At 64.8% G+C, this 54,389-nt stretch carries 54 protein-coding genes and 2 pseudogenes; 21 read left to right on the top strand and 35 right to left on the bottom strand.

Translation table 11 applies throughout. The annotated features are described in order from the left end of the window. Nucleotides 1–149 precede the first annotated feature (149 nt). The 3 genes from IVA91_RS36195 (at nt 150) to IVA91_RS36205 (ending at nt 4,223) form a co-directional block, all read left to right on the top strand. Complete coding sequence (locus IVA91_RS36195) at nt 150–926, top strand: phosphatase PAP2 family protein (protein WP_247276129.1); 777 nt, start codon at nt 150–152, stop codon at nt 924–926. A gap of 98 nt (nt 927–1,024) precedes the next feature. Further along, nucleotides 1,025–2,362: an argininosuccinate synthase gene (gene argG / locus IVA91_RS36200; RefSeq protein WP_247276130.1), complete on the top strand. Its 1,338-nt coding sequence runs from the start codon at nt 1,025–1,027 to the stop codon at nt 2,360–2,362. Between the two features lie 103 nt (nt 2,363–2,465). Beyond that, on the top strand, nt 2,466–4,223 hold the full coding sequence (locus IVA91_RS36205) for an alkaline phosphatase (RefSeq protein ID WP_247276131.1): 1,758 nt from the start codon (nt 2,466–2,468) through the stop codon (nt 4,221–4,223). Nucleotides 4,224–4,289: 66 nt separating this feature from the next. Here the strand turns inward: IVA91_RS36205 and IVA91_RS36210 are convergent, their stop codons facing one another. The 10 genes from IVA91_RS36210 to sdhC form a co-directional block, all read right to left on the bottom strand. Continuing rightward, complete coding sequence (locus tag IVA91_RS36210; protein ID WP_247460786.1) at nt 4,290–6,494, bottom strand: OmpA family protein; 2,205 nt, start codon at nt 6,492–6,494, stop codon at nt 4,290–4,292. Nucleotides 6,495–6,680: 186 nt separating this feature from the next. Then, on the bottom strand, nt 6,681–6,923 hold the full coding sequence (locus tag IVA91_RS36215; protein WP_247276133.1) for a hypothetical protein: 243 nt from the start codon (nt 6,921–6,923) through the stop codon (nt 6,681–6,683). 84 nt (nt 6,924–7,007) lie between these two features. After that, complete coding sequence (locus IVA91_RS36220) at nt 7,008–7,394, bottom strand: VOC family protein (RefSeq protein WP_247276134.1); 387 nt, start codon at nt 7,392–7,394, stop codon at nt 7,008–7,010. A gap of 24 nt (nt 7,395–7,418) precedes the next feature. Beyond that, nucleotides 7,419–8,243, bottom strand: a complete 825-nt coding sequence (locus tag IVA91_RS36225) for an FkbM family methyltransferase (protein WP_247276135.1) — start codon at nt 8,241–8,243, stop codon at nt 7,419–7,421. A 99-nt stretch (nt 8,244–8,342) separates the two neighbouring features. Continuing rightward, the gene (locus IVA91_RS36230) at nt 8,343–10,301 is read right to left on the bottom strand and encodes an ABC transporter ATP-binding protein/permease (protein WP_247276136.1); all 1,959 of its coding nucleotides are present in this window, start codon (nt 10,299–10,301) and stop codon (nt 8,343–8,345) included. Between the two features lie 53 nt (nt 10,302–10,354). After that, nucleotides 10,355–12,487, bottom strand: a complete 2,133-nt coding sequence (locus IVA91_RS36235; RefSeq protein WP_247276137.1) for a hybrid sensor histidine kinase/response regulator — start codon at nt 12,485–12,487, stop codon at nt 10,355–10,357. 186 nt (nt 12,488–12,673) lie between these two features. After that, complete coding sequence (locus IVA91_RS36240) at nt 12,674–13,456, bottom strand: succinate dehydrogenase iron-sulfur subunit (RefSeq protein ID WP_247276138.1); 783 nt, start codon at nt 13,454–13,456, stop codon at nt 12,674–12,676. Between the two features lie 131 nt (nt 13,457–13,587). After that, complete coding sequence (sdhA, locus tag IVA91_RS36245; RefSeq protein ID WP_247449009.1) at nt 13,588–15,423, bottom strand: succinate dehydrogenase flavoprotein subunit; 1,836 nt, start codon at nt 15,421–15,423, stop codon at nt 13,588–13,590. A 3-nt stretch (nt 15,424–15,426) separates the two neighbouring features. After that, nucleotides 15,427–15,843: a succinate dehydrogenase, hydrophobic membrane anchor protein gene (gene sdhD, locus IVA91_RS36250; RefSeq protein WP_247276140.1), complete on the bottom strand. Its 417-nt coding sequence runs from the start codon at nt 15,841–15,843 to the stop codon at nt 15,427–15,429. Then, nucleotides 15,840–16,238, bottom strand: coding sequence for a succinate dehydrogenase, cytochrome b556 subunit (gene sdhC, locus IVA91_RS36255; RefSeq protein WP_247421270.1), 399 nt, complete (start codon nt 16,236–16,238; stop codon nt 15,840–15,842). The genes sdhD and sdhC overlap by 4 nt, the downstream gene beginning before the upstream one ends. A gap of 509 nt (nt 16,239–16,747) precedes the next feature. On the opposite strand from sdhC, the gene IVA91_RS36260 reads away from it, so the two are divergent. After that, nucleotides 16,748–17,608, top strand: coding sequence for a sulfite exporter TauE/SafE family protein (locus tag IVA91_RS36260; RefSeq protein WP_247276142.1), 861 nt, complete (start codon nt 16,748–16,750; stop codon nt 17,606–17,608). A 143-nt stretch (nt 17,609–17,751) separates the two neighbouring features. On the opposite strand, the gene IVA91_RS36265 is transcribed toward IVA91_RS36260, so the two are convergent. Together IVA91_RS36265 and IVA91_RS36270 are read right to left on the bottom strand one after the other, a co-directional pair. Then, nucleotides 17,752–18,261, bottom strand: a complete 510-nt coding sequence (locus IVA91_RS36265) for a DUF3658 domain-containing protein (protein WP_247280360.1) — start codon at nt 18,259–18,261, stop codon at nt 17,752–17,754. A gap of 29 nt (nt 18,262–18,290) precedes the next feature. Continuing rightward, nucleotides 18,291–19,820, bottom strand: a complete 1,530-nt coding sequence (locus IVA91_RS36270; RefSeq protein WP_247280359.1) for a malonyl-CoA synthase — start codon at nt 19,818–19,820, stop codon at nt 18,291–18,293. Between the two features lie 86 nt (nt 19,821–19,906). Between IVA91_RS36270 and IVA91_RS36275 the strand changes: the two genes are divergently transcribed. From IVA91_RS36275 to IVA91_RS36290, 4 genes are all read left to right on the top strand, one after another. Beyond that, nucleotides 19,907–20,668, top strand: a complete 762-nt coding sequence (locus tag IVA91_RS36275; protein WP_247280358.1) for an SDR family NAD(P)-dependent oxidoreductase — start codon at nt 19,907–19,909, stop codon at nt 20,666–20,668. Nucleotides 20,669–21,013: 345 nt separating this feature from the next. Next, the gene (locus IVA91_RS36280) at nt 21,014–21,568 is read left to right on the top strand and encodes a fasciclin domain-containing protein (protein WP_247280357.1); all 555 of its coding nucleotides are present in this window, start codon (nt 21,014–21,016) and stop codon (nt 21,566–21,568) included. A 180-nt stretch (nt 21,569–21,748) separates the two neighbouring features. Then, entirely contained in the window at nt 21,749–22,378 is a 630-nt protein-coding gene (locus IVA91_RS36285) for a cytochrome b/b6 domain-containing protein (protein WP_247280356.1), read from the top strand. 13 nt (nt 22,379–22,391) lie between these two features. After that, the gene (locus tag IVA91_RS36290) at nt 22,392–23,174 is read left to right on the top strand and encodes a molybdopterin-binding protein (protein ID WP_247280355.1); all 783 of its coding nucleotides are present in this window, start codon (nt 22,392–22,394) and stop codon (nt 23,172–23,174) included. Between the two features lie 101 nt (nt 23,175–23,275). Here the strand turns inward: IVA91_RS36290 and IVA91_RS36295 are convergent, their stop codons facing one another. After that, the gene (locus tag IVA91_RS36295) at nt 23,276–24,463 is read right to left on the bottom strand and encodes a YbfB/YjiJ family MFS transporter (protein WP_247280354.1); all 1,188 of its coding nucleotides are present in this window, start codon (nt 24,461–24,463) and stop codon (nt 23,276–23,278) included. A gap of 219 nt (nt 24,464–24,682) precedes the next feature. Here IVA91_RS36295 and leuB point away from each other — a divergent pair, with 219 nt between their 5' ends. Further along, complete coding sequence (gene leuB / locus IVA91_RS36300) at nt 24,683–25,795, top strand: 3-isopropylmalate dehydrogenase (protein WP_247280353.1); 1,113 nt, start codon at nt 24,683–24,685, stop codon at nt 25,793–25,795. A 144-nt stretch (nt 25,796–25,939) separates the two neighbouring features. Here leuB and IVA91_RS36305 read toward each other — a convergent pair whose 3' ends face one another. Both IVA91_RS36305 and IVA91_RS36310 read right to left on the bottom strand, forming a co-directional pair. Continuing rightward, a complete protein-coding gene (locus IVA91_RS36305) occupies nt 25,940–26,335 on the bottom strand; it encodes a hypothetical protein (protein WP_247280352.1) in 396 nt (131 codons plus the stop codon). 210 nt (nt 26,336–26,545) lie between these two features. After that, nucleotides 26,546–27,335 (bottom strand): annotated as a pseudogene (locus IVA91_RS36310) (hypothetical protein). 116 nt (nt 27,336–27,451) lie between these two features. On the opposite strand from IVA91_RS36310, the gene IVA91_RS36315 reads away from it, so the two are divergent. Further along, nucleotides 27,452–28,486: an aspartate-semialdehyde dehydrogenase gene (locus IVA91_RS36315; protein WP_247280351.1), complete on the top strand. Its 1,035-nt coding sequence runs from the start codon at nt 27,452–27,454 to the stop codon at nt 28,484–28,486. Between the two features lie 115 nt (nt 28,487–28,601). On the opposite strand, the gene IVA91_RS36320 is transcribed toward IVA91_RS36315, so the two are convergent. Next, entirely contained in the window at nt 28,602–29,246 is a 645-nt protein-coding gene (locus IVA91_RS36320; RefSeq protein WP_247280350.1) for a carbonic anhydrase, read from the bottom strand. A gap of 103 nt (nt 29,247–29,349) precedes the next feature. Between IVA91_RS36320 and IVA91_RS36325 the strand changes: the two genes are divergently transcribed. From IVA91_RS36325 to IVA91_RS36335, 3 genes are all read left to right on the top strand, one after another. Further along, nucleotides 29,350–30,231, top strand: a complete 882-nt coding sequence (locus IVA91_RS36325; RefSeq protein WP_247280349.1) for a CoA ester lyase — start codon at nt 29,350–29,352, stop codon at nt 30,229–30,231. A 3-nt stretch (nt 30,232–30,234) separates the two neighbouring features. After that, the gene (locus tag IVA91_RS36330; protein ID WP_247280348.1) at nt 30,235–30,900 is read left to right on the top strand and encodes an HAD hydrolase-like protein; all 666 of its coding nucleotides are present in this window, start codon (nt 30,235–30,237) and stop codon (nt 30,898–30,900) included. Between the two features lie 302 nt (nt 30,901–31,202). After that, nucleotides 31,203–32,684, top strand: coding sequence for a tetratricopeptide repeat protein (locus IVA91_RS36335; protein ID WP_247460788.1), 1,482 nt, complete (start codon nt 31,203–31,205; stop codon nt 32,682–32,684). 84 nt (nt 32,685–32,768) lie between these two features. On the opposite strand, the gene IVA91_RS36340 is transcribed toward IVA91_RS36335, so the two are convergent. The 3 genes from IVA91_RS36340 to IVA91_RS36350 all read right to left on the bottom strand — a co-directional run bounded on the left by IVA91_RS36340 (nt 32,769) and on the right by IVA91_RS36350 (nt 34,914). Continuing rightward, the gene (locus IVA91_RS36340; RefSeq protein ID WP_247280346.1) at nt 32,769–33,554 is read right to left on the bottom strand and encodes a capsular polysaccharide synthesis protein; all 786 of its coding nucleotides are present in this window, start codon (nt 33,552–33,554) and stop codon (nt 32,769–32,771) included. 79 nt (nt 33,555–33,633) lie between these two features. Continuing rightward, nucleotides 33,634–34,239, bottom strand: coding sequence for a 3-isopropylmalate dehydratase small subunit (gene leuD / locus IVA91_RS36345; protein WP_061880161.1), 606 nt, complete (start codon nt 34,237–34,239; stop codon nt 33,634–33,636). Nucleotides 34,240–34,515: 276 nt separating this feature from the next. After that, entirely contained in the window at nt 34,516–34,914 is a 399-nt protein-coding gene (locus IVA91_RS36350) for a metallopeptidase family protein (protein ID WP_247280345.1), read from the bottom strand. 156 nt (nt 34,915–35,070) lie between these two features. On the opposite strand from IVA91_RS36350, the gene IVA91_RS36355 reads away from it, so the two are divergent. Both IVA91_RS36355 and IVA91_RS36360 read left to right on the top strand, forming a co-directional pair. Beyond that, entirely contained in the window at nt 35,071–35,349 is a 279-nt protein-coding gene (locus IVA91_RS36355; protein ID WP_247280362.1) for a hypothetical protein, read from the top strand. A 50-nt stretch (nt 35,350–35,399) separates the two neighbouring features. Next, nucleotides 35,400–35,654: a hypothetical protein gene (locus IVA91_RS36360; protein WP_247421246.1), complete on the top strand. Its 255-nt coding sequence runs from the start codon at nt 35,400–35,402 to the stop codon at nt 35,652–35,654. 4 nt (nt 35,655–35,658) lie between these two features. Here IVA91_RS36360 and IVA91_RS36365 read toward each other — a convergent pair whose 3' ends face one another. Then, nucleotides 35,659–35,958 carry a DUF1330 domain-containing protein gene (locus tag IVA91_RS36365; RefSeq protein WP_247460799.1) on the bottom strand — a complete coding sequence of 100 codons (300 nt, stop codon included), beginning with the start codon at nt 35,956–35,958 and terminating at the stop codon, nt 35,659–35,661. A gap of 180 nt (nt 35,959–36,138) precedes the next feature. On the opposite strand from IVA91_RS36365, the gene IVA91_RS36370 reads away from it, so the two are divergent. Then, complete coding sequence (locus tag IVA91_RS36370) at nt 36,139–36,711, top strand: hypothetical protein (protein WP_247280342.1); 573 nt, start codon at nt 36,139–36,141, stop codon at nt 36,709–36,711. A gap of 103 nt (nt 36,712–36,814) precedes the next feature. Here IVA91_RS36370 and IVA91_RS36375 read toward each other — a convergent pair whose 3' ends face one another. The 7 genes from IVA91_RS36375 to ffh all read right to left on the bottom strand — a co-directional run bounded on the left by IVA91_RS36375 (nt 36,815) and on the right by ffh (nt 42,703). Further along, complete coding sequence (locus IVA91_RS36375) at nt 36,815–37,024, bottom strand: hypothetical protein (protein WP_247280341.1); 210 nt, start codon at nt 37,022–37,024, stop codon at nt 36,815–36,817. Nucleotides 37,025–37,116: 92 nt separating this feature from the next. Beyond that, nucleotides 37,117–38,523, bottom strand: coding sequence for a 3-isopropylmalate dehydratase large subunit (gene leuC / locus IVA91_RS36380; protein WP_247280340.1), 1,407 nt, complete (start codon nt 38,521–38,523; stop codon nt 37,117–37,119). A 413-nt stretch (nt 38,524–38,936) separates the two neighbouring features. Then, the gene (rplS, locus tag IVA91_RS36385) at nt 38,937–39,317 is read right to left on the bottom strand and encodes a 50S ribosomal protein L19 (RefSeq protein WP_027573014.1); all 381 of its coding nucleotides are present in this window, start codon (nt 39,315–39,317) and stop codon (nt 38,937–38,939) included. A 109-nt stretch (nt 39,318–39,426) separates the two neighbouring features. After that, complete coding sequence (trmD, locus tag IVA91_RS36390) at nt 39,427–40,182, bottom strand: tRNA (guanosine(37)-N1)-methyltransferase TrmD (protein ID WP_247280339.1); 756 nt, start codon at nt 40,180–40,182, stop codon at nt 39,427–39,429. A 6-nt stretch (nt 40,183–40,188) separates the two neighbouring features. Then, nucleotides 40,189–40,728, bottom strand: coding sequence for a ribosome maturation factor RimM (gene rimM, locus IVA91_RS36395; protein ID WP_247280338.1), 540 nt, complete (start codon nt 40,726–40,728; stop codon nt 40,189–40,191). Between the two features lie 9 nt (nt 40,729–40,737). Beyond that, on the bottom strand, nt 40,738–41,070 hold the full coding sequence (rpsP, locus tag IVA91_RS36400) for a 30S ribosomal protein S16 (protein ID WP_011083313.1): 333 nt from the start codon (nt 41,068–41,070) through the stop codon (nt 40,738–40,740). A gap of 85 nt (nt 41,071–41,155) precedes the next feature. Continuing rightward, nucleotides 41,156–42,703, bottom strand: coding sequence for a signal recognition particle protein (gene ffh, locus IVA91_RS36405; protein WP_247280337.1), 1,548 nt, complete (start codon nt 42,701–42,703; stop codon nt 41,156–41,158). Between the two features lie 371 nt (nt 42,704–43,074). On the opposite strand from ffh, the gene IVA91_RS36410 reads away from it, so the two are divergent. Beyond that, nucleotides 43,075–44,139 (top strand): MBL fold metallo-hydrolase, encoded by a 1,065-nt coding sequence (locus IVA91_RS36410; RefSeq protein ID WP_247460801.1) that lies wholly within the window; start codon nt 43,075–43,077, stop codon nt 44,137–44,139. 47 nt (nt 44,140–44,186) lie between these two features. On the opposite strand, the gene IVA91_RS36415 is transcribed toward IVA91_RS36410, so the two are convergent. Continuing rightward, nucleotides 44,187–44,903, bottom strand: a complete 717-nt coding sequence (locus IVA91_RS36415) for an SIMPL domain-containing protein (RefSeq protein ID WP_247280361.1) — start codon at nt 44,901–44,903, stop codon at nt 44,187–44,189. 5 nt (nt 44,904–44,908) lie between these two features. Beyond that, nucleotides 44,909–45,659 (bottom strand): annotated as a pseudogene (locus IVA91_RS37260) (GyrI-like domain-containing protein). 258 nt (nt 45,660–45,917) lie between these two features. On the opposite strand from IVA91_RS37260, the gene dapF reads away from it, so the two are divergent. Continuing rightward, nucleotides 45,918–46,793 carry a diaminopimelate epimerase gene (gene dapF, locus IVA91_RS36425; RefSeq protein ID WP_247281264.1) on the top strand — a complete coding sequence of 292 codons (876 nt, stop codon included), beginning with the start codon at nt 45,918–45,920 and terminating at the stop codon, nt 46,791–46,793. Further along, a complete protein-coding gene (mtaB, locus tag IVA91_RS36430; protein WP_247281263.1) occupies nt 46,793–48,046 on the top strand; it encodes a tRNA (N(6)-L-threonylcarbamoyladenosine(37)-C(2))-methylthiotransferase MtaB in 1,254 nt (417 codons plus the stop codon). The genes dapF and mtaB overlap by 1 nt, the downstream gene beginning before the upstream one ends. A gap of 132 nt (nt 48,047–48,178) precedes the next feature. On the opposite strand, the gene IVA91_RS36435 is transcribed toward mtaB, so the two are convergent. Further along, nucleotides 48,179–49,288 carry a DUF2336 domain-containing protein gene (locus tag IVA91_RS36435; protein ID WP_247281262.1) on the bottom strand — a complete coding sequence of 370 codons (1,110 nt, stop codon included), beginning with the start codon at nt 49,286–49,288 and terminating at the stop codon, nt 48,179–48,181. 225 nt (nt 49,289–49,513) lie between these two features. Continuing rightward, nucleotides 49,514–50,215: an RNA pseudouridine synthase gene (locus IVA91_RS36440; RefSeq protein ID WP_247281266.1), complete on the bottom strand. Its 702-nt coding sequence runs from the start codon at nt 50,213–50,215 to the stop codon at nt 49,514–49,516. Nucleotides 50,216–50,262: 47 nt separating this feature from the next. Between IVA91_RS36440 and ftsY the strand changes: the two genes are divergently transcribed. Both ftsY and IVA91_RS36450 read left to right on the top strand, forming a co-directional pair. Continuing rightward, a complete protein-coding gene (ftsY, locus tag IVA91_RS36445; protein ID WP_247281261.1) occupies nt 50,263–51,207 on the top strand; it encodes a signal recognition particle-docking protein FtsY in 945 nt (314 codons plus the stop codon). 2 nt (nt 51,208–51,209) lie between these two features. Then, a complete protein-coding gene (locus IVA91_RS36450) occupies nt 51,210–51,812 on the top strand; it encodes a septation protein A (RefSeq protein WP_247281260.1) in 603 nt (200 codons plus the stop codon). A gap of 156 nt (nt 51,813–51,968) precedes the next feature. Here the strand turns inward: IVA91_RS36450 and IVA91_RS36455 are convergent, their stop codons facing one another. The 4 genes from IVA91_RS36455 to ccmB all read right to left on the bottom strand — a co-directional run bounded on the left by IVA91_RS36455 (nt 51,969) and on the right by ccmB (nt 54,293). Then, nucleotides 51,969–52,562: a DsbE family thiol:disulfide interchange protein gene (locus IVA91_RS36455; RefSeq protein WP_247281259.1), complete on the bottom strand. Its 594-nt coding sequence runs from the start codon at nt 52,560–52,562 to the stop codon at nt 51,969–51,971. Beyond that, nucleotides 52,559–52,744: a heme exporter protein CcmD gene (gene ccmD / locus IVA91_RS36460; RefSeq protein ID WP_247281258.1), complete on the bottom strand. Its 186-nt coding sequence runs from the start codon at nt 52,742–52,744 to the stop codon at nt 52,559–52,561. Before ccmD ends, IVA91_RS36455 begins: the two co-directional genes overlap by 4 nt. Beyond that, a complete protein-coding gene (locus IVA91_RS36465; RefSeq protein WP_247281257.1) occupies nt 52,741–53,532 on the bottom strand; it encodes a heme ABC transporter permease in 792 nt (263 codons plus the stop codon). Before IVA91_RS36465 ends, ccmD begins: the two co-directional genes overlap by 4 nt. A 92-nt stretch (nt 53,533–53,624) precedes the next feature. Further along, nucleotides 53,625–54,293, bottom strand: a complete 669-nt coding sequence (ccmB, locus tag IVA91_RS36470) for a heme exporter protein CcmB (RefSeq protein ID WP_247281256.1) — start codon at nt 54,291–54,293, stop codon at nt 53,625–53,627. Between the last annotated feature and the right edge of the window lie 96 nt (nt 54,294–54,389).

The following is a 54,389-nucleotide window of genomic DNA, read 5'->3' on the forward strand; positions in this document are numbered from 1 at the left end:
CAGGGTCCACAGCCCCAACAACAGCAGGCCTGAACGAAACGAGAATTGTGTTACCCATGTCGTCGGTTTGAACTGTTACCCATGTCGCCGGTTGCTCAGGACCGCCGTTGGGGTTTTCATCTCCGCCCTGCTCCGCTAAACCGCGCGCCATGAACCGGACCGGACTCTTCATCGCCCTTTCGCTGTGGCTCGTGATCGGCCTTGTCTTCGGCCTCTATCCCGAGCTCGACCTCAAGCTCGCGTCGCTCTTCTTCGACGGCGAAACGAAAACCTTTCCGCTCAAGCTGAATGGCTGGGCCGGCGTCGCGCGTGATGCTGCGATGTGGGTCGCCTGGGCCTTCGTGCTGCCGTCGCTCGTGGCGCTCGTGGTCAAGATGATCAGGCCCGATCGTCCCTTGATGGTATCTGGGCGCGCGATCGTGTTCCTGCTGGTCACGATCATCCTGTCGGCCGGCATTCTGACCAACCTCACCTTCAAGACCTATTGGGGCCGCCCGCGTCCGGTGGTGGTGACCGAGTTCGCCGGCGATCAGCAATTCGTACCGTGGTGGGATCCGCGCGGCGGTTGCGCGCGCAACTGCTCGTTCTTCTCCGGCGAAGGCGCGACGGCATTCTGGACGCTGGCGCCGGCCGCGCTGGCGCCGCCGGCGTGGCGTCCGCTGGCCTATGCTGGAGCCGTGATCTTTGGCGCTGTCACGAGCGGGCTGCGCATGGCCTTCGGCGGGCACTTCTTCACCGATGTCTCGATTGCGGGCCTCGTGACCTTTGTGGTGATCTGGTTCGCCTACGCGCTGATCTACCGCTGGCCGCGGACACGGTTTTCAGATGAGGCGGTCGACGCCGCCCTGACGCGGCTGAACATGCCCGCCTACCGGATCCGCCAGCGCCTGTTCGGGCGCAAGACCGGTCCCGAGCCCTCGGTTTGAGCTATTATATTAAATGCGTGCCCACCCCTGCGAAATTTGATATTCGCGCGGGTCAAACCCGCCCCGACATCAGCCCTTGAGACCCGATTGGAAGCACCATGACCACGATCCTGAAAAGCCTGCCCAAGGGTGAGAAAGTCGGCATTGCTTTTTCGGGCGGCCTCGACACCTCTGCGGCGCTGCTCTGGATGAAGCAGAAGGGCGCACGCTGCTACGCCTACACCGCCAATCTCGGCCAGCCTGATGAAGCCGACTACAACGAGATTCCGCGCAAGGCGATGGAGTTCGGCGCCGAGAAGGCCCGGCTGGTCGATTGCCGCACGCAACTCGTCCACGAAGGCATCGCCGCGATCCAGTCGGGCGCCTTCCATATCTCAACCGGCGGCATCACCTATTTCAACACCACGCCTCTGGGGCGCGCCGTCACCGGCACGATGCTGGTCGCGGCGATGAAGGAGGACGGCGTCAACATCTGGGGCGACGGCTCGACCTTCAAGGGCAACGACATCGAGCGCTTCTACCGCTACGGCCTGCTGACCAATCCGAGCCTGAAGATCTACAAGCCCTGGCTCGACCAGCAGTTCATCGACGAGCTCGGCGGCCGCGCCGAAATGTCGGCGTTCATGACGGCCCAGGGCTTCGCCTACAAGATGAGCGCCGAGAAGGCGTATTCGACCGACAGCAATCTGCTCGGCGCCACGCACGAGGCCAAGGATCTCGAGAGCCTCGACAGCGGCATCAAGATCGTCAACCCGATCATGGGCGTGCCGTTCTGGCGCGACGACTGCGCCGTCAAGGCCGAGAAGGTCGTGGTGCGTTTCGAGGAAGGCCAGCCGGTTGCGCTCAACGGCCAGACCTTCTCTGATGCCGTCGCGCTGTTCCTCGAGGCCAACGCCATCGGCGGCCGCCACGGCCTCGGCATGAGCGACCAGATCGAGAACCGCATCATCGAAGCCAAGAGCCGCGGCATCTATGAGGCGCCCGGCATGGCGCTCTTGCACATCGCCTATGAGCGCCTCGTCACCGGCATCCACAACGAGGACACCATCGAGCAGTACCGCATCAGCGGCATGCGCCTCGGCCGGCTGCTCTATCAGGGCCGCTGGTTCGACTCGCAGGCCCTGATGCTGCGCGAGACCGCGCAGCGCTGGGTCGCGCGCGCCGTCAGCGGCGAAGTCGCGCTGGAGCTGCGCCGCGGCAACGACTACTCGATCCTCAACACCGAGAGCCCCAATCTCACCTACGCGCCCGAGCGGCTCAGCATGGAGAAAGTCGAGGACGCAGCCTTCACGCCGGCCGACCGAATCGGCCAGCTCACCATGCGCAACCTCGACATCGCCGACACGCGCACCAAGCTAAAACTCTACAGCGACACCGGGCTGCTGTCGGGTAGCGAAGGCTCGCAGATCTTCCGGCTGGAGAGCGACAAGGATTGAGCCCTTTGTCGCCCCAATCGGGCGATGCACGACATAATGACGGTGTCATTGACGGCCGCTAGGCTCCTTGCTTCCCCGGAATGGGCAGCGCGGAACATCGAACATGGTCAAGCAGTCGGCCGTCGCCTCTCTCATCGTCCTTCTTTGGACAACGCCAGTGTCGGCGCAGACGATCTATCCGATTGATCGTGCCGAGATCCTGGCCGGAGCTCAATTCGATTTTAAGGTCGAACTCCCCGGGCCGGTTGACCCGGCCAAGTTGAAGGTGACGGTGAACGGCGCAGATTACGCAATCGCGTTCGGCCGCTCCGGGACTTTCGTCGATCGCGAGGACGGCAAGGAACAGTCGGCCCTCGTCCTGCGCGACGTTACACTGACCACGCCCGGCAGCATTGCTGTGGACGTGAGCGACGGCACGCGCCAGCGCAGCGTCACATGGACGGTCTACGACACGGGTCCGCGCAAGGCGAAGAACGTCATCCTGTTCATCGGTGATGGTATGTCGCCGGCCCATCGGGTCGCAGCCCGCATCCTGTCCAAGGGCATTTCGGAGGGCAAAAGCCCCGGCAAGCTCGCCATCGACGACATGCCTCACATGGCACTGGTGGCGACTGCGGGCTCGGACTCGATCATCACGGACTCCGCGAATTCGGCCAGCGCTTATGCGACCGGGCACAAGAGCGCCGTCAACGCTTTGGGCGTCTATGCGGATCGCACCGCAAGCCCGTTTGACGATCCCCGGGTCGAAACGATCACGAGCCTCGCCAGGAGGCGGCTCGACATGGCGATCGGTATCGTCACCAATACCGAGATCGAGGACGCGACGCCGGCGGCGATGCTTGCGCACACCCGCCGGCGCGCCGCCTATGACGAGATCGTCGAGCAATTCTTCGCGGCGAAGCCGGATGTGCTGATGGGCGGCGGCAGCGCAAATTTTCTGCCGAAATCCGCCGCCGGCTCGAAACGCAAGGACGAGACCGATTACATCGCGAAGTTTCGCGATGCAGGCTATCAGGTGGCGACGACCGCGCGTGAGCTCGGCGCTTTCGCGGCCAAGCCGGAGACGGGCAAGCTGCTCGGCCTCTTCGCCACGGGAAACATGGACGGCGCACTGGACCGCAAATTCCTGAAGGGCGGCGGCGTCAGGAAATTCCCCGAGCAGCCCGACCTGACCGAGCAGGTGCAGGCGGCGCTGAAACTCTTGTCGCGGAATGAGGCCGGTTTCTTCCTGATGGTCGAGTCCGGGATGATCGACAAATACGCGCATTTGCTCGACATGGAGCGAGCCGTCTACGACACGATCATGCTCGACAATGCTGTGCGCCAGACACGTGAATGGGCGCATGCGCGTGGCGACGACACCCTCATTCTGGTGGTGGCGGACCACAATCATCCCAACAGCCTCGTCGGTACGGTGAATGATGACATGGGCACTGCGGCCAACGTGCCGCTGCGCGAGCGCGTCGGCGTCTACGAGCAGGCCGGATTTCCCAATTATCCGGCTGCGGATGCGGAGGGCTATCCGGCACGCGTGGACGTGAGCCGGCGGCTCGCCATCTTCTCGGCCAGTCTGCCGGACCATTACGAGACGTTCCGCCCGAAGCTCGACAATCCCAACGAGCCGACCGTGAAGGGTGGCGAGGACGGGACCTTCAAGGCCAACGACAAATACAAGGATGTTCCAGGCGTCGTGCTGCGCCCGGGCAATCTGCCGGCGATGATCGGCGCCAGTGTGCATTCGGGTGAGGACGTCATCCTCACGGCGGCAGGGCCAGGCAACGATGGTGTGCGCGGTTCGATGGACAATACCGAGGTCTTTCGCCTCATGGTCGACGCGCTTGGGCTGGCCGCTCGGCCGTAGCGGCGATGCTGTCCAAACAAAAATGGCCGGGATCGCTCCCGGCCATTTGCGTTCGTATGCTTCGTCTCAGCGCGGCGGCGCGGTGCCGGGCGGGGGCGGCGGCAGCGAGGCCTGGCCGCCATTGAGCAGCGGTGTGATGCGGCGGATGGTGACGCGCCGGTTGATCAGGCTCGGCCCTTGCGTCTGCTCCTTCAGATACTGCTCGCCGTAGCCTTGCGACGTCAGGTTCTCCGCGGGCACACCGAATTGCTGCGTCAGCAATTCGGCCGCCGACTGCGCGCGGCGGTCCGACAGCGATAGATTGTCGACCTCGTTGCCGACCGCGTCAGTATGTCCCTCGATCAGGAACACCTCGCGCGGGTTGCGCTGAATCGCCTGGTTGAGGCCGTCGGCGATCACCTGCAGCCGTGCCGCCTGGTCCGGCGGGATGGTCCACGATCCGGTCTCGAAGTTGATCGTGTTGACGTCGATGCTCGGCATCTGCATGCGAACATTGGGGCTGTAGCGGATCTCGTCGAGCGAGTAACGCCGATCGATCCGCTGCACCGGCGGTGCCTGCATGGTCGCGTAGATCACGTCCGGCGACGCCTCCTGGGCATCGACGATGTAGCGATCATAGGGAATGTTGACCACCGGCGGCGGCACGTCGACATAGAACCCGCCGATCGCGCGCGGATCCCGGTAGCTGTTGTCGATGATGACGATCTCGCGCCCGCCGGGATCCCTGCGGATTCGGCGCAGCAGCGAACCGTCCGCACCGACCACGGTGATCACCTCGCTGCCGTCAGGGCGGACCACGACGGTGCGGGTTTCGCCGCCGACTGTGTCGGTGCGGATGTCGCGGGCGCCGTAGCGGAAGCGATAGAGATCGTTGCCGCGGACATAGGCCTGCCCGCCCGGATCGCGGATGATGATGCGATCCGGCTCGGTATAGACGGTACGGCCGCCTTCGACGACCTCACGCCGCTGGTTGTGGAGGTCGGCGATGGTGGCGCCGATCGCGACGCCGGCCACCACGCCTGCGCCGATCGCGAGCGGCGTCAGGTCACGCTGCGGCGGACGCGGCGGAGGCGGCAATGGTGCTGCTACGGTGGGCGCGGCCCGGAAGGCCGGCGCAACCGTGGGCGGAGCGTATTGCGCCCGGTTCGGCGGTGGTGCTGCGGCTGCCGTGCCAGGGACGACACTTGGTGCCGCGGCACCGGCGGGAGGCGCCGGCGGCCGGGCCGGGGCGCCGGCTTGCGGCGACGCGGGCGGAGCTCCGGCAGCGGGCGCACCCGCAGGCGGCGTACCGCCCTGAGGGCCAGGCGTTGGTGTCGCGCCCGGGGCTGGTGTTGCGCCGGGAGCAGGCGTCGATGCTGCACCGGGACGTCCGGGCAGCGGCGTCGGGGTGCCGGCGCCTGGTGACGGTGTCGCCGTTGGAGCGGGCGTTGCGCCGGGAGCTGGCGATCCTGCAGCCGGTGGCGCGCCCGGGCGTCCCGGCGGCGGCGCACCCGGGCGTCCAGCCGGCGGCGCGCCGGGCGTGCTCCCGGGAGCCGGCGTCGCGGTCGGCGCAGGCGTCGGGGCTGGTGACGCAGTCGGTGCAGGCGCGGCGGTCGGGGCAGGCGCGCCAGGTCGTGCCGGCGGCGCTGCGGGCGAAGGCGAAGGCGCCGCCGTCGGGCGGCCTTGAGGCGCTGCTGCGGGCGGGGCCGGTGGCGTCGGCGCCGGGCGTGCGCCGGACGGTGCCGGAGGCGGCGTATGCGGCTGCGCGGCAGGAGGCGGCGTTGGTGTCGGGCGAGCTGCAGGCGGCGGTGGCGTCGGCGCATGCTGCTGCGGAGCTGCGGCGGGAGGCGGCGTGGGAGCCGGACGTGCTGCAGGCGGTGCCGGAGGGGGCGGTGTCGGCGCATGCTGCTGTGGCGCCGCAGCCGGCGGCGGCGAAGGCTGCTTCGGTGCGGCAGGCGGCGGAGGTGGCGGCGGCGGAGCCGGACGGGCCGCAGGTGGAGGCGGAGGCGGCGCTGTCGGGCGCGGCGGTGCGGCGGCGGGCGGCGGCGCGGCGGGTGGATGGGGCGGTGCAGCCGCGGGCGGCGGTGCGGCCGGGCGCGCGGGCGCTGCAGGCGGCGCGGCCGCTGGCGGTCCCTTCGGAGGCTGCTTCGGTTTTCCGTCAGGGCCAGTCTCTTGTGGCTGGGCCTGCGCGACGACGAGCGGCGGCGCACTTTGCGCATGCGATGCGGAGCTTGCGAATTGCATCGCGGTCAGAGCCGTCGTTGCAAGCAGCACGAGACGAAGGTTGGTCATGGTGGTGAACTTCCCCGGAAGGTTCTTTGACGAAGTGTTGGGATGAACAGCTACGCGTTAGGCCGGAATGTGGCGGGCCAAGCGGTCGGGGCCCGATTTATTTCTGCACGCAAATAACTTCATTATGACGACGTTCATTGCGCATTCAGACGCAGGTTGCAATCGCCCCGCATGTGATCGCTCGCCTCATGTGGGATCTCCCGGCGAACGCGCGTCCGTTGCGGGATTGGGCGTGAGCGGTCCGTTCGGCCCGCGTCGTGGAATCTCTTCGGGAACATGGCCGGGCAATTCATCCGGCCGCGGTGTTTCGCCGGGCTCGCGCATCGGCGGCGTGATGTCGGGCTGCGGATTGCCCGGCGGAATTCCAGGAGGCGGCTCGGTTGGAGTGCCCGGTGTTGTCGGTGGAATCTCTGGCGGCTCGATTGGCATCGGCACCTTCGTGATCAATGGCCCAGAGAACGATAACGATGATGCCGTGCCGATGTTCCCTGTTCGCGGGGTATGGAGCGCGGCTTATTCCGGTGCGTGGCAGACGGCCTCGATGTTGTGCCCGTCGGGATCGAGCACGAAGGCGCCGTAATAGTTCGCATGATAATGCGGGCGGATGCCGGGCGGCCCGTTGTCGCGTCCGCCCGCCGCTATCGCCGCCTTGTAGAACGCGTCCACCGTGGCGCGGTCCTTGGCTGCGATCGCGATGTGCACCGGCTTGTTCATCGCGCCTTCGCCGCCGAACCAGAAATCCGGCTTGCCGTCGGCGCCGAACCCTGCGGCTGCGGCGTGCCCGGTTTGCTCTGCCGTCACTTCCATGATCAGGCTGTAACCGAGCGGCGCCAGCGCCTTGGCGTAGAACGCCTTGGCGCGCTCATAGTCGGAGACCGAGAATCCCATGTGATCCAGCATCGCAACCTCCGTTGTTCGTCCCTGTCAGCGCGACAGGAACGTATTGCTGCGCGTCTTGCGCGCGATGGCAAAGCCGCGCGCCACCATGTCGGCAATACAATCCTGCTGCCATTCGTTTTGTGACAGGTGTTCGATCACCACGGCGCGGGGCCACAGCGATGGCGGCGCGTCGCGGAAGAAGCGGATCAGCACGCGGTCCTCGAAGCCTTCGACATCGATCTTGAGCGAATCGATCTGCGTGACGCCGGCCTCGTCGAGGATACGGGTCAGGCGCAGCGAGGGGACCTTGATCGCATCAGCGCTCGCCGTGCCGGTGACGACGTGCGTGGCACCGAGATTACCGCCGCCGCTCTCGATCATCAGCTCGCCGTCGCTGTCACCGGCAGCGGCCTGCACCAGGCGCACCTGCATCGCGTTCGATGCGGCGTGATTGAACGCGAGCCGCGCAAACGTCGTCGGATGCGGCTCGATCGCCACGACCTTGCCTGTGGTGCCGACCTGCCGCGCCATCACCAGCGCAAACGTGCCGACATTGGCGCCGACGTCGACGAATGTGCCGCCCGCCGGGGTGTGCTCACGCAGGAAATCGAGCTCGTCGAGATTGTAGTCGGGATTGAACAGCGCACCGCGCTCGGTCGCGCTGCCCTGGTGATAGAAGCGGAACGAAGCGCCCTGATATTGCACGTCGACCGGGCCGCCGCGCAGCAGATTGACCAGCCGCGACATCCAGGGCCGGAATGCGCCGCGCTTCAGCCCGGACTGTTGGGCCAGGCGAATGAGAGCGGCCTGCGCCGCGTTCGGCGCAAACGCGCCGAACGGCGCGGACGAAGGGGCGTTGTCGGTCGTCAAGCAGGCGGTCCTTATTGCAAGCGGCGCATGCATAGCCGGTTTTGCGAGGGACTCCAACGCTCGATGCGGGTCATAACGGCCGGGACGGCGCAAAGAGAGTCACGCCGCCTTCTTCGGCGGGGCCATGCGCTGGCGCAGGAAGCGGCCGAGCAGCCTGCGCTTGCCCTTGCGCGGGATTAGTTCGACGTCGCTGACGAGCTTGGCGCCGCCCTTGCGGCGCTCCAGCACAATCTTGCGGCTGTGGAAAGCCTCCAGCTCGGCGCGATGTGCGACGCTGACGATGGTCGCCTTCGGCAGCTCGTCGGTGACCATCTTCATCATCTTGTCCTGGCTCTTCTCGTCGAGCGCGGATGTGGCCTCATCGAGCACGATGATGTCGGGACTGTGCAGCAGCAGCCGCGCAAATGCGAGGCGCTGCTTCTCGCCGCCTGATAGCGTCTGGTCCCATGGCGCCTCCTCCTCGATCTTGTCCTTGAGGTGATCGAGGCCGACCTTGCGCAGGGCCTTGCCGATCTCCTCGATCGTCCAATCGTCAGCGGCGCCGGGATAGGCCACCGCGCGGCGCAACGATCCCGAGGGTACGTAGGGCCGCTGCGGCAGCATGAACAGCCGCCGGTCGGGATGGAAATTGACGCTGCCGCCGCCCCACGGCCATAACCCCGCAATGGCGCGCACCAGCGTGCTCTTGCCGGTGCCGGATTCGCCGGCGACCAGAAGCCGCTCGCCCGGCTCGATCACCACCTCTGTCTCGCCGACCACGGCGGTGCCGTCGTCCAGCGTGACAGAAAGGTCTTTCAACTCCAGCATGGCGTCATTGCTGGTCTCGCCGCGCTTGATGCGGCCAAGCCCATCGCCTTGCTCGGCACGTTCGAGACCATCGAGCGACATCATCAGTGAGGCGATGCGCCGCGCGCAGGCGTTCCAGTCGGCGAGTCGCGGATAATTGTCGACCAGCCAGCCGAACGCGCTCTGCACGATGGTGAAGGCGGAGGCCGCCTGCATGACCTGTCCCAGCGTCATGCTGCCGTCGAGGAATTTTGGCGCACAGAGCAGGAGGGGGACCACGGGCGCGACGAGGCTGGAGCCCTGCGAGACAAGCGTCGTCCGCATGTGCTGTCCGGCCAGGCGCGCCCATTGCCGAAGTACGCTGGTGAAATTGCGGTCGATGCCGTCGCGCTCCTCCTGTTCGCCGCCGAGCAGCGCGATGCTCTCGCCATGTTCGCGCACGCGCGTCAGCGTGTAGCGGAAATCGGCTTCGGCCTGGTTCTTGTCCTCGGAGACCTGCACGAAGCGGCGGCCGATCACCAGGATCGAGCTGGAGGCGATCGCGGCGTAGAGGATCGCGGCGATCACCAGGAAGCCGGGAATGGTGAGGCTTAAGCCGCCGAGCCTGACGGTGAGTGCGCCGCCGATGGTCCAGAGCACGATGATGAAGGTCACGGCCGACAGCAGCGCGGACGTGACGCCGGCGAGGAAATCGACCGGCGAGTCGGTCGCAATGCGCAGATCCTCGGCGATGCGGTATTCGGGATTCTTGTGGTCGCCGCCGACGAGGTTAAGCTGATAATAGCGGCCGTTGGCGAGCCAGCGCGTCAGCACGCTGCTCGTGAGCCAGGCTCGCCAGCGCCGCTGGATGCTCATCCGCGCGAACACCTGGGCGACGCCGAGCACGATGCTGCCGATTGCGAGCGGGAAGAACAGCGCCGTGAGATGGAAGACGCTCGTCGCATCGCGCTTCTCGATGGCGTCGAAGATCGCGCGATTCCAGACGTTGATGCCGTATTGGAAGCCGACGGTCAGGACGATCAGCATGCCGAGGCCGATCGAGAACGGCCAGGCCATGGGATCGCCGTTACGGCCCCAGAAGCCGCGCGCGCTGATCCAGAAGCGCGTCAGCAGATAGTCCTTGCGGGCCTGCTCGGCTTCTTCGGGCGACAGTTCGGGGTCCGGTTCGAGCAGTTCGGGCGGCGGCGGCGCCACGTCATCGCCGTTCTCGCCTTTGATCTCGACAATGGACGGATTCTTGCCCTGTTCGCGTTTCGTGGCCGGCTTGTGCATGGGCGGACAACGCAAAGGAAATCAAACGGTTCCCTTGGGTTCCGAGCGCCGGTTCATTCGGCGGCGCCGTCCCGGACGCGCCGCAGCCGGGCGGTCCGGTGGAGCACGCGCGACAATTCTTCGATCGAATAGGGCTTCTGCACGAGATCGAACTCGGCGGCGCCATCCTGGGATAGAGCCTGGCTGTAGCCCGTGGTCAGCACGACCGGCACGCAGATGCCACGGTCGCGGACCGCCTGCGCCAGGTCGAGCCCGGTCATCCCAGGCATCACCACGTCCGAGAACACGACGTCGAAACGATCGGCGTCCACGACGAGCTCGGCAAGCGCATCGGTCGCATTGTCGACCAGCGTGATGCTGTAACCGAGCTCGGTCAGCCCGTCGGCGGCAAAATTGGCGAGCTCGATGTTGTCCTCGACCACCAGCACCGACATGCCGCTGCCGGCCACCGCCGGCGCCGTGCTCGGCGCCTGCCGCTGCGGCCGCAGCTCCAGCGGCACGCGCGGCAGATAGAGCGAGAAGGTGCTGCCTTGTCCCACCTCGCTCGTGACCGTCACCTCGCCGCCGGATTGCCGGGCGAAACCGAACACCTGGGACAGGCCGAGACCGGTGCCGTGGCCGACCTGCTTGGTGGTGAAGAACGGCTCGAAGATGCGCCCGAGCCGCGCCGCAGGAATGCCGATCCCGGTGTCGCGGACGGTGACGCTTATGTAGCCATGGGCGCCGGGGGCCAGCGTATCCGGAATGGTCGTCGCGGCCTCGACCTCGAAGGTGATCCTGCCCTTTCCCTGCATGGCATCGCGCGCATTGGTCGCCATGTTGATCAGCGCCGTCTCGAACTGGCCGGCATCGGCGTTGACGAGGCAGGGTTCGGCCGGCAGCCGCGTGACGATCTCGATGGCGGGCCCGAGCAGCGTTGCCAGCATGTCATGCAGCGACTGCATCCGCTGTCCGACATCAAACACTTCCGGCTTCAGGGTCTGGCGCCGCGCGAAGGCGAGGAGCTGCGAGGTCAGCTTGGCGGCGCGCGCAACTGCGTCCGCGATGGCCGTGATGTAGCGCTGCCGCCGCTCCTCGGTCAGTTGCGGGCGATTCAGCAGGTCGACCGAGGCGCGGATCACCGTCAGCAGATTGTTGAAGTCGTGCGCGACGCCGCCGGTGAGCTGCCCGAGCGCCTCCAGGCGCTGACTGTGCTTGAGCGCGTCCTCGGCTTCTCGCCGCGCTGCGGCCTCGGCCTGGAGATGCTGGGTGCGGCGGAACGCGAAGGCGAGCAGCAGGAAGAGCAGCGCCGTCGCGGGAATGCCGAACACCAGATGCTGGCCCATGGTGGCGAACCAGCGTGCCCGGATGGCCGAGCTTTCGAGCCCGGCGCTGACATAGATCGGATATTCGGCGATGCGCCGGTAGCCGATGCGGCGCTCAATCCCGTCCAACGGCCAGGCGATGGTCATGAGGCCGTGCTCGGGGCTTGTCGCGATCTTTTGGCCAACCGGGCCACCCGGATCGAGCCGCAGGTCGTGGTCGAGCCGCGGGAAATGCGCGAGCAGTGCGCCGTCCGTGCGTCCCATTGCGAAGAAGCTGCCGGGATCGGAGCCGATCCTGGCATAAAAGCTCTCGAAATATTCCGGCAGGACCGAGGCCTGGATCACGCCGATGAAGCGGCCGTCATCGGCATCGCGGCGCCGGCTCACGCCGAAGAAGCGGGCGCCCTGATAGGGCGGGCGTGGCGTCAGCGCCGTGCCGATGAAGGTGCCGATGCTCTGGTCGACGTGGGCATAGAAGTAGTCGCGGTCCGCAAAGCTCAGCTCCGGCGGCGGCGAGACGAGGCTGTTGACCAGCGCTTTTCCGTCCGCATCGAAGATCCAGGCCGATTTCAGCTGCGGCAGCGAATCGGTCAGCCGCTTCAGGCGACGGTGCAAAGCCGGTTCGCGCGCGCGGATGGTTTCGTCGGAAAGGCTGCGCACGACCTCGTTGAGCTCGGCAAGGCTGCGGTCGATGGTTTCAAATACCTTGAGCGCATGCTCATGCGCGACGTCGAGGGTGCGCTCGATCTCGCGGTCGGCGATGTCATTCGTCGATGTGTAGGAGATCGTGGCGGCGATGGCGAACAGCGCAATCGGCAGCGCCAGGGATGCCGCCATCATCCACTGCAACAGTTTCAGCGAATTGCGTTGCGCCCTCTGCACAGTCGCTCCGTCCCTGGCCGGAGCTTAACTGAATCACGCGCAGGGAAGGAAGCAGCTTCTGCTGGAACCTTTGGTTGTGGACCGAAAATTTGCGCGCGCAGCGGGCTGAAGAAAATTCTCCTCGAATTGCGTGCGATCGCAGCATACCCCGGCCAGCCCGGCCGGGGCGGGACCATCAATTTCGACTCAGATCTGGCGCTCGACCATCTTGAGCTTGAGCTCGGCGATGGCTTCCGCGGGGTTCAGGCCCTTCGGGCAGGCCTTGGCGCAGTTCATGATGGTGTGGCAGCGATAGAGGCGGAATGGATCCTCGAGATTGTCGAGCCGCTCGCCGGTCGCTTCATCGCGCGAATCGGACACCCAGCGGTTGGCCTGAAGCAGCGCGGCGGGGCCGAGATAGCGCTCGCTGTTCCACCAATAGCTCGGGCAGGAGGTCGAGCAGCAGGCACACAGGATGCACTCGTAGAGGCCGTCAAGCTTCTCGCGATCCTCGTGGCTCTGGCGCCATTCCTTCTGCGGCGTCGGCGAGGTCGTCTTCAGCCACGGCTCGACCGAGGCGTACTGCGCGTAGAAATTGGTGAGGTCGGGAACGAGGTCCTTGACGACCGGCTGATGCGGCAGCGGGTTGATCTTCACCGCGCCGTCCTTCACGTCGTGCATCGAGCGGGTGCAGGCCAGCGTGTTCTGGCCGTCGATGTTCATGGCGCAGGAGCCGCAGACGCCTTCGCGGCAGGAGCGGCGGAAGGTCAGCGACGGATCGATGTGGTTCTTGATCCAGATCAGGCCGTCCAGCACCATCGGACCGCAATCATTGGTGTCGACGTAATAGGTGTCGACGCTCGGATTCTTGCCGTCGTCCGGATTCCAGCGATAGACCCTGAACTCGCGGAGCTCGGTGGCCCCCGCGGGCTTCGGCCAGGTCTTGCCGCCAGTGATCTTGGAGTTCTTCGGAAGTGCGAATTCAACCATAAGTCCTGCCTCTGGTTTCTTCCGTCATGCGCGGGCTCGACCCGCGCATCCATCTTTAAAGGATGGATCGCCGGGTCATCAGGTTTGAAGACGACGCTTCGCGCCTTTTGCCCGGCAATGACAAGCAATGATCAATACACGCGCGCCTTCGGCGGGATGTACTGCACGTCGTTGGTCATGGTGTAGTTGTGAACGGGGCGGTACTCGATCTTGACCTTGCCGGATTCGTCCAGCCAGGCCAGCGTGTGCTTCATCCAGTTCTTGTCGTCGCGTTCGGAGAAATCCTCGCGCGCATGAGCGCCGCGGCTCTCGGTGCGGTTGGCGGCCGAGTTCATCGTCACCACCGCCTGCGAGATCAGATTGTCGAATTCGAGCGTCTCGACGAGGTCCGAATTCCACACCAGCGAGCGGTCGGACACCGCGATGTCGGTGATGCCGCTGTGGACCTTCTGGATCAGGTTCTGGCCTTCGCTCAACACCTCGCCGGTGCGGAACACCGCGCAATTGTTCTGCATCACGTGCTGCATGCCTTCACGCAGCTTCGCCGTCGGCGTACCGCCGGAGGCGTAGCGGTAATGATCGAGCCGGCCGAGCGCGAGGTCAGCCGAGTTCGCCGGCAGCTCGGGCTGCTTGGCGTTGGGCGTGAGCTTCTCGGCGAGGCGGAGCGCCGCGGCGCGGCCAAACACGACGAGATCGATCAGCGAGTTGGAGCCGAGGCGGTTGGCGCCGTGCACGGAGACGCAGGCGGCTTCACCGATCGCCATCAGGCCCGGGATGATGGCGTTGTCATCGCCATCCTTCTTGGTCAGCACCTCGCCGTGATAGTTCGTGGGGATGCCGCCCATGTTGTAGTGCACGGTCGGCACGATCGGGATCGGCTCGCGCGTCACGTCGACATTGGCGAAGATCTTCGCGGATTCGGAGATGCCCGGCAGCCGTTCGGCCAGCACCGCGGGATCGAGATGGTCGAGGTGCAGGAAGATGTGGTCCTTCTTCTTGCCGACGCCGCGCCCTTCGCGGATCTCGATGGTCATTGCGCGCGAGACGACGTCACGTGAGGCGAGATCCTTGGCCGACGGCGCATAGCGCTCCATGAAGCGCTCGCCCTCGAAGTTAACGAGATAGCCGCCTTCGCCGCGCGCGCCCTCAGTGACGAGACAGCCCGATCCGTAGATGCCGGTCGGGTGGAATTGGACGAACTCCATGTCCTGCATCGGCAGGCCGGCGCGCAGCACCATGCCGCCGCCATCGCCGGTGCAGGTATGCGCCGAGGTGCAGGAGGCATAGGCGCGGCCATAGCCGCCGGTGGCCAGGATCGTGGTCTGGGCGCGGAAGCGGTGCAGCGTGCCGTCGTCGAGCTTGAGCGCGATGACGCCGCGGCAGGTGCCCTGGTCGTCCATGATCAGGTCGATGGCGAAGAACTCGATGAAGAACTCGGCCGCGTGGCGCAGCGACTGGCCGTACATCGTGTGGAGCATGGCGTGGCCGGTGCGGTCGGCGGCGGCGCAGGTGCGCTGCGCCTGGGCCTTGCCGAACTCGGTCGTCATGCCGCCGAACGGGCGCTGGTAGATCTTGCCGTCCTCGGTGCGTGAGAACGGCACGCCCCAATGCTCGAGCTCGTAGACCGCTTCGGGCGCGTTGCGCACCATGTATTCGATCGCGTCCTGGTCACCGAGCCAATCCGACCCCTTGACGGTGTCGTACATGTGCCAGCGCCAGTCGTCCTTGTGCATGTTGCCGAGCGAGGCGGAGATGCCGCCCTGCGCAGCGACCGTGTGCGAGCGGGTGGGAAACACTTTTGTGATGCAGGCGGTGCGCAGGCCGGCTTCGCTGCAGCCGACCACGGCGCGCAGGCCCGCGCCGCCGGCGCCGACCACGACGACGTCATAGGTGTGGTCTTCGATCGGATAGGCTTTGCCGTTGGTGGCGGGAGCGCCCTTGCCCGAGCCATTCGTTGTGGTGGCCATGGGTTACACTCCGGATGACAGTTTCAGGATCGCGTAGGTCGAGGCGAGCGCCACGGCGACCGAGAAGAAGTTGTTGAGCATGATGGCGGTGAGCTTCAGCTTCTCGTTATGGACGTAGTCCTCGATCACCACCTGCATGCCGATCTTCATGTGCCAGGCGCTGGCGATGATGAAGAGGAGCAGGATCACCGCGACAGGAATGGAGCTGAGAATCTGCGCAGCGCCGACCTGGTTGCGGCCGAGCAGCATCATGATGATCACCAGCACCGGGATCATCAGCAGCGTCATCGCGACGCCGGTGATGCGCTGGCGCCAGAAATCGGACGTGCCCGAATGCGCGGCGCCGAGATTGCGGACGCGGCCAAGCGGGGTGCGCATCGAGGGACGCTGCGGCGAGCCGTGGGATTCGTCAAAACTCATCGGCCGCCTCCAATCGCATAGGCGATGATCCAGATCAGCACCGTGAGAGCGATGCCGCCGATCAGGGCGCCCCAGGTCAGCGCTTCCCGCTCATTGGCCTTGAAGCCGTAGCCGAGGTCCCACACGAAATGCCGGATGCCGCTGAGCATATGATGCATCAGCGCCCAGGTGTAGCCGAACACGATCAGCCGGCCGATGATGCTGCCGGCGAAGGCCTGGACATGGCCGTAGGCGGCCGGACCGGAGGCTGCGGCAACCAGCCACCAGACCAGCAGCAGGGTTCCGACATAGAGGGCGATACCGGTGCCGCGATGGACGATGGACAGCGCCATCGTCAGCGTCCAGCGGTAGACTTGCATGTGTGGCGAGAGCGGTCGTTCGATCCGTGCGGTCATGGGCTTTGATGTTTATTGCGGCCCAACAGAAGGGCGCGTGGGGATCGGAAAGGTCGGCTCTATTTACGGAGTCGATTTCGCCTGCGCAATCACCAAATGGCCATAAATCGAACGCGAGTTCAGCTCTAGAGCCTTGATGAAACAAGGCCAATCAGAGGCTTGGTATACCAGAGCGAAGGCCTACCAACGAAACATCGGATCTTCGTTCATCCTTTGCGGGCGTCGGCGCGGTCCATTGAAATCACTGTTGGAACGCCTCTAAGCGATGCTGGTTTGAATCGCGCTCGAGCCAGCCAGTTCATGACGCCGGAAGCACCTCGGGCGAACCACAAGGCATGTCCAATTCTGCCGTGCGCACCGACTTTCCGCGCGATGGCGGATATGCGCGTCCTGCATCCCACCCGAGGCGGCAGGCGCGGCGTGTCGACCGGACAAATCAGATCTTCTACAGCTGGGCCAGCAGCCGATCCGAGCGGAGGTTTCGGGGTCGATGCCGGAGCAGGTCAGGGGTGATTGCAGGTCTTGATATCAAGGAGATCATCGAGCTCGTGCTGTTGCTGATTGCAACCGGCGCACTCTCGGGATTCCTGGCCGGCGTGTTCGGCATCGGCGGCGGCGCGATCCTCGTGCCGGTGCTCTACGAATGCTTCCGCATCGTCGGCGTGCCGCTAGAGGTGCGGATGCCGCTCTGCATCGGCACCTCGCTAGCGATCATCATCCCGACCTCGCTTCGCTCGTTCCAGGCGCATTACCGGCGCGGCGCGGTCGACATGGCGATCCTGCGCCTCTGGTGGCTGCCAATCGTCATTGGCGTCGTCGCCGGCAGCGTGGTGGCGCGCTACGCGCCGGAGCGGCTGTTCAAGATCGTGTTCGTCTGCGTCGCCTACGCCGCTGCGGCGAGGCTCGTCTTCGCGCGCGAGAGCTGGAAGCTCGGCGGCGATCTGCCGAAGGGCGGGTTGATGCGGGTCTACGGCTTCTGCGTCGGCATCCTCTCGACGCTGATGGGCATCGGCGGCGGCCTGTTCTCCAACCTGCTGATGACGTTCTACGGCCGTCCGATCCATCAGGCGGTCGCGACCTCATCGGCGCTCGCCGTGCTGATCTCGATCCCCGGCGCGCTCGGCTACGTCTATGCTGGCTGGCCGGCCGCGGCGACCTATCCGGCCATCGTAGCGCTGCAAGTTCCGTTCGCGCTCGGCTACGTCTCGCTGATCGGCGCCGCGCTGGTGATGCCGATGAGCCTCGTCACCGCGCCGCTTGGTGTAAGAGCCGCCCATGCGATGTCGAAGCGAACGCTGGAAGTCGCGTTCGGCTGCTATCTGTTCATCGTGGGCAGCCGGTTTGTGCTGAGCCTGTTGGGCGGACAGTAGCTACACACTCCCGCATTGCGAGCGAAGCAATCCAGAATCTTTCAACAATCGCAGTCTGGATTGCTTCGTCGCAAGGGCTCCTCGCAATGACGGGGTTGAGAGCGTACGCTACACCAAGTGAACGGACTGAGCCCCGATCTGGCCTAATCGGCGGTCTCGTCCTTCAATCGTACTTCGCTGTGGCGCCACATTCGGAGATCGCCGATACCTTCGATGCGATCGGAGGCGGAAAGCGCCTTCAATCGCGCAGCAACCATTTCGTCGTCGATCGACAATCCAAGTTCCTTGCAGCGATTCACCACAAGCCACGCCATCATGGCGGTCTTCCGCCAAGTCCGCTCCATGACCGAAAAAATGATCTCGTCGAAACGCTGCTCGGTCACTGACGGCGGAAGCTGGACATCATTCCATGTGAGCTCACTGGTGACCGTCGGCTCCTCTAAATCGGCCAATGGCGGCTCCAGATCCGGATGCTGCTCGTAAATCGGCAGGAGCAGCTTGTCCTCCAGAGCGCCGACGATAGCGTTAAGCCAGTCTCCGAGCTCGATCCGCTCGGTCTTGCCAAGTGCTGCAATCGCCATTCGAGCCCGGTCGAGGGCTTCGCAAGCATCAAGAAGATGATCGTTGATCCGGACGGCCCGCTCTCGGTTCATGCGTCCCCCATCCCGGAGCGATTGAGCCCCTATTTCTTCGCGTAGATATCCTTATACGTCTCGCGCAAAATGTTCTTTTGCACCTTGCCCATGGTGTTGCGTGGCAGCTCGTCGACGACGAAGACGCGTTTGGGCATCTTGAATTTGGCGAGTCGCCCTTCCAGGCCCTTCAGCACGGTCGCCTCATCGATGCTCGCGCCGGGCTGGCGCACCAGCACCGCGGTGACGCCCTCGCCGAAGTCGGCGTGCGGCACGCCGATCACGGCGGATTCGACCACGCCGGGCATGGCGTCGATCTCGCTCTCGATTTCCTTCGGATAGACGTTGAAGCCGCCGGAGATAACGAGGTCCTTGCCGCGGCCGAGGATGTGGACGTAGCCCTTGGCGTCGATCTTACCGAGATCGCCGGTGATGAAGAAGCCGTCGGGCCGGAATTCCGCCTTGGTCTTCTCCGGCATACGCCAATAGCCCTTGAAGACGTTCGGGCCCTTCACCTCGATCATGCCGACTTCGTCGCGCGGCAGCTCTTTCCCTGTCTCGGGATCGGTCACGCGCAACGAGACGCCGGGCAGCGGGAAGCCGACCGCGCCGGGCACGCGCTCGCCGTCATAGGGGTTCGACGTGTTCATGTTGGTCTCGGTCATGCCGTAGCGCTCGAGCACCGCGTGGCCGGTGCGGGCCGACCATTCGCGATGAGTCTCGGCCAGCAGTGGCGCGGAGCCCGAGATGAACAGCCGCATGTGCTTGGTCGTTTCGTGCGACAGCGCGGGGTTCTGCAGAAGCCGTGTGTAGAAGGTTGGAACGCCCATGAGCACTGTGGCGCGCGCCATCAGCTTGATGATCAGATCCGGATCGAGCTTCGGCAGAAAGATCATCGACGCCCGCGCGAACAGCGTCACGTTGGTCGCGACGAACAGGCCGTGGGTGTGGTAGATCGGCAGCGCGTGGATCAAGACGTCCTTGTCCGTGAAGCGCCAGTAATCGACGAGGCTGAGCGAATTCGACGCCAGATTGTCGTGGGTGAGCATCGCGCCCTTGGAGCGGCCCGTGGTGCCGGACGTGTAGAGGATCGCGGCGAGGTCGCCGTTTTCGCGCGGCACCGTCGTAAACTCGCTGCTCGCCTTGGCGGCGGCATCCGTCAGCGAGCCCCTGCCGTCAGGCCCGAGCGTCTCGACCCCGGCTTTCACCTTGGCAGCGATCGGGGCGAGGCCCTCGGCCTTGGAGGGATCGCAGACCACCAGCGACGGCTCGGCATCGCCGATGAAGTAGTCGAGCTCGTTCAGCGTATAGGCAGTATTCAGCGGCAGATAGACCGCGCCGGCCCGCACGGTGGCAAGATACAGCACGATATTGGCGACCGATTTCTCCACCTGCACCGCGACGCGATCGCCGGGCTTCACGCCGCGTGCGACCAGCACATTCGCCATCTGCCCCGCGCGCGCGATCAGATCGCCATAGCTGATATGGGCGCCGTCATGCGTCTCGATCGCGAGGCGTTTGGGATCGGAAAGGCCGTCGAACAGGCGGGAAAACAGGTTGGCGTTGGCAGCTTGGTTCATGCAACATTCCTCGCCGGCAAAGGCCGGTCAAAACCGAGGGCTGGATTAGCAAAAACCGCCCCGCAGAAGCAACGGAGACAGTTGGCATGACAAGAAACGGGAAACGCGTGGCCTGGGTCACCGGCGGCGGCAGCGGCATCGGGGAGGCCGGCGCCGAGGCGCTCGCGGCCGATGGCTGGACGGTGGTGGTCTCGGGCCGGCGCCAGCCAGCCCTGGATGCCGTGGTCGCGAAGATCACGGGAGCGGGTGGGACGGCCGAGGCCATTGTGTTGGACGTGTCCAACGCCACGGAAGCCCAGAAGACGGCCGATCAGATCGTCGCCAGATATGACCGGATCGATCTGCTGGTGAACAATGCCGGCATCAATGTCCCCAAGCGCAGTTGGAAGGATATGGAACTGGAAGGCTGGGACAGACTGGTCCAAGTCAATCTCAACGGCGTGCTCTATTGCATGCGCGCGGTGCTGCCGACGATGCGCAAGCAGCAGGACGGCGCGATCATCAACGTCTCGTCCTGGGCCGGCCGCCATGTCTCGAAGATGCCGGGCCCGGCCTATACCACAACCAAGCATGCGGTGCTGGCGCTGACCCATTCCTTCAACATGGACGAATGCGTCAACGGCCTGCGCGCCTGCTGCCTGATGCCGGGCGAGGTGGCGACGCCGATCCTGAAACTGCGCCCGGTGGTGCCGAGCGAGGAGGAGCAGGCCAGGATGCTGCAATCCGAAGATCTCGGCCGCACCATCGCCTTCATCGCAAGCATGCCGGCCAGAGTCTGCATCAACGAAGTGTTGATCAGCCCCACGCATAATCGCGGCTTCATCCAGACGCCGCAGAGCAGGGATTGATTGTCGGCCTGTAGCCCGGATGGAGGCACACTGCCGTAGGGTGGACAAAGGCGCGAAGCGCCGTGCCCACCATCTCTCCGCATTTGAGGAAGCGCAGGGTGGGCACGCTGCGCTTTGCTCACCCTACAGGACCGTCCGCTTTGCACCCTCTCGCGCGCCCCCACACGTAATCCCTTCCCCATAGTTTCACGCATCACAAAGAGTTTTGACCCGAAACCGCAGCGCAAGCCCTCCCGTAATTCGGTCCAACGACGGCACTGCTGCATCACCCCACACTGTCGCAGCCGCCGTTGTTGCCAGCTCAACGCCGGCCATCGCCGGTCTCAATTCAATCGGGAGATCTCCATGTCGAAGCGCATTGCCTGTCTCGCTGCCGCCGCCTTCAGTGCCCTGATCGTCACCGCGACCGTCGTCGCGCCTGTCAGCGCCGAGGAAAGGACCGTCATGGTCGGCGGCGCCGCGATGTTCCCGTCCAAGAACATCGTCCAGAACGCGGTCAACTCCAAGGACCACACCACGCTCGTGGCGGCGGTGAAGGCGGCCGGCCTGGTGCCGACGCTCGAAGGCAAGGGCCCGTTCACGGTGTTCGCGCCGACCAACGCCGCCTTCGGCAAGCTGCCGGCCGGCACCGTCGACAATCTGGTCAAGCCCGAGAACAAGGCGGCGCTGACCAAGATCCTGACCTACCATGTCGTGCCCGGCAAGCTCGATGCCTCTGCCCTCACCGACGGCAAGAAGCTGAAGACCGCAGAAGGCGAGGAGCTGACGGTAAAGAAAATGGACGGCAAGGTCTGGATCGTCGACGCCAAGGGCGGCACCTCGATGGTGACGATCTCCAACGTCAACCAGTCGAATGGCGTCATCCATGTGGTTGACACCGTGCTGATGCCGGCGACGTAATACTGCGCGGTCCTGTTTCATCCCCCGAACAGGAGGCCTTGAGGCGGCGAGCCGGGGGTACCCGGCTCGCTTTATTGTGACCGTGATAGCCTGCCGGTATCGATTCGATGCCGGAAGGGCGTAACGAAAGCGGACGCTTCGGCGTATAATTGCTGTCACGACCTTCAGGACGGAACCATCATGGCGAGCCTCACAGTCAGCGACGAGCAGGTCAGGGCCACTCCGGCCAAAGTGATCCAGCCGGCCTGGGTGCGGATCATGCACTGGATCAATGCGCTTGCCATGATCCTGATGATCCTGTCGGGCTGGCAGATCTACAACGCCTCGCCGCTGTTCGGCTTCAGCTTTCCGCGCGAGTACACACTCGGCGGCTGGCTTGGCGGCGGCCTGCTCTGGCATTTTGCGGCGATGTGGCTGTTGATGATCAACGGCCTCGCTTATCTCATCACCGGTTTCGCCACCGGCCGCTTCCGCAAGAAGCTGCTCCCGATCACGGCGTCCGGCGTGCTGCACGACGTCAGGGCGGCGCTGACCTTCAAGCTCGGCCATGACGACCTCACCGTCTACAATTACGTGCAGCGCCTGCTCTATGCCGGCATCATAGTGGTCGGCGTGCTGATCGTGCTCTCGGGCCTCGCGATCTGGAAGCCGGTGCAGCTCTATTATTTGGTGATGCTGTTCGGCGATTATCCAACCGCGCGCTATGTGCACTTCTTCTGCATGGCCGCGATCTGTGCGTTCCTGATCGTTCACGTTGCTCTCGCGCTGCTGGTGCCGAAGAGCCTACGCGCGATGATCATTGGTCGTTGAGAGGGAGGAGATCATGGCCAAGCGCTCATTCCTGATCCCCGGCGTCGACAAGCGATTGCTGATCAAGGACTCCATCAAGACGATGCCTGATGTCACCCGCCGCCGCTTCATCGCGGGCGGCGCCAGCTTAGGGGCGCTGACGCTGCTCACCGGCTGCGACGTCGTCGATTCCTCCTCGGCCGAGGAGATGCTGAAGCAGGTCTCCAAGTTCAACGACGCGGTGCAGGCCTTCATCTTCAATCCCGATGCGCTGGCGCCGACGTTTCCCGAGAGCGCGATCACCAAGCCGTTCCCGTTCAACGCCTATTACGATCTCGACGACGCGCCCGACGTCGACGGCAAAGACTGGAAGCTCGAGGTGCGCGGCCTCGTCGACAACACGAAGTCCTGGACGCTGGATGAGCTCTACAAGCTGCCGCAGGTCACGCAAATCACCCGCCACATCTGCGTCGAGGGCTGGAGCGCGATCGGAAGCTGGACCGGCACGCCGCTGCGCGATTTCCTCAAACTGATCGGCGCCGACACGCGTGCGAAATATGTCTGGTTCCAGTGCGCCGACAAGGACGGCTACAACTCGCCGCTCGACATGCGCAGCGCGCTGCATCCGCAGACCCAGATGACATTCAAATACGCGAACGAGATTCTGCCGCGCGCCTACGGTTTCCCAATGAAGATCCGCGTGCCGACAAAACTTGGCTTCAAGAATCCGAAATACGTGGTGTCCATGGAAGTCACCAACGACTACAAGGGCGGCTATTGGGAAGACCAGGGGTATAATTCGTTTAGTGGGAGCTGATTGAGGCTGTCATTCCGGGGCTCGCGAAGCGAGAACCCGGAATCTCGCGCCACAAACCTCTGGATTCCCGGTTCGCGCTGCGCGCGCCCCGGAAACGACGATTATGCCGACGCCACCTTGCGCTGGCACAGCGCCGCCAACGCCCCCAGCGCCAGCAGCGCCGCCGATACGTTCAACGCGTAACTCAAGCTCCCCAGCGCATCGGTGATCGCGCCGACCACGATCGGCCCCAGCGTCTGGCCGACGCCGAACGAGATCGTCATCGCCGCGATCGCGGTCGGCCACATCTCGGGCGGATAGTTGAAGCGCACGAAGGCGGTGGTCGAGCCGACCACGGCGAAGAACGCGACGCCGAACACCACCGCGGAGACCGCAAGCCACGCCGGCGAATGTCCCAGCATCGGCAAGGCGGCTCCTAACGCGTTGGTGCCGAGAATGATGGCGGTGGCAAGCCCGCCGCGATCGAGCGCCAGCACGCCGCGCCAAACCCATGGCGTGACGAAGGCGCTCAGCCCGATCAGGCTCCAGAATGCGGCCTGTGCCGCGGCCCCGCCGCCGCCGTCGCGCACATAGGCGATCATGAAGGTCATGTAGGCGATGTAGCCGGCGCCGAACAGGAAGTAGCCGGCGAGATAAATCAGCACCGGCAGAATCGCAAACGACGCGTGGCTGCCTTCCGAGAAGCGCGCACCGCTTTCGATCCGGATCAGGAACAGCGGAATCGTCATTGCGACGGACAGCAGCGTCAGTGCCCACCAGACGATCCACCACGAGCCTGGCCCGAAATATTGCAGCGTGAACGGGGCGATCAGCCCCGAGGCGAGAATGCCGATGCCCGGGCCGGCGTAGAACAGGCTCAGCAGGAAATTGGCGCGCTCCGGGCGCGACTGGGCGATGGTCGCAGCCAGCGCGCCGCCGGCGACGAAGCCGGCCGCCGCGCCCAAGCCCAGCACGAGGCGCGCAAGGCTCAGCGCAACGAAATTGCCGGATAGCGCGCAGGTGGCGAGCCCGGCGACGCAGGCCAGGGTTCCCAGGCGGATCGCCGCCGACCAGCCGACCCGCTGGATCAGCCGGGACGCCACCAGCGCGCCAACGAGGTAGCCGACGGCGTTGATGGTGTTCATGAACCCGGCCGCCGAGTAGGACCAGTCGAGGGTCTCCCGCATATCCGGCAGCACCAGTGCATAGGCAAAGCGGCCGATCCCAAGCCCGACCGTCGCCGCCAGCGACAAGGTCAGGATCAGCCGCGCGGGATGCGCGTAGGGCGGCAGGCGGTCAGGGGCGTGCAAGGAGTACTCCGGCCGCGCGAGTGTGGCAGGCTCCATCCGTTTTGCACAGCCGGCTCCCCGGCAATGGTGTCTTGCCAAGCGCGCAACGCCGCTCTAGCACTCCGGCCGAAATTCATCCCCTTCGTCATGCCCGGGCTTGACCCGGGCATCCATCTTTTCAAGAAGGCTGGATTGCCGGGTCAAGCCCGGCAATGACGAGGAAAAACTGAGGATACGACCATGGCGACCCATAAACTGCTGCTGCTCCCCGGCGACGGTATCGGCCCCGAGGTGATGGGCGAGGTGAAGCGGTTGATCGATTGGCTCAATTCGGCCGGCATCGCCAAGTTCGAGACCGATACGGGCCTTGTTGGCGGCGCAGCCTATGACGCGCACAAGGTGTCGATCTCGGAAGGCGACATGGCCAAGGCCAAGGACGCCGACGCCGTGATCTTCGGCGCGGTCGGCGGCCCGAAATGGGATGCCGTGCCCTATGAGGTGCGCCCGGAGGCCGGCCTGCTTCGCCTGCGCAAGGATCTCGCTCTGTTCGCGAACCTCCGTCCCGCCATGTGCTACCCGGCGCTGGCCGATGCATCCAGCCTGAAGCGCGAAGCGGTCGAGGGCCTCGACATCGTCATCGTGCGCGAGCTCACGGGCGGGGTCTATTTCGGCGAGCCCAAGACCATCACCGATCTCGGCAACGGTCAGAAGCGCGCCGTCGATACCCAGGTCTACGACACCTATGAGATCGAGCGCATCGCCCGCGTCGCTTTCGAGCTTGCCAAGAAGCGCAAGAACAAGGTGACGTCGATGGAGAAGCGCAACGTCATGAAGTCGGGCGTGCTCTGGAACGAGGTCGTCACGCAAGTTCACAAGCGCGAATACCCTGACGTCACGCTCGAGCATCAGCTCGCCGATTCCGGCGGCATGATGCTGGTGAAGTGGCCGAAGCAGTTCGACGTCATCGTCACCGATAATCTGTTTGGCGACATGCTGTCCGACATCGCGGCGATGCTGACCGGATCGCTCGGCATGCTGCCCTCGGCCTCGCTCGGCGAGGTCGACGTCAAGAGCAAGAAGCGCAAGGCGCTGTACGAGCCGGTGCACGGCTCCGCCCCCGATATCGCCGGCAAGGGCCTCGCCAATCCCATCGCGATGATCTCGTCCTTCGGCATGGCGCTGCGCTACTCCTTCGACATGGGCGATCTCGCCGACAAGGTCGATGCCGCGATCGCCGCCGTGCTGGCCAGCGGCCTGCGCACCGCCGACATCAAGTCGGAAGGCACCAGAGCCGCCTCGACCACGCAGATGGGCGAAGCGATTTTGAAGGAATTGCAGAAGCTGCATGGGTAGATGCCGTCATTCCGGGATGGTCCGAAGGACCAGAGCCGGAATCTCGAGATTCCGGGTTCGGCTCTTCGAGCCGCCCCGGAATGACGGCCCAAACAAAATGGCCGGGCGTGAGCCCGGCCATTTTGATTCGGTCGACGGTCCGCTTCAGTACAGCGGGAAATTCTGCGGGTAACCGCCGACATCCTGCGGCGGCGAGAGCGGCTGGCGGTCGATCGGACGGTTGAGGTTCTCGCGGGCGAAGGACGGATAGCCCACCGCCGGCGGGAAGGCGTAGTCGCTGAACTTGCGGTCGCCGGGATTGACCTCGGTGCCGCCGTCGAGCCAGGAGCGCTTGCTCACATAGATGCGGGTGCGGCCCTGCTGGTAGACCGCGTTGGGGCCGCTCGGTCCGTAATAGTGTCGGCCGCGCTCGTCATAGCGCTTGGTCTTGGTGTCGGCCGAAGCCGGCGAAGCCAAACCGATCGCAGAGGACATGGCAATGACGACGCCCGCCGCAAGCAAGGTCGCCAATTTGTTCGCCGCAGAGAAATTCAAGCTCATCACGTCCCCTTCAGGCGGCAGGCCGCCAGTCGATTTCACCCCATACTAGCCCGGCCGGGGCAGACGCAACTAGGTCAATTGGGTCACACCAGCTCGGAATAATCGCGCGTGCCGGCAAAAGTTGCATCAATACCAGCCACTTGAGCTTGATGCGGTCTTGAGCGTGATCCGGAAAAGTGTGCAGCGGTTTGATCACGCTCAAACAACAACCTAAAGCGCCCCGCGCAATTGCGCGTTGGCGGCGCCCAGCAGCCAGTCCGGTGATCCCGGGGAATCGCAGGTGCGGCGCTTCAACTCGGCGCGGGCGAACAATTCGGCCAGCCTTGGCTCGTTGCCCGAGGTCAGCAGCGTCAACCGGTTCAGCGTGCAGGCAATCGCCGCGCGCCGGGCGGGCAGGGTGTTGCCCTGGCAGGAGAAGCCGGAGATCTGCAGCGCCGGCTCCTCGCTGCGCTTGAGATAGCCGAGGCAAGCCCGCGTCCCCTCCGCCGCGCCGACCGGCCGGAACAGGGCGACCGGACCGAATTTCGTGTCGATCAGGCCGGCCTGCTCCAGCGTGCTCGTCGTGCTCAATCCCATTTCCACGGCCAGATCCGCAATCGCCGGACGAGCCACGTCGAACTCGCCGCCTTCCCGGTAGATGTCGAGCTCGGCCACGGGCTGGCCGGCCTCGTTTGTCCAGCGCAGCACGTCCCTGCGGCCGCCTTCGGGATGCCGAAGGATGGTGTAAGAGGCTGTTTTCTCTGATGAATCGATCCGGCTGATGGCGAAGGCCGGGTGCGAGCGGTCGGCCACGCTCCAGGCTGGCTTGTCCGCCGGCTCATCGCCCTGCAAGTCGGGCAGCTGGCCGAGCGCCGCGAGGGCGAGGATGGCAAACAGGGCGAGCGCCCCCACATAGGCGATTCAGGCGCGCCAGCGTGCCGACGACCTCATCGGCGAAGGCTGCAAGCGCCAGATGGATCTGGGTGGGGCTAACGGCCGTGCTGGCCTCAGGCGACTGCATCCACGGCCTTCAGGCATGGTCCAACGTTGTCTTGAGGCCGGTTCTCGCATAGAAGCGCTGCTCTTCCTGTTTAAGCGTCAGGTTCAGGAACGGGCTTTTTCATCGGAGAGTGAACGATGGGTTACAAAGTCGCAGTCGTCGGCGCGACCGGCAATGTCGGACGGGAAATGCTCAACATCCTGGACGAGCGCAAATTCCCCGCCGACGAGGTCGTGGCCCTGGCGTCGCGCCGCAGCGTCGGCGTCGAGGTCTCCTATGGCGACCGCACCCTGAAGATCAAAGCGCTCGAGCATTACGACTTCTCCGACGTCGACATCTGCCTGATGTCGGCGGGCGGCTCGGTGTCGAAGGAATGGTCGCCGCAGATCGGCGCCGCCGGCGCGGTCGTGATCGACAATTCCTCGGCGTGGCGCATGGATCCGGACGTGCCGCTGATCGTGCCGGAAGTGAATGCGGCTGCGACCGAAGGCTTCAAGAAGAAGAACATCATCGCCAACCCGAACTGCTCAACCGCGCAGCTCGTCGTCGCGCTCAAGCCGCTGCACGACAAGGCGACCATCAAGCGCGTCGTGGTCTCGACCTATCAATCCGTGTCGGGTGCCGGCAAGGACGCGATGGACGAATTGTTCTCGCAGACCAAGGCCGTCTACACCAATGACGAGCTGGTCGCGAAGAAATTCCCCAAGCGCATCGCATTCAACGTCATCCCCCACATCGACGTCTTCATGGAGGACGGTTACACCAAGGAAGAGTGGAAGATGATGGCGGAGACCAAGAAGATTCTTGATCCCAAGATCAAGCTCTCCGCCACCTGCGTGCGCGTGCCGGTCTTCGTCGGCCACTCCGAGGCCGTCAACATCGAGTTCGAGAACCCGATCAGTGCGGACGAAGCTCGCGAGATCCTGCGCAAGGCGCCGGGCTGCCTCGTCATCGACAAGCAGGAGCCCGGCGGCTACGCCACCCCTTACGAAGCGGCCGGCGAGGACGCCACCTATATCAGCCGCATCCGCGAGGACGCGACGGTGGAGAACGGCCTCGTGCTGTGGTGCGTGTCCGACAATTTGCGCAAGGGCGCCGCGCTGAACGCGATCCAGATCGCGGAAGTCCTGATCAACCGCAAGCTGATCAGCGCGAAGAAGAAGGCGGCGTAAAGTCGAGCTGCCGTAGGGTGGGGCAAAGGCGCGAAGCGCCGTGCCCACCATCTCTCCAGATTGCGACAGAAGTGGTGGGCACGCTCCGCTTTGCCCACCGTACAAGAGTGGTAGCCTACGCCACGCTTTGCGCGCTCCTGAATTCCTTCGCGGCCTTGTCCAGCACGAACAGCGTGCCCTCGGCCACGCCGAAATAGGCGCCGTGGGTCTGCATCTGGCCGCTCTCCACCGCCTTGCGCACGAACGGGAAGGTCATCAGGTTTTCCAGGCTGCGGAACACCGCGGCCTTCTCGATGCGCTCGACGAACTGCGCCATGGTCTCGTGCTCGCGCTGCTCGACCACCTCGCCCGGCTTGATGAACATCTGCATCCATTTGCCGATGAAGTCGCCCGGCGTCAGCGGCTCGCTCTTGTCGATGAAGGCACGGATGCCGCCGCATTGGGCGTGGCCGAGCACCACGATGTGCTTCACCTTCAGCACCGTCACCGCAAATTCCAGCGCCGCCGAGACGCCGTGTGCGTTCTCGTCAGGCTGATAGGTCGGCACCAGGTTGGCGATGTTGCGGACGACGAAGAGTTCGCCCGGCCCGGCATCGAAGATCACCTCGGGGGAGACCCGCGAGTCGCAGCAGCCGATCACCATCGTCTCGGGCGACTGTCCTTTGACAGAGAGTTCGCGATAGCGGTTCTGCTCGGTCGGCAGCCGCTGGGTGGCGAAGGCCTTGTAGCCTTCCAGCAAATGCTTCGGGAATGTCGTCATGCCTATGCCTAATCATAGACCGCAGGGGCGAACAAGCCTTTCGAATAGGCAGGCCAGATGCTATCGGCTTCGGTCAGAGGACTGACGAGGAAGGAACGCTCGCATGACCCGCCCGCGCCGCAGCCATCTGTTCATGCCCGGCTCCAACCCCCGCGCGCTGGAAAAGGCGCGCAATCTTCCCGCCGACGGCCTCATCCTCGACCTCGAGGATTCCGTCGCCCCCGAGGCCAAGGCGGTGGCGCGCGACGGCATCGCCGCCGCGATCGCCGCCAAGGGTTTTGGCAAACGCGAGGTCCTGATCCGGACCAACGGCCTCGACACGCCCTGGTGGGCCGGTGACGTCGCGATGGCTGCTAAGGCGTCCCCGGACGGCATCCTGGTTCCAAAAGTTTCAAGCATCGAAGATCTCGATACGATCGGCCGGAAGCTGGCCGAGCTTGGCGCTGCGTCGACCGTGAAGGTCTGGGCCATGATCGAGACCGCGCGCGCCGTGCTCCATGCCGAGGAACTGGCCGCCGCCGGCCGCGATCCGTCGAGCCGCCTCGCAGGCTTCGTGTTCGGCCCGAACGACATTTCGCGCGAGACCCGCATCAGGATGCTGCCGGGCCGTGCCGCGATGATCCCGATGATCACCCATTGTATCCTGGCGACGCGCGCCCACGGCCTCGAAATCCTCGACGGCCCCTATAGCGACATCGCCAATGCCGACGGCTTTGCCACCGAATGCGCGCAAGGCCGCGATCTCGGCTTCGACGGCAAGACGCTGATCCATCCCTCGCAGATCGATGCCTGCAACGCGATCTTCACCCCGCCCGAAGAGGAAGTCGCGCGGGCGCGAAAAATCATCGCGGCGTTCGAATTGCCGGAGAACGTCTCGCGCGGCGCGATCCGGCTCGACGGCGCGATGGTGGAGCGCCTGCACGCGGACATGGCGCGGCGCACGATCGAGATCGCAGACGCAATCGCGGCGATGGGGAAGGGCTGAGCCATGGGCGCAGCCCGCTGCGTCCTCCTCGATCTCGACGGAACGCTGGTCGATTCCCAGCCGGGCATTGCCGCGAGCTGCCTGGCTGCGTTGCGTGCGCTCGGACATGAGCCCGGCGACACCCTCGATATCAAGCGCTTCATCGGACCGCCGCTTGAAGACATATTACGGGCGTTGCTCGCCGCCTACGGTGATGACCGCATCGAGTTAGCCGTAGCGGCCTATCGCCAGCATTACGGCGACAGTGGCCTGCTCGGAAGCGAGCTCTATCCCGGAATCAACTGGGCGCTTGAGGAGATGCGAAGCGCTGGATTGCGAATCTATCTCGCGACATCGAAGCGCGAAATCTTCGCGCGGCGGATCCTGGAGAATCTGAACTTAGCGACGCATTTCGACGGCATTCATGGCTCAGTTCCCGGCGGCGTGCTGGATCACAAGCCTGAGCTGCTCGCCCATATCCTATCCAAGCACGATATCTCTGCATCGCACAGCCTCATGGTCGGCGACCGCCGCCACGACATCAATGGCGCTCACGCGGTCAAGATACGCGGCCTCGGCGTGCTCTGGGGATATGGCACTCGGGATGAGCTGGAAACAGCCGGCGCGGATCAACTGGTAGAGTGGCCCGCGGATCTTGCGCGCGCGGTTTTATCGACGCTGAACCGATAGGCTCCGGTGCAAGCTGCCTCGGCGCGGCGCCAGATCGGCGCGGTCAAGCGACTCCAGCGTCGAAGCGTTGGCGCAATAACCGTGGCAATTTGCGCCGGTGCGTCGGCATGTTCGCAACCGGGCATGATGCTCCTCAGCAAGCGCTCGAGTGCACGGGCATCTATCCTCAGCACCAACTGGCGACAGCCGCCGCGAAGTCGACGTTCCTGTGATTTAGGTCACACAATCCGGCTGGTTGCCCCGTTAAATTTGCGCCGTTTAAATACGGCTTCCATCCTTTCGATATGGCGAGTGGGGTTCTTATGCTCCGCAAATTATTTTATTGCTTTGTCATTCTTGCCCTCGCTGGCCCGGCAGCGGCTGTCGATCGCGTCAAGGACGACACGAGCCCTGCCATTGCAGCCGCCTCGGAGGCGATCCGGCGAGATCCCAAGGATGCGAACGCCTACTACAACCGGGGCAACGCTTACAGCGCTAATGGCAACAATGATCGTGCCATAGCGGACTACACGGCAACGCTCCGTCTCGATCCGACGCATGCGCACGCGTACTACAATCGCGGCAACGCTTATAGCATCAAAGGCGACACGGAGCGTGCGATCGCGGACTACACGGCGACAATCCGGCTCGATCCGGCCTATGCGAACGCGTACTACAATCGAGGCAATGCCTACAGCAACAAAGGCAACACCGACCGCGCAATTGCTGACTATAGCGAAGCGGTTCGCCTGCAGCCCACCAATGCAAACGCCTATTTCAACCGCGGGAATGCATACGGCAGCAAGGGCGACACGGACCGCGCCATTGCAGATTACACAGAAGCGATACGCGTGGATCCCACGTACGCGAACGCGTATGTCAACCGCGGACTGGCCTACGAGAAGCGCGGAGATTTCGCCAAAGCAAGGACCGACTTCAATGCCACGCTCGGATTGAGCCATGGCGCCACAAGATGGGCCCAGGACAAGGCTCGCGAGCGGCTTGCTGTCCTGCCTTCGCCGCGGCCAGCAACGATATTGGTCGAGAAACCCAGTGTGGCGCCGGCTGTGGTGGCGTCCGGGGCTGCGAACGGCGATCGCCGCATCGCTCTCGTGATCGGCAATTCGGCTTATGAAAACGTCGCCGCGCTAGCGAACCCCGTGCGGGATGCAAGCCTCGTCGCCGACGTGCTGAAGCTCACTGGGTTCGAAGCAGTTACCCTGCTGACCAATCTCCGCAAGGATGCGCTGGTGAATGCCCTGCGCGAATTCGCAGCACGTGCGGAAACGGCGGATTGGGCCGTCGTGTATTATGCCGGGCACGGCATGGAGGTCGGCGGCGTCAACTATCTCATTCCGACGGATGCCAAGATTGCCGCGGATCGCGAAATCGGATTTGAAGCCGTTCCGGTTGATCAGGTTCTCAATGCGGCGGAGCGCGCCAAAAAGCTGCGCCTCGTCATTCTCGATGCCTGCCGCGACAACCCATTCGCAAACCAGATGAAGCGGACGATGACGGTGGCGTCGCGTTCGGTATCGCGAGGTTTGGCCCCGATCGAGCCAGAGGCGGGAACGCTGGTGGTCTACGCCGCCAAGGAGGGCGAGACCGCACTTGACGGTGACGGGATCAATAGTCCGTTCGCGGCTGCCTTCGTCAAGAACGTTCCAACGCCGGGCCTCGAAGTCCGCAGGCTCTTCGATTTCGTTCGCGACGATGTCATGGAAGCGACCGGTCGTCGGCAAAAACCCTTCAGTTACGGCTCGATCTCCGGCCGACAGGACTTCTATTTCGTGGCTGCTAAATGATCTTCAAACGAAGGGCAATCTCAGTGCCCAACGCGGACTTGCTTGCGGGAGAGCCGCCTTTGGAGCGCACTTTCTACGCGGCCGCTATCCGAACCGCTCCGCCGCCCAGGCATACAGGCTGCCCGGAATCGGCTTTTCGCCGCCACGGCCCTTGGGCGAGATGTGCAGGCCGATGATCTCGGGATTGGTGACGAGGCCGAGATAGCTCGATGGATCGAAGAACAGTTTTGGCTCGGCATGCACGGCGTAGAACGATTGCTTGGGTAGCGCGTAAGCGAGCTCGCCGGTGCGACGCGCGAGCGCGGTCAGTGCCGCCGGTCCGTAGATCGCCACGCGAATGTCCGAGAGACGGTTCGAGCCGCCGCGGAGGCGGCGCATCGCGAAGGTGACGCGGTGGCGCACGGACAGCCAGTTCGGCGTCAGTTCCTCCTGCTCCATCAGCTCCTCGAAGGCCGCGACGATGCCGTGCCCGGCCGGCAGGTAGATCACGGAATTGCCGAGTTGGCGCGGCCGCTCCCAGGCGAAATAGGGTTTTGCCGGATCGATCTCGACGGGCTTCAGCAGCAGCACGTCGGCATCGAGCCAGAGGCCGAGGCCCTTCGCCATCAGCTTCATGCGGAAGAAGTCGCTGAACTGCAGCGTGGTCCAGTCGCGCCAGCTGCCGTCCGGCTGCGGCGGCCGCAATCGTTCGGAGAAGGCGTGCGGCAGGATCGCTTCGGCATCCGCATTCGCGATGCCTGCAGGCAGGCCCGGAATGGTGTCGAAGCTATAGACCGTGACCTTGTGGCCGGCAGCCAGCTGCGAGCGCAGACAGGTCTGGCGCAGGGCGTCCATCGGACCATGCCAGAAGGTGACGATGTCGGGCAGCATGCGCGAGCTATAAGGATAGTCAGAGCAAAGAAAAAGCCCCGGCGCGGTCAGCACCGGGGCTCGAACCAGAAAAGCGATCTCAGGCCCAGGCGCGTTCGCGCTTGAGCTTCTCCTCATAGCTGTCGATCGAGGCCTTCTTTTCCATCGTCAGGCCGATGTCGTCGAGGCCGTTGATCAGGCAGTGCTTGCGGAACGGATCGATCTCGAATTTGACCTTGCCGCCGTCGGGACCGCGGATTTCCTGGTTGGGCAGGTCGATCGTCAGCGTCGCGTTGGCGCCGCGCTCAGCGTCGTCGAACAGCTTGTCGAGATCTTCCTGCGAGACGCGGATCGGCAGAATGCCGTTCTTGAAGCAGTTGTTGTAGAAGATGTCGCCGAACGAGGTCGAGATCACGCAGCGGATGCCGAAGTCGAGCAGCGCCCAGGGCGCGTGCTCGCGGCTCGACCCGCAGCCGAAATTGTCGCCGGCCACCAGCACCTTGGCGTTGCGATAGGCCGGCTGGTTCAGCACGAAATCGGGATTCTCGCTGCCGTCGTCCTTGTAGCGCTGCTCGGAGAAGAGCCCCTTGCCAAGGCCGGTGCGCTTGATGGTCTTGAGGTACTGCTTCGGAATGATCATGTCGGTGTCGACATTGATGATCTTCAGCGGCGCCGCGACGCCTTCCAGCGTGGTGAACTTGTCCATGGTTGCGCTTCCCGGATGGGTCTAGGGGAACAGGTGTTTATCGCGATCGGGCTGGAAATCCTAGGCCGAATTCGGCAGATCTCGTCTGCTGGCGGGTTTGAGGCTGGACTGGTGCGGCATCGGGATTGCACCTCTCCCGCTTGCGGGGGGAGGTCGACGCGCGCACCGCGGCGGGTGGGGGCTCTCTCCTCTAGGGGACTTTCCCGCTGTGGAGACACCCTCTCCCCAGCCCTCCCCCGCAAGCGGGCGAGGGAGCGCACCGTCTTTGTGCGGCCCTCAATCCGCCTTCGCCTCAATCGCGGCCATATCGTCGTCCGACAGACCGAAATGGTGGCCGATCTCGTGGATCAGGACGTGGCGGACGATGTGGCCGAGGGTCTCGTCGTGCTCGGCCCAATAGTCCAGGATCGGTCGACGGTAGAGCCAGACCATGTTGGGCAGCCGCGCCACGTCGCCGAAACTCTGCTGCGGCAGGCCGATGCCCTGGAACAGGCCGAGCAGGTCGAACTCGCTCTCGCATTGCATCTCGTCCAGCACCTCATCGGTCGGGAAGTCGTCGACGCGGATGATGACGCCCTCGCAGAGCTTGCGAAACTCCGCCGGCAGGCGCTCGAAGATGTCGTGCGCCGTCGCTTCCATCTCGGCCAGTGAGGGCGCTTTCAATTCCGTCCACATGGGGTTCTCTTACCGCGGGTTCCGCGGCGATGCATCTGGCTTTATAAGCCCGGCGAGGTTGACGAGCGCCGCCAAAACGGGGAGCGTGGGACCTCGAATGGGACGTTTCAAGTGGGCGGAAAAATGCGAGCGAAAACAGCGCTGACGCTACTGTGCATGGGGTTGTTTTCGCAGTTTTGCGTTGGCGCCGAGGCGCAGACCGCCCCCGAGATCCGTCTCGCCCAGGCCGCCTCGCCGGACGACGTTCCCCCGCCGCGCAAGCGGGCCCCGGCACGCCTGCGCGTCACGCCCTATTACAGCCCGGACGGTGTCTATCCGCGCTACAATCCGGGCCCCGACGCAGTCCGCGTGTGCAACGCCACCTATGTGCAGGAGTACCGCCCGAGCGGCACGGTGATCGTGCCGCGTGTGAGCTGTTACTGGCGCCGGGGCTGATGCCAGGTTCACTGCCCGCGCCAACGAACGGTGGCCTCGTGGGGGTCGTCATGGCGAGATGGATTGCATTAGCCGTTGCCGTCGCGCTTGCCGCCGGTCTGCCGCGCGCTTCCACTGCGCGAAGGGTGCCGGAGGCCGCGGCCGGGATCGCGGTTTTCGATGTGCGACGACACGCGCGAACCCATGACATGGTGCGGCCGGCTGCGCGCCATGATCCACGCTATTACGCGCGGCCGGTCCACTACCGTCCCTATCCCTACGCGGTGCCTGCTCCCTTCGTGTTCGGCTACGGGCCGTGGTGGTGACGCGTTAGCGGTCTGGCGCAAATCCCTTGACCAGAAGTACCGTCGCCTGCGCACCCGCTTTGCGGTCGCGCGAGATTTCCTCGTAGTCTGGTGCGTTCGAGAAGGCGAGGAACGCAGCCTCATCCGGGAATGACATCATGACAATCTTGTCATGCGGCCATGCGCCTTCGAGCACGCGCGGATGTTCGTCCGCGGCGAGCAGCTTTCCGCCATACTTCTTGAACACGTCGAAGATGCGCGCCTGATAACGGTCATAGGCCGCGCGGTCTGTCATCTTCAATTGCGCAATCGCGTAGACAGTCATTTCCAAAAAACTCCTTCCGTCGCGGCACTGCGTCGCATCGCGAAGCCCAGCGTCGTTCATTCATGGGGCGTTCACATCGGTCTCCTCAGTCTAATCCAGGGAGCGACCGCAATTGAACAGCGTTTGGCGCGGCCAAGACGTCGCGCCGCAACTGCGCTGTCCAGATTTAGGGAGGATTCTATGCTGAGGACATCAGGTCTCAAGGCAAGCCCGATGCGCTTGCTCGGAATTGCGGCCGCCACGGCGCTGATGCTGTCGGCCGGCACCGCGCGTCGCGCTGAAGCACTCACGTTGATCAATCCGGCCACGTCGCCCGCGACGAAGGCTGCAGCCGACGATCTCGTCACGCAGGTTAGCCACGGCGGCGGGCACGGCGGACATGGTGGCGGCTTTCACGGCGGAGGCTTCCGCGGTGGCGGCTTCCATGGCGGCGGAGGACATATCGGCGGCTTCCGCGGCGGTGGATTTCGTGGCGGCCATATCGGCGCCTTCCGCGCCGCGCCGGCCTTTCACAGCCATATCGGCGGCTATCGCTATGGCGGCGTTCGCTACGGCGGCTATGGCGGCTATCACCGTCACTGGGGCTATCACCGCCCCTATTACGGCTACCGTCACTTCCACCGGCGCTATTATTATGGCGGCTATTATCCCTACTACCATTATCCGCGCCGCTGCCGGATCATCTGGACCTATTACGGCCCGCGCCGCGTTTGCCGCTGGCCCCGCTGGCACTATCCGTACCGGTATTGGTGATGTGAGTTAGCACCGTCATTCCGGGGCGATGCGAAGCATCGAACCCGGAATCTCGAGATTCCGGGTCTGGCGCTTCCGCGCCACCCCGGAATGACAGCGTGGCCTACAGCCAATCCTTCAGCTTCCACGACGCGGATTTCCACCGCCGCAAATTCTCAAGCTTCCATTGCCTGAACATCGCCGGCGGCCAGCGGCTGAGCTTCGAGGTTTCCTCGACCTCGGGCTTGGCAACGATGCGCAGCGGCGTTGCGCGCCGGCGGTGCTGGCGCGTGGCCTCGCTGATCAAATCGACATATTCCGGCTTGTCGGCCATGGCTTGCGTCCTCGCGAAATCCGCGAGGACGCAATGTCGGCGCTGCCGATTAAGGGCAGCTTGCCGCGATCGCTATAATTGCAGGGAGCAGCTCAGCGCCAGTCCCTGACGTCGACGAAGTGACCCGCGATCGCCGCCGCTGCCGCCATCGCCGGCGACACCAGATGGGTGCGGCCCTTGAAGCCCTGACGGCCTTCGAAGTTGCGGTTCGAGGTCGAGGCGCAGCGCTCTTCCGGCTTCAGCTTGTCCGGGTTCATGGCGAGGCACATCGAGCAGCCCGGCTCGCGCCACTCGAAGCCGGCCTTGATGAAGATCTTGTCGAGACCTTCAGCTTCGGCCTGCTCCTTCACGATGCCCGAGCCCGGCACCACCATCGCATTGACGTGGCCAGAGACCTGCTTGCCTTCCGCGATCTTGGCGGCGGCGCGCAAATCCTCGATCCGGCCATTGGTGCAGGAGCCGATGAAGACGCGGTCGAGCTTGATGTCGGTGATCTTCGTTCCCGCCGTCAGGCCCATATACTTGAGCGCACGATGCTTGGAGATGCGCTTGGCCTCGTCCTCGATCTTGTCGGGGTCGGGCACGATGCCGGTCACCGAGATGACGTCCTCCGGGCTCGTGCCCCAGGTCACGATCGGCGGCAGCTTTGCGGCGTCGAGCCGCAGCTCGTGGTCGAAATGCGCGCCTTCGTCGGAACGCAGTGTCTCCCAATAGCGCATTGCCGCGTCCCAGGCCGCGCCCTTCGGCGCCTTCGGCCGGTCGCGCAGGAAGTCGTAGGCCTTCTGGTCGGGTGCGACGAGACCGGCGCGGGCGCCGCCTTCAATCGACATGTTGCAGACCGTCATGCGGCCTTCCATGCTGAGCGCGCGGATCGCTTCGCCCGCATATTCCAGCACGTAGCCGGTGCCGCCGGCGGTGCCGATCTCACCGATGATGGCCAGGATGATGTCCTTGCCCGTCACGCCGTCAGGCAATTTGCCATCGACGGTGACGCGCATGTTCTTCGCTTTTTTCTGGATCAGCGTCTGCGTCGCCAGCACGTGCTCGACCTCGCTCGTGCCGATGCCATGCGCGAGCGCGCCGAACGCGCCGTGCGTCGAGGTGTGGCTGTCACCGCAGACGATGGTGGTGCCGGGCAGCGTAAAGCCCTGCTCGGGGCCGATGACGTGAACGATGCCCTGGCGCTTATCGAACTCGTTGTAATATTCGATGCCGAATTCCTTGGCGTTCTCAGCCAGCGCCTTGATCTGCTCGATGCTTTCCGGGTCCGGGTTCGGCTTGGTGCGGTCGGTGGTCGGCACGTTGTGATCGACGACGGCGAGCGTCTTCTCGGGCGCGTGCACCTTGCGACCCGTGGCGCGCAGGCCTTCGAACGCCTGCGGCGAGGTCACCTCGTGCACCAGGTGGCGATCGATATAGAGCAGGCAGGTGCCGTCCTCGGCTTCGTGCACCAGATGGTCGTTCCAGATCTTGTCGTACAATGTGGTCGGCTTGGACATGAGCGTCAGCTCCGAAGGAATGCTGTGTAAGCGGATAGGCGCACTTGGCGCGTGGGCAACAAAATCGTCGGCGCAGCTTTTAAGCTGCGCGCGTAAGCTCTGACGTTGCCGAGGTCGCGAAGCGTCCGAAGAACCGGCCAGGCAGCCGCGAGCGATCGTCGATGACGATGCGCTTGACGGGGGCGAGGCTGGTCAGATCTGGAAACATTCTAGAGATATATAGCACGCGGAAGTTAAAGCGCGAGAGCTTAGCGGCGTCGTCATTGCGACCGCAGCGAAGCAATCCAGAAATGCGTCCGCGGAGACAGTCTGGATTGCTTCGTCGCAAGGGCTCCTCGCAATGACAGCGCGGGGAAACAAAAAAAGCGCGGAGCCGAGCCCCGCGCTTTTCGAAACTTGCCTGGTGGCGAAGCTTACTCGCCGACGGCAGCCGCGCGGTCCTGCTTCTCGACGATGCGGGCCGACTTGCCGCGAAGGTTGCGGAGGTAATAGAGCTTGGCGCGGCGCACCTTGCCGCGGCGCACCACCTTGATCGAGTCGATCATCGGCGACATCACCGGGAACACACGCTCCACGCCCTCGCCATAGGAGATCTTGCGCACGGTGAAGCTCTCGTTGAGGCCACCGCCGGAACGGCCGATGCAGACGCCTTCATAGGCCTGCACGCGGGTGCGGTCGCCTTCGACGACCTTCACGTTGACGATCACCGTGTCGCCGGGGCCGAATTCCGGGATGTCCTTGCCGGCGGACAGCTTGTCGAATTGCTCTTGTTCGAGCTGCTTGATCAGGTTCATGGGTAAATCTCCATCGGCGCGCCCAGCCTTTTCAACGGGGGCTGCGCGAAATTCGTCTATCCAGCCATTGCGGATGTGGCCGCTCCTATAAGGCAAGCCGGAGCGTTTGTCACCCGTCCGTCTTGTTTTTTGGCGTTTTTTGGCGCCCGGCCCGATTCGGGGCCTTGCTCGGGATCTGGGCCCACAAATCCGGCCGCCGGGCCGCCGTCAACGCCTCGGATTGCGCCCGCCGCCAAGCCGCGACCTTGGCGTGGTCGCCGGAGGTCAGGATCTCCGGGATCGGAGCCCCTTCGAACAGCTGCGGGCGGGTGTATTGCGGGTATTCGAGCAGGCCGTCCGAAAAGCTTTCCTCGGTTCCCGAGGTCTCCTTGCCCATCACCCCCGGCAGCAGCCGGACGCAGGCGTCAATCACGGCTAACGCGGCGATTTCGCCCCCGGACAGCACGTAATCGCCGATCGAGACCTCCTCCAGGCCTCTCCCGTCGATTACCCGCTGGTCCACCCCCTCGAACCGTCCGCAGACGATGAGAGGGCCGGGACCCCTGGCCAGTTCCACAACGCGGGCCTGGGTCAATGGCCGACCGCGCGGGCTCATCAGCAGACGGGGCCGATCCGGGCTGATTTCAGCGGCATCGATGGCGGCGGCCAGGACATCCGCCCGCAGCACCATGCCCGGCCCGCCGCCGGCCGGGGTGTCGTCGACGCTGCGGTGACGGTCGGTGGCGGAGGCCCGGATGTCCCGCGCCTCGAGTTGCCAAAGCCCGCCCGCCAGCGCCCGGCCGGCCAGGCTCACGCCGAGCGGCCCGGGAAACATGTCCGGAAACAGCGTCAGCACCGTCGCGCGCCAGGGTGAGGGGGTGGTCATTGCATCTCAATTACCTTCGCCGGGACGACTAGCGGTAGGGTCCTCGCCCTGAATCTCCTGCGGCAGGGCGATGACCACACGCCCGCCGGCGATATCGACCTCAGGCACCACCGCGTTGGAGAACGGCAGCAGCAGCGTCGTGCCCATGAGCGGAGCGATCTCGATGATGTCGCCGGCGCCGAAATTATGGATCGCGAGCACGCGGCCGAGCGCCTCGCCGCCCGTGGTGACGGCGGCGAGCCCGATCAGGTCGGTGTGGTAATATTCGTCCGCGTCGGTCGCGGGCAGCTTGTCGCGCGGGACGTAGAGCTCGATGCCGTTGAGCCGTTCGGCCTCATCGCGGGTCGTGACCCCCGTGAACGTCGCGACGAGATGATCTTTGGCCTCGCGCGCCGTTGCGACCTCAAACTGGCGCTTGCCGTCCTTGGACAGCAGCGGACCGTAGCGCCTGATAGCAAAGGGATCTTCGGTGAAGGTCCACAATTTGACCGCACCGCGCACCCCGTGCGCGGCGCCGATCCGCGCGACGCAGACCAGCGCCGGCATGGTCTGGCCTTAACCCTTCGCGGCGGCTTCGGCCTGCGCCTTGCGCTCCTTGCGCGGCACGGCCTTCTGCGGGTTGTTGCGCGCTTCGCGCTTCTTGACGCCGGCGGCGTCGAGGAAGCGAGACACGCGGTCCGACGGCTGCGCGCCCTTGGCGACCCAGGCCTTCACCTTCTCCATGTCGAGCTTGAGGCGGGCCTCGTTGTCCTTCGGCAGCAGCGGGTTGAAATAACCGAGACGCTCGATGAAGCGGCCATCGCGCGGAAAGCGCGAATCGGCGACGACGACATGATAGACGGGACGCTTCTTGGTGCCTGCACGGGCGAGGCGGATAACGACGGACATCAAGTTCTCCTTCAAAGTACAGTCTGTTGGGTTGATTGGTATTCCGCGTTGCGCGGGACGCTTGCGATCCCGTGCGACGAATTCCTCATTTCTTCTTGCCCGGGAAATCGCCGAGGCCCGGCAGCATCGGCTTGCCGCTGAGCCCAGTCAGTCCGGGAACGTTGGGCAGGCCGGTGCGAAGACCAGCCGGCAAATCCTTCGGCAGGCTCGGCAGGCCCTGTCCGCCGCCGCTCTGCATCTTCTCCTGAAGAGCCTTCATCTCTTCCGGAGACGGCATCTTCATGCCGCCGCCAAAGCCCATGGCCTGCGCGATGCCGGCGAGCGGGCCGCGCTTGCCCGAGCCCATGGCCTTCATCACGTCGGCCATGTTCCGGTGCATCTTCAGGAGCTTGTTCACGTGCTCGACGCTCTGGCCGCTCCCTGCAGCGATGCGCTTCTTGCGGCTCGCTTTCAGGACGTCGGGGTGACGGCGCTCCTCGCGCGTCATGGAATCGATGATCGCGACCTGGCGCTTCAGGATCTTGTCGTCGATGCCGGCGGCCGCGATCTGGTTCTTCATCTTGGAGATGCCGGGCATCATGCCCATTAGCCCGCTGATGCCGCCCATGTTGGACATCTGCAACAGCTGCTCGCGCATGTCGTTGAGGTCGAACTGACCCTTGCGCATGCGCTCGGCGGTGCGCGCGGCCTTCTCGGCGTCGATGTTGGCGGCGGCGCGCTCGACCAGCGAGACGACGTCGCCCATGCCGAGGATGCGGCCGGCGATACGATCAGGATGGAAATCCTCCAGCGCATCGGTCTTTTCGCCGGTGCCGATCAGCTTGATCGGCTTGCCGGTGACGGCGCGCATCGACAGCGCGGCGCCACCGCGGCCGTCGCCGTCGACGCGGGTCAGCACGATACCGGTGAGGCCGACGCGCTGATCGAACGAGCGCGCGAGATTCACGGCGTCCTGGCCCGTGAGGCTGTCGGCGACCAGCAGCACTTCATGCGGATTGGCCGCGGCTTTGATCGCGGCCGCCTCCGCCATCATCTCTTCGTCGAGCGTGGTGCGGCCGGCGGTATCGAGCAGCACGATGTCGTAGCCGCCGAGCTTGCCGGCCTCCAGCGCGCGCTTCGCGATCTGCGGCGGCTGCTGGCCTGCGACGATGGGGAGCGTTGGAATGTCGAGATCGCGGCCGAGCACGGCCAGTTGCTCCATCGCCGCCGGGCGATAGACGTCGAGCGAAGCCATCAGCACCTTGCGCTTGTCGCGCTGGACCAGGCGGCGGGCGAGCTTGGCGGTGGTGGTGGTCTTACCGGAGCCTTGCAGGCCGACCATCATGATCGGCACCGGCGGCACGGAATTGACGTCGATGGTCTGGCTTTCGGCGCCGAGCGTGTTGATCAGCTCGTCATGGACGATCTTGACCACCATCTGGCCTGGTGTGACCGACTTGACGACGGTAGCGCCGATCGCCTGCTCACGGACGCGTTCGGTGAAGCTGCGCACCACCTCCAACGCGACATCGGCCTCCAGCAGCGCGCGGCGCACCTCGCGCATCGCGGCGTCGACGTCCTTTTCGGTCAGCGCCCCGCGCCCCGTCAGACGATCGAGGATGCCGCCAAGCCGTTCCGACAGATTGTCGAACAATGCACTTGTCCTGTTGCTGCGCCGTGAGGGGGCGCTTCGTTATTCCCGTGTCATGCCCGCGAAGGCGGGGCATGACCTCTTCCTTGGACAGACGATCTTCCAAACACCTTTGCGCCCGAGGGCGCACAGCGCTGTCGGGCGTTGACCTCCGGCCTCCAGGGCCAGTCGGCGGGTCGAAAAGAAAGCCTTTCCGAGAAAGTGGCGGGGTTAAACGCCGCTCACGCCCAAAAGTCAAGGAAAGTTAGGGTGCCGCGGCGCCTTTGCCAGGACAAGGTCCTGAAATTTAGTGCCCTTTTGCCGGGTGGTTCCATTTCCTAGGGCTGCCCATATAGAAGGCCATGACTGACCTCCGCTATCATCCCTGAGCCGCCGTGCCGATCACCCGCCGTCGCCTGTGCGGACTGCTTGCCGGGGCCGGCGCGCTCGTCGCAATTCCGTCCCTTTGGATGTCTCGCATGAAAACCTATGATGGTCCGGCCTCCGACCATTTCAACGGTCTGCACTTCTTCGATCCCGACGGCGCGCCGCCGAAATCGCTTCGAGAGGTGCTGCGCTGGCAATTCGGCGGCAAGCGGCAGCGCGCGGAATGGCCGGATTGGGCCCCCAGCCCCCATGCCGACACCCCGCCGGCGCGGGTCGACGGCGACAAGGTGCGGCTCTCCTTCGTCGGCCACGCCAGCTGGCTGATCCAGACCGGCGGCCTCAACATCCTGGTCGATCCCGTCTGGTCGATGCGGGTCTCGCCGGTCGCCTGGGCCGGGCCGAAGCGGCACAACGATCCCGGCATTGCCTTCGAACGTTTGCCCAAGATCGACGTCGTGCTGGTCTCGCACGGCCACTACGATCACCTGGACATCTCGACGCTATCGCGGCTCGCCAAGAACTTTGCGCCGCGCGTCGTCACCCCGCTCGGCAACGACGTGACGATTCGAAGCTGGGATCCCACGATCAAGGTGGAGGCGTTCGACTGGCACGACCGCGTCGAGCTCGGTGGCGGCATCGCCGTGCATCTGGTTCCGACCCGGCACTGGACGGCGCGCGGTGTGTTCGATCGCAACAAGGCGCTATGGGCGAGCTTCGTGCTGGAGACGCCGGCCGGCAAGATCTACGTCGTCTGCGATTCCGGCTATGGCGAGGGCAGGCATTTCCGCCGCGTCGCGGAGAAGCATGGGCCGCTGCGGCTTGCGATCCTTCCCATCGGTGCCTACGAGCCGCGCTGGTTCATGCGTGACCAGCACATGAATCCGGAAGATGCCGTGAAGGCGCTCGCGGATTGCGGCGCGCAGGAAGCGCTCGGGCATCATCACGGCACGTTCCAGCTGACGGATGAGGCAATCGATGCGCCGGCAAAGGCGCTGGTCGAAGCGCTGGATGCTGCGAAGATTCCGCAAGAGCGGTTCGTGGCGATGCTGCCGGGACAGGTGGTGGAGATTTAGCGTGCCGGCAAACTGCTCGTGCCCCGGAGGTGCATCCGGGACACCAGTCATTGCTCTTTCGGCTTGATCGCCCAGCTCACATTCACCGTCACCGTCAGCGTCTCCTCGCCGGGCGCGACGGCTGCGGGTGCAGCCATCGGAGCCGCAGCGACGCGGCCTTTGAACAGCGGCACCGGGCCGCCACCCTCGGTGACGCTGAGCGGCGCCCCTAGCGTGACGCCGGTGGCTTTGGCGTAAATCTCCGCCTTGCGGCGGGCATCAGCGACTGCCTGCTCGCGCGCATCATCGAGCAGTTTCGAGGCCTGCGTCACCTCGAAGGAGATATTGCCGATGTCGTTGGCGCCGGCGCTGACCAGCGTGTCGATGATGCCTGCGACTTTGGTCACGTCGCGAATTTTCACGGTGACACGGTTGGAGGCGCGGAAGCCGACCACGGGCGAGGCGCCGGTGGATTTGTTCTGGCCGTATTGCGGCTGGAGCGACAGGCGCGAGGTCTGATAATCCTTCTCGGCAATCCCGGCGCCCTTCAGCGCCAGCAGCACCTTGCCCATCGCGGCGTTGTTGGCATCGGAGGCTTCCTTCGCCGTTTTGGCATCGTTGGCGACCCCGGCGTCGATCTGCGCGAGATCGGGGGCGGCGGAAATCGTGGCTTCGCCGCTCACCGAAATGGCTGACGGAAAATCGTCGGCGCGGGCGGGGGCCGCCAGCAGCGTTGCGGCGAAAACGGCGGCGAGTGGAGCAAAAAGGACGGCAAGCTTTTTCATCATTCTCACTTCAGCGGCACGAAAACGTTGATCACGAGCTTGTCCTCGGCCGTCTTCAGGGGATCGGTGAGGTACTCCTCGATGAAGGTATCCTTGGCTTCCAGCCTCTTGTCGTCGAGGTGATTGGTGATCGCCTCATAGGTGTTGTCCATGTTGTCGTAGGAGCCGCGATGGACGAATTTAAGCGCCTTGCCCTCCGGCGATTTGCCGATGCTCATGTCCTTGGGCAGGTTCTTCGGATCCTGCTCGACCGGGATCTCGGCGAGGAAGGTGAAGCCGGTGTCGTCGGTGGAGGTGTAGACGATCATCGAATTGCCGGCATGCTTGATGCCCTGCTTGTCCAGGAGCGTGTTCAGCGCCTTGAAGGCGTCGATCAGGGTGTCGAAGGCCGAGTCCCAATTGGCAGTGCCCTTGACCATCACGACCTTCTTGGGCTCGAGCACGGTCTCGAGGCCAAACGGATCGGCAGTCTGTACCGGGGCGGGGGTGGCGGCCGCCGCCCGCGGCGGCCGGGCTGGGTGAGGCGCTGGCTGCGGGCGAGGGCGTCGCAGCAGGGGCGGGTAAGGCGCTCGCCGCCGGCGCGGGCGTTGCCATCGGCGCAGGCGAAGCACTCGCGGCAGGCGCCGGCGAGGCCGGCGAGGGGCTTACTGACGCGGCGGGCGCCGGGCTCGGACTTTGTGCCCGAGCGGCAGACAGACCAAACGACATGGCCGCCGGGATCAGCGCGGCCAGAGCGAGACGACGAAACCTAATCATTCTATTCTCCCCAAGAACTTGGGCACCAAGACCTTGGGCTCCAAGACCTTGCCCACCAAGGCCTAAATCCCGCTTTGCGCCCGGCCGCGCCTCCCGGTTCGCGCGAATGGCGCCGTTCTAACACGCGGGCGCCGAATTCGTCCCATGACAGATGCGTCATGGGCGGCGTCGCGGGCCGCGGCCCGGGCGCTCCGCAGTAAACCGCTGGCCAAGCCGGCAAGGATCGCCATATAAGACGGGCGAAATTCGGGAATTTTCATGAGCGCGCTGGCCAACCACGCATTTGCCAAGATGAACGGCATCGGCAACGAGATCGTCGTTGTCGACATGCGCGATTCCACAGCAAAGGTCACGCCGGACGACGCGCGGGCGGTGGCGTCCGCAAATGGCGGCGTGGCTTACGACCAGCTCATGGTGCTGCAGAAGCCGCGGCTGGACGGCACTGAGGCCTTTATCCGCATCTACAACAATGACGGCTCCGAAGCCGGTGCCTGTGGCAACGGCATGCGCTGCGTCGTGCGCCGCATTTTCGAGAAGAGCGGACAGACCACGGCGACGTTCGAGACGGCTGCGGGCCTGCTCAATTGCTGGCAGGGCCCGACGCCCGACCTCTATACCGTCGACATGGGCGCGCCGAAGTTCGGCTGGCAGGACATTCCGCTGGCGGAAGAGTTTCGCGACACCCGCTACATCGAATTGCAGATCGGGCCGATCGACAATCCGATCCTGCATTCGCCCTCGGTGGTGAACATGGGCAATCCGCACGCGGTCTTCTGGGTCGAGGAGGTCAGCGCCTATGATCTCGAGCGCTTTGGTCCTCTGCTCGAAAACCATCCGATCTTCCCCGAGCGCGCCAATATTACGCTTGCTCACATCGTCGATCGCGACCACATCACGATTCGCACCTGGGAGCGCGGCGCCGGCCTCACCAAGGCCTGCGGTTCGGCAGCCTGCGCCGCGGCTGTCGCCGCGGCGCGGCTGAAGCGCGCCAATCGCAATGTCGAGATCACATTGCCCGGCGGCAAGCTCGCCATCGAATGGCGCGAGCGCGACGACCATGTGCTGATGACGGGCACCGCGACCTTCGAATATGAAGGCAATTTCGATCCGGCGCTGTTCGCGCCGGTCGGCTGATGGCCGTCGACATCGTCACCTTCGGCTGCCGCCTCAACGCCTTCGAGGCCGAGGTGATCCGCCGCGAGGCGGAAGGTGCCGGCCTCTCCGACACCATCGTCATCAACAGCTGCGCCGTCACCAACGAGGCGGTGGCGCAGGCGCGCCAGTCGATCCGCAAATTGAAGCGCGAGCGGCCCGGTGCGCGTATCGTGGTCACCGGCTGCGCCGCGCAAACGCAAAGCGCGATGTTCGCCGACATGGCCGAGGTCGATCGCGTCGTCGGCAATGACGACAAGATGCGCTCGTCCGCATGGCGCGATGCGCGCGATGCATTCGACATCGGTGCCAGCGAGAAGATTGCCGTCAGCGACATCATGGCAGTGAAGGCGATGGCGCCGCATCTGATCGACGGCTTTGCCGCCGGCCTGCCGCGCGTCTTCGTGCAGGTGCAGAACGGCTGCGACCATCGCTGCACCTTCTGCATCATCCCGTTCGGCCGCGGCAACTCGCGCTCGGTGCCGATGGGCGCTGTGGTCGATCAGGTGCGGGCGCTGGTGGAGCGCGGTCACGGCGAGATCGTACTGACCGGCGTCGATCTCACCAGCTACGGCGCCGACCTGCCGGGCGCGCCCAAGCTCGGCATGCTGACCAAGCAGATTTTGCGGCACGTGCCGGACTTGATGCGCCTGCGCATCTCCTCGATCGATTCGATCGAGGCAGATGACGATCTGCTCGATGCCATCGCCGACGATGCGCGACTGATGCCGCATCTGCACCTGTCGCTGCAATCCGGCGACGACCTGATCTTGAAGCGCATGAAGCGGCGGCATTCGCGGCAGGATGCGATCGCGTTCTGCAACCAGGTGCGCCGCCTGCGCCCGGACGTCATTTTTGGCGCCGACATCATCGCGGGCTTCCCGACCGAGACCGAGGACATGTTCTCGCGCTCGCTCGATCTCGTCGAGGAATGTGGTTTGACGTTCCTGCACGTCTTTCCCTACTCGCCACGCCCCGGCACGCCGGCCGCGCGAATGCCGCAGGTTGCGGGCGGCGCGATCAAAGAACGTGCGAAGCGGCTGCGTGCAGCCGGTGAGGCGGCATTTCGGCAGCGACTGCAAGCCGAGATCGGCGCCGCGCGCGAGGTGCTGATCGAGAGCGAAGGCCAGGGACGCACGGAGCATTATCTGCCGGTGGCGATTGCGGGCGAACGTGTGGGCAGTGTCGTGCCGCTCAGGATTGTTGGCAGCGATGGCGAGCGGCTGATCACATAGTCGGTGTCGTCGTCCGGCTTGGCCGGGCGAGGCAGTACGCCGCGGCTTCTCCGTATCTCACAAACGTCTCTGGAATACTCGATCACCCGCCTTCGCGGGTGATGACACCGCCGATATGGTACACGGTGTGCCCTACAGGGCCCGCACCTGCCAGAACCGCAGCGTGCGCCGCGCATTCTCCGTCGTCATTCTCGCAAAATGGCCCTGCGAGCGCGCAAGATCAGCCCGCTTCATCGCGCCCGTCGCAAAACGGCTTTCGAGCACGGCTGCGGTGGTTTCCCAGCTGAGCTGCGCGGCCTTGCACGGCACCAGGAGGCCGTCGTCGCGCAGGCTCTGCATCAGCGGGCGAATCACCTCGACGGTCGATCCGGACAGCGCCGCCAGGGCCGCGACGGTCTCCTCATAGCGCCGCTGCGTGGCGAAGCCGAGTAGCGTCGCTTCGTTGAGCTGGCCGATCGTCTTGAGATTTGCGATGGCCCGCTTGGCGCCTTCGAAATCGCGAACGCCAGACATCTCGCGCTCGACGCCGACGGTGGCGGCGGCAATTGCGCTCTGGATTTCCTCGAACAGATGCGGTGGGGCGCGCGACAACAGGCGGGTGCGCACCGCATCCGTCGCCGAACGCAGCAATCGGCGGCGCAGCTCCGACGGCAAATCGACGCGGACGCCGACGCTGACCGCGAGCTCCGGATCGCTTTCGGCCTGTCCGACGATGATGGCAAATCCGCTGCCGGAGACGCGGGCGCCGGGATTGGCGGCGAGCCGCCGGCTGACGCTGGGATAGCGCCGCGCCAGCAGCGCATCGGTGACGATCTCCCTCAGCCACCAGCGGCCGGCGACCGCGAGCAGATGCGGCTCGCCCTTGGATGATGCGATCTTCACCAGCTCGCCATCGTCGAGGCGCGCGGATTCCTGGAGCACGGGTCCGGCGATACGGATCTCGTCATTGCTGGCGAGGCGGCGGATCACGGATGGCGGCGCCTGCGCGATCGGAGCGAGCTGCGCGCTGATCTCGGCGAGCGCAATTCGGGCGCCGATGTCGGCGACGGCGCGCAGCTCGATGGTGCCAATGAGGCGCTCGAGCACGTCGTCAAACAGCGCGATCTGCTCGTCGTCAAAGCTGGCGGCGGAAGACAGGAACAGGTCCGTGACGCGCCGGGCCGTCTCCAGCCCCTTTTCCGGCGAGCCCATCCGTATCGCGGATTCGACCTCGTCGATGATCGATAGCTCGGCCTTGGACATCACGCGCTGCTCGTCCTGAGCGGTTACAGAAGCTTGTTCTAAGCAACCGCTATCATTAGAGGCGAGCGCTGAACGTTTCGTAAACCATGGGCTTGTTGCCCCTCATCCTGAGGAGCCCGCAAAGCGGGCGTCTCGAAGGATCGAGGCTCAACTGCAACAGCACGGGACTTTCATGGTTCGAGACGGCGCTGACGCGCCTCCTCACCATGAGGGCTGGCTGCCGGGCTAGTCCCCGTGCCATCCGCAGGCGCGGAGGCGCTCGTGCATGTGGGGCGGGGCCGGCGCCACGACGCGGATCGGCTCCTTGTTCCGGGAGATCGGCACCACGATCTCGCGGGAATGCAGGTGCAGGCGCGGCTCGCCGAAGCGCGGGCCGTTGCCGTAAATGTTATCGCCGATGATCGGCCAGCCGGTCGCGGCCGAATGCACCCGCAATTGGTGGGTCCGGCCGGTCACCGGTTCCATGGCGAGCCAGGCGAGGCCCGCGCCCCGGCCCATCACCTTCCAATTGGTGATCGCCTTCTGCCCTTCGGGATCCGGCTTCTGCCACCATCCGCGCTCGGCATTGAGGCGGCCGAGCGGCATGTCGATGGTGCCTTCATCTTCATCAGGGCCGCCCTCGACCACGGTCCAGTAGGTCTTGCCGATCTTGCCGTGCTTGAACAGCAGGCCGAGCGAGGCGGTGGCTTTGCGATGGCGGCCGAGCACGAGACAGCCTGAGGTGTCCTTGTCGAGCCGGTGAGCCAGCACCGGCGGCCGCGGCAGACCGAAGCGCAGCGCGTCGAAGGAGGCTTCGAGGTTCGCCCCGCCCTTGGGGCCGCGATGCACCGGCAGGCCGGCCGGCTTGTCGATGACCAGCATCAAGCCGTCGCGATGGAGCACGCGGGCCAAAATCTCATCAGCGGTCAATTCGGGAACATCGAGCAATTGCAAGACTTTCGTTTAATCGTCGGAACGGCTAACACACCCCCACCATGAACGATACCTCCGAGACCCCCAAGCTGAGCTGGTGGCGCCGCCTGTCCGACGGGCTGAAGCGCACCTCGTCCTCGCTCGGGACCGCGGTCGCCGATCTCGTCACCAAGCGCAAGCTCGATCGCGCCATGCTCGACGACATCGAGGACGTGCTGCTGCGCGCCGATCTCGGCACGCAAGTCGCAGTGCGGATCGCGGATGCCGTCGGTACGGGGCGCTACGACAAGGCGATCTCGGCGGACGAGGTCAAGGACGTGGTCGCCACCGAGGTCGAGAAGGTGCTCGCGCCGGTGGCGAAGCCGCTCGAGATCGATGCGGGCAAGAAGCCGTTCGTCATCCTCGTGGTCGGCGTCAACGGCTCCGGCAAGACCACCACCATCGGCAAGCTGTCGCAAAAATTCGCCTCCGAAGGCCGCAAGGTGATGCTGGCTGCCGGCGACACCTTTCGCGCGGCGGCGATCGAACAGCTCAAGGTCTGGGGCGAGCGCACCAAGACGCCGGTCATCGCCGGCGCGCAAGGCTCGGATTCGGCGAGCCTTGCCTTCAGCGCGCTGACGGCAGCAAAGGAGCAGAGCGCCGACGTCCTCCTGATCGACACCGCGGGTCGGCTTCAGAACAAGGCCGAACTGATGAACGAGCTCGAGAAGGTCGTGCGCGTCATCCGCAAGGTGGATGCCACCGCGCCGCATGCGGTGCTGCTGGTGCTGGATGCCACCGTCGGCCAGAACGCGCTGTCGCAGGTCGAGGCCTTTCACCGCACCGCCGGGGTCACCGGCCTCGTGATGACCAAGCTCGACGGCACCGCGCGCGGCGGCATCCTGGTGGCGCTGGCGGAAAAATTCAAACTGCCGGTGCATTTCATCGGCGTCGGCGAGGGCGTCGACGATCTCGCGCCCTTCACCGCGCGCGATTTCGCCCGCGCGATCGCCGGAATCGAAAGTTGAGAATGGACAAGACCCAGCCGCATCCGTTGTTCAAGCTTGCGACCGAGCTCGGTCCGCTGCTCGTGTTCTTCTTCGTCAATGCCAGGTTCAACCTGTTCGCCGCGACCGGTGCCTTCATGGTGGCAATCGTGGCGGCGATGGCCGCGTCCTATATGGTGACGCGGCACATCCCGATCATGGCGATCGTGACGGCCGTGATCGTGCTGGTGTTCGGCACGCTGACCCTGGTGCTACACGATGAGACCTTCATCAAGGTCAAGCCGACCATCATCTACGGCCTGTTCGCCGCGATCCTCGGCGGCGGCCTGCTGTTCGGCCGCTCCTTCATTGCCGTGATGTTCGATCAGGTGTTCAATCTGACGCCGCACGGCTGGCGCATCCTGACGCTGCGCTGGGCGCTGTTCTTTGCCGGCATGGCGGTGCTGAACGAGATCATCTGGCGCACCCAGAGCACGGACTTCTGGGTGAACTTCAAGGTCTTCGGCGTGACGACGCTGACCATGATCTTCGCCGTCGCCCAGTTGCCGCTGACCAAGCGCTACCACCTTGCGCCGGCGTCGCTGGAAGCGAGCGAGGCCGAGGCGGGAGATGTGAGCAAGGGCTAGGGCGAAACGTCGCCCCACGTACCGCTGTCATTCCCCGCGCAAGCGGGGAATTCAGTACGCCGCGGCTTCTCCGTATACTGCTGACGTCTCTGGAATACTGGATCGCCCGATCAAGTCGGGCGATGACAGTTGAGTGTGTCGCACGAGAGCGCGGAGCTAGCTCCCCGCTTTCAACGCCTTCTCCAGCTGCGGCAATAACACGGTGCGCAGATTGTCCGGCGTGATCGGTCCAACCAGCTTGTAGACGATGGTGCCCTCGGGGCCGACGACGAAGGTCTCCGGCACGCCATAGACGCCCCATTCGATCGAGGCGCGGCCGTTGGCGTCCACGCCGACGCGGCTGAACGGGTTGCCATAGCGCCCGAGGAAGCGCCGCGCGTTGTCGGCCGCGTCCTTGTAGTTGATGCCGACGAGCTGGAAGCGCTTGTCCTTGGCGAGCTCGGTCAGCAGCGGCGCCTCGTCATGGCAGGGCACGCACCAGGACGCCCAGACGTTGACGAGGCTGACCTTGCCCTTGAACGCGGCGGGATCGAGCCCCGGCACCGGCGCATTGTCAGCCTGCAATCCTTCGAGCGGCGGCAGCAGGGTTTGCGGCGCAGGCCGTCCGATCAGCGCGGACGGAATCCGCGAGGGATCGCCGCTGCCGAGCCGAAACCAGAACAGCAGGGCCAGCGCGATGAAGGCGATCAGCGGCAGCACCATCAGGAAGGTGCGACGCTGCTGCGTCGCCTGGCTCGATGGATTGCTCATGATCTGTCCGTCGCGCTGCGGCCGGAGCGGCGGGTAACGCCGCTGCGATCGAGCTCGCGCAGGCGCGCAATCTGGCTGCGGTAGTCGAGCATGACCCAGCCGATCAGGAGCACGACCACGAGGGCCGCTGCGGCATAGGACATCACGATGAACGACGCGTATGGGCCGAGCGTTATCATCACGCAGCCCCAGCTTCTTTTGACGCGTTTTCTTCACGCGAACCGGCGCTTAACTCGCTCGAAAACGCGACGCGGCTCGCCTGCACCATCTGCAGGGAGCGGACACGGCGGCGCAGGATCTCGTTGCGCATCGCAGCTAAGTGCAACGTGACGAACAGCAGCGTGAAGGCGATCGCCATCACCAGCAGCGGGATCAGGAACGATTTGTCGAGTGCCGAGCCGCCGATGCGCATCACCGAGGCCGGCTGATGCAGCGTGTTCCACCAATCGACGGAAAACTTGATGATGGGCAGGTTGATGGCGCCGACCAGCGTCAGCACCGCGGCGGCGCGTGCCGCGCGCGAGGGATCGTCGACCGCGCGCCACAGCGCCATCAGGCCGAGATACATCAGGAACAGGATCAGCACCGATGTCAGCCGCGCGTCCCATTCCCAATAGGTGCCCCACATTGGCCGTCCCCACAGCGAGCCGGTGAGCAGCGCGAGGAAGGTGAAGGCGGCGCCGATCGGCGCTGCCGCTTTGGCGGCGACATCGGCGAGCGGATGCCGCCATACCAACGTGCCCAGCGAGGCGATGCTCATGACGCCCCACACGAACATCGAGAGCCAGGCATTGGGCACGTGGATGAACATGATCTTCACCGTCGCGCCCTGCTGATAATCGTCGGGCGCAAGCGCTGATTGGTACAGGCCGATGGTGAGCAGGATGACGGTCGCAGCCGCAAGCCACGGCAGCAGGCGCGCTGTTAGTGCGAGGAACCGCGTGGGATTGGCGAGGTCGATCAGCGTCATGGTTATTGTGATAATGATCCGGGAGCGCTCAGGCAATCAGCACGAAAGTGCGTCGCGAGAGTTGATGGGGGTCAAGGTGAGGCGAGCTCATCTCAGTCGAGTCCATGCCGCAGGCTCGCCGCCGCCGCGAAAGGGCCGACGACGAGGCTGACCAGCGACACTGCGCAGAGGATCGAGAACGGCGCGCCGAACGTCATGGGACCGACGATCACCGCCTGCGAGGCCGCGACCCCGAAAATCAGCACCGGAATCGACAGCGGCAGCACCAGCACGGCCATCAAAAGCCCGCCGCGATGCAGCGTCACCGCCAACGCCGCGCCGATCATGCCGGTGAAGGTGAGCGCCGGGGTGCCTGCCAGCAGCGTCAGCGCCACCGCGCCGGTTGCGACCATGTCGAGGTTGAGCAAAAGGCCGAGCACCGGGGTTGCGACAATCAGCGGCAGGCCGGCGGCCAGCCAGTGCGCCAGCGCTTTCGCAGCGCAGGCCAGTTCCAGCGGCGTCCGGCTCATCGTGATCAGGTCGAGCGAGCCGTCCTCATGATCGGCCATGAACAGCCGGTCCAGCGTGAGCAGGCTCGCCAGCAGCGCACCGAGCCACAGGATGGCCGGCCCGAGCCGCGACAGCAGCGCCAGATCCGGGCCCACCGCGAACGGCATCAGCACCACCACGGTGAGGAAGAACAGCACGCCAATCAATGCCCCGCCGCCGACGCGAAGCGCGATCCGGATGTCCCGGCGGATGAGCGCGGCAAGGGCGGTCATGGGGGGCTTCCTTCGAGGCCGCGCCCATGCATGGCCGGCTGGCGCCACGGGCAAACTGCGCTCCCTCCCCCCTTGTGGGGGAGGGCTGGGGAGAGA

Origin of the sequence: Bradyrhizobium sp. 153, from assembly GCF_023073835.1 — a bacterium.
GTDB lineage: Bacteria > Pseudomonadota > Alphaproteobacteria > Rhizobiales > Xanthobacteraceae > Bradyrhizobium.

Excerpts from the sequence above, each read along its gene's own strand:
- IVA91_RS36320 (WP_247280350.1), bottom strand. The coding sequence starts at position 29,246 with ATGACGACATTCCCGAAGCATTTGCTGGAAGGCTACAAGGCCTTCGCC.
- ftsY (WP_247281261.1), top strand. The coding sequence starts at position 50,263 with ATGAACGATACCTCCGAGACCCCCAAGCTGAGCTGGTGGCGCCGCCTG.
- IVA91_RS36325 (WP_247280349.1), top strand. The coding sequence starts at position 29,350 with ATGACCCGCCCGCGCCGCAGCCATCTGTTCATGCCCGGCTCCAACCCC.
- IVA91_RS36305 (WP_247280352.1), bottom strand. The coding sequence starts at position 26,335 with ATGAGCTTGAATTTCTCTGCGGCGAACAAATTGGCGACCTTGCTTGCG.
- IVA91_RS36280 (WP_247280357.1), top strand. The coding sequence starts at position 21,014 with ATGTCGAAGCGCATTGCCTGTCTCGCTGCCGCCGCCTTCAGTGCCCTG.
- IVA91_RS36230 (WP_247276136.1), bottom strand. The coding sequence starts at position 10,301 with ATGCACAAGCCGGCCACGAAACGCGAACAGGGCAAGAATCCGTCCATT.
- rpsP (WP_011083313.1), bottom strand. The coding sequence starts at position 41,070 with ATGTCCGTCGTTATCCGCCTCGCCCGTGCAGGCACCAAGAAGCGTCCC.
- IVA91_RS36365 (WP_247460799.1), bottom strand. The coding sequence starts at position 35,958 with ATGACTGTCTACGCGATTGCGCAATTGAAGATGACAGACCGCGCGGCC.
- IVA91_RS36375 (WP_247280341.1), bottom strand. The coding sequence starts at position 37,024 with ATGGCCGACAAGCCGGAATATGTCGATTTGATCAGCGAGGCCACGCGC.
- IVA91_RS36285 (WP_247280356.1), top strand. The coding sequence starts at position 21,749 with ATGGCGAGCCTCACAGTCAGCGACGAGCAGGTCAGGGCCACTCCGGCC.
- IVA91_RS36315 (WP_247280351.1), top strand. The coding sequence starts at position 27,452 with ATGGGTTACAAAGTCGCAGTCGTCGGCGCGACCGGCAATGTCGGACGG.
- IVA91_RS36205 (WP_247276131.1), top strand. The coding sequence starts at position 2,466 with ATGGTCAAGCAGTCGGCCGTCGCCTCTCTCATCGTCCTTCTTTGGACA.
- IVA91_RS36240 (WP_247276138.1), bottom strand. The coding sequence starts at position 13,456 with ATGGTTGAATTCGCACTTCCGAAGAACTCCAAGATCACTGGCGGCAAG.
- IVA91_RS36330 (WP_247280348.1), top strand. The coding sequence starts at position 30,235 with ATGGGCGCAGCCCGCTGCGTCCTCCTCGATCTCGACGGAACGCTGGTC.
- IVA91_RS36435 (WP_247281262.1), bottom strand. The coding sequence starts at position 49,288 with ATGTCCAAGGCCGAGCTATCGATCATCGACGAGGTCGAATCCGCGATA.
- argG (WP_247276130.1), top strand. The coding sequence starts at position 1,025 with ATGACCACGATCCTGAAAAGCCTGCCCAAGGGTGAGAAAGTCGGCATT.
- IVA91_RS36350 (WP_247280345.1), bottom strand. The coding sequence starts at position 34,914 with ATGTGGACGGAATTGAAAGCGCCCTCACTGGCCGAGATGGAAGCGACG.
- IVA91_RS36270 (WP_247280359.1), bottom strand. The coding sequence starts at position 19,820 with ATGAACCAAGCTGCCAACGCCAACCTGTTTTCCCGCCTGTTCGACGGC.
- IVA91_RS36465 (WP_247281257.1), bottom strand. The coding sequence starts at position 53,532 with ATGACGCTGATCGACCTCGCCAATCCCACGCGGTTCCTCGCACTAACA.
- leuB (WP_247280353.1), top strand. The coding sequence starts at position 24,683 with ATGGCGACCCATAAACTGCTGCTGCTCCCCGGCGACGGTATCGGCCCC.
- leuC (WP_247280340.1), bottom strand. The coding sequence starts at position 38,523 with ATGTCCAAGCCGACCACATTGTACGACAAGATCTGGAACGACCATCTG.
- IVA91_RS36370 (WP_247280342.1), top strand. The coding sequence starts at position 36,139 with ATGCTGAGGACATCAGGTCTCAAGGCAAGCCCGATGCGCTTGCTCGGA.
- IVA91_RS36455 (WP_247281259.1), bottom strand. The coding sequence starts at position 52,562 with ATGAGCAATCCATCGAGCCAGGCGACGCAGCAGCGTCGCACCTTCCTG.
- IVA91_RS36195 (WP_247276129.1), top strand. The coding sequence starts at position 150 with ATGAACCGGACCGGACTCTTCATCGCCCTTTCGCTGTGGCTCGTGATC.
- rimM (WP_247280338.1), bottom strand. The coding sequence starts at position 40,728 with ATGCCGGCGCTGGTCTGCGTCGCGCGGATCGGCGCCGCGCACGGGGTG.
- leuD (WP_061880161.1), bottom strand. The coding sequence starts at position 34,239 with ATGGACAAGTTCACCACGCTGGAAGGCGTCGCGGCGCCGCTGAAGATC.
- trmD (WP_247280339.1), bottom strand. The coding sequence starts at position 40,182 with ATGACCACCCCCTCACCCTGGCGCGCGACGGTGCTGACGCTGTTTCCG.
- IVA91_RS36360 (WP_247421246.1), top strand. The coding sequence starts at position 35,400 with ATGGCGAGATGGATTGCATTAGCCGTTGCCGTCGCGCTTGCCGCCGGT.
- IVA91_RS36450 (WP_247281260.1), top strand. The coding sequence starts at position 51,210 with ATGGACAAGACCCAGCCGCATCCGTTGTTCAAGCTTGCGACCGAGCTC.
- ccmB (WP_247281256.1), bottom strand. The coding sequence starts at position 54,293 with ATGACCGCCCTTGCCGCGCTCATCCGCCGGGACATCCGGATCGCGCTT.
- sdhA (WP_247449009.1), bottom strand. The coding sequence starts at position 15,423 with ATGGCCACCACAACGAATGGCTCGGGCAAGGGCGCTCCCGCCACCAAC.
- rplS (WP_027573014.1), bottom strand. The coding sequence starts at position 39,317 with ATGAACCTGATCAAGCAGCTCGAACAAGAGCAATTCGACAAGCTGTCC.
- IVA91_RS36215 (WP_247276133.1), bottom strand. The coding sequence starts at position 6,923 with ATGCCAATCGAGCCGCCAGAGATTCCACCGACAACACCGGGCACTCCA.
- IVA91_RS36210 (WP_247460786.1), bottom strand. The coding sequence starts at position 6,494 with ATGACCAACCTTCGTCTCGTGCTGCTTGCAACGACGGCTCTGACCGCG.
- IVA91_RS36290 (WP_247280355.1), top strand. The coding sequence starts at position 22,392 with ATGGCCAAGCGCTCATTCCTGATCCCCGGCGTCGACAAGCGATTGCTG.
- sdhC (WP_247421270.1), bottom strand. The coding sequence starts at position 16,238 with ATGACCGCACGGATCGAACGACCGCTCTCGCCACACATGCAAGTCTAC.
- sdhD (WP_247276140.1), bottom strand. The coding sequence starts at position 15,843 with ATGAGTTTTGACGAATCCCACGGCTCGCCGCAGCGTCCCTCGATGCGC.
- IVA91_RS36415 (WP_247280361.1), bottom strand. The coding sequence starts at position 44,903 with ATGAAAAAGCTTGCCGTCCTTTTTGCTCCACTCGCCGCCGTTTTCGCC.
- IVA91_RS36275 (WP_247280358.1), top strand. The coding sequence starts at position 19,907 with ATGACAAGAAACGGGAAACGCGTGGCCTGGGTCACCGGCGGCGGCAGC.
- IVA91_RS36265 (WP_247280360.1), bottom strand. The coding sequence starts at position 18,261 with ATGAACCGAGAGCGGGCCGTCCGGATCAACGATCATCTTCTTGATGCT.
- IVA91_RS36335 (WP_247460788.1), top strand. The coding sequence starts at position 31,203 with ATGCTCCGCAAATTATTTTATTGCTTTGTCATTCTTGCCCTCGCTGGC.
- mtaB (WP_247281263.1), top strand. The coding sequence starts at position 46,793 with ATGGCCGTCGACATCGTCACCTTCGGCTGCCGCCTCAACGCCTTCGAG.
- IVA91_RS36355 (WP_247280362.1), top strand. The coding sequence starts at position 35,071 with ATGGGGTTGTTTTCGCAGTTTTGCGTTGGCGCCGAGGCGCAGACCGCC.
- IVA91_RS36220 (WP_247276134.1), bottom strand. The coding sequence starts at position 7,394 with ATGCTGGATCACATGGGATTCTCGGTCTCCGACTATGAGCGCGCCAAG.
- IVA91_RS36340 (WP_247280346.1), bottom strand. The coding sequence starts at position 33,554 with ATGCTGCCCGACATCGTCACCTTCTGGCATGGTCCGATGGACGCCCTG.
- dapF (WP_247281264.1), top strand. The coding sequence starts at position 45,918 with ATGAGCGCGCTGGCCAACCACGCATTTGCCAAGATGAACGGCATCGGC.